Genomic DNA, 57671 nt, shown 5'->3' on the forward strand with positions numbered 1-57671 from the left:
GATTCTGTGAAACAAAGTGATTCGTCCGGGCTCCGTGTGAGCGGCCTGTGCTACCAGATCGAGGGACGGACTCTCCTTGACGGCGTGGAACTGTCCGTGTCCCCCGGCGAGGCGGTCGCAGTGACCGGCCCTAGCGGGTCCGGCAAGTCGACGCTGCTCATGTGCATCCTCGGTCTGATCAAACCGCAGGCAGGCACCATCACCGCCGGGGGCCGGGAGATCACCGGACTCGCATCCGCGCAGCTCGCGCAGGTACGGCGGGAGACTCTGGGCATGGTGTTCCAGTTCGGTGAACTCCTTCCCGAACTCAGCCCGGTGGAGAACGTCGCCCTGCCGGTCCTGCTCGACGGAGGCCGCCACCAGGACGCCTACCGGCGTGCGGAAGAACTCCTCGACGAGCTCGGCGTCCCCGTCGGCTCCACCCCCACCGGCATGCTCTCCGGCGGCGAGCGCCAGCGGACTGCCGTCGCCCGCGCCCTGATCACCGAGCCTGACGTCCTCCTCGCCGACGAGCCCACCGGCGCCCTCGACCCCGACGCCAAGGAAGAAGTCGCCCGTCTGCTCTTCACGACCGCCCGTGACCGGGGCTGCGCACTGCTGTTGGTCACGCACGACCTGACGGTGGCCGGTCGGGCCGACCGCCGCCACGAGCTCCAAGGCGGGATCCTGGCCGAAGCAGGCGCCGTCTGATGAAGGAAAGCATCCGCACCGCGGGCAAACTGATCAGGATCGGCCTCGCCGCGGGCCGCTCCACTCCCGGCGACCGCCTGCGCTGGTGGGGCCTGTTCGGCGCCGCAGCCGCCGTCGCCTTCGTCACGCTGGCGACCGTGGCCACCGTCGCCACCTATCACGGCCGCGAGACCAGAGCGGACGCCAGAGGACCGGTGATCACCGACAGCAAGGATGCCGCACTGCTGTACCGGGAGGGAGCCGACTCCGTCGGCACCAGGCCCGTATCCGTCGTGTTCGTCCACCCGCTCACTCCCGAGGCTCCAGTTCCCGCCGGTGTGACCCGCTGGCCCGAGCCGGGCGAGGTCCTGCTCTCTCCCGAACTGGTCAGGACCGGAGGCGGAGAAGGGATCCAGACACGGTACGGAACGTTCGCCGGAACCATCACCACCGATGGTCTGGTCACTCCCTCCGAACGGATCGCATATGTCCGGGTGGCGCATACACCACCGAAGGACGATCCCAGGTGGATGCATGTGTCCGTCTTCGGAAGCGGCGGCGGTGCGACGGGGGAGATGGCCGATCAGCGGCCTGTGAATTCCCCCGTCCTCGCCCTGTGGGCCCTGACCGGGCTGCCCGCGCTCGCCCTGACCGTGGTCGCCGCGCGGGTCGGCTCCCGCACCCGTGACCGGCGCAGCAGTCTGCTGCAAGCCCTGGGCGGGACATGGCGGCACCGGATGATCGTCAACATCGGTGAAGCCGCGATCCCCGCCACGCTGGGAACCCTCGCCGCGCTCCTCCCGTATGCCGTTGCCTCCGTACGGGACATCCGCCTCTCGCCCACCGGATACATCCTCGACCACCGTGACGTGTGGGCCGCATGGCCCACCGCCGCCGCATCGGCAGCTGTATCCCTGCTGGCCGTGCTGAGCATCGTGGTGGGCACGCACCGCATTCACCGGGACGGCACGTCCACCCGCCCCGCCTCCTTCACGTCCCGTGTTCCCGCATGGCGCCTTTTGGTCTGTGGTGTCGGCGTCGCACTGGTCCTGACGAGCCAGTACGTGCCCCGGAGGGCGCAGCTTGTCGTGTTCACGTGCGGGACCGTCGTGATGTGGGCCTTTCTGTCCTCCGTCGTGGCTCTTCTCACCCGCCACCTGGGCGCCTGGCTCGCCGACAACGGGAAGCGTAGGGGGCATGCGGGCCGCATGATCGGCGGACGGTGGACGCACGCGCATCCCGGCGTCATCGTGCGCCTCGCTCTGGCCATGGTGATCGGCATCGGGATCGTCGCCCAGATGCAGGTGTGGACCAGCCGGCTCGGAGAGCAATCGCACGCAGCCGTCGCCACACACCAGCGGATCAAGGACACTGTGATCGAGTTGGCCACCAGCAGCATGACCGCGTCACAGACAGACCGGCTCCGCTCGTCCCTTCCGGCCGGGTCGGTTCTGCTGACCCGCACCTTCCACGATCCGGGGCCGTCCAGAGATCCGTGGGTGACGATCGCAGGATCCTGCCGCGACCTGCGCACGCTGCGCGTGGCCTGTCGCGGCGACACGAGGACAGCGGCGGGAAGCAGTGCTCAGGTGGAAGAGATGGGCCGCTGGTACGGCAACCTCAGGTTCACACAAGTCCCCCGGATCACTGTGAAGCCGGACGGCACACAATCCCTCCTCGTCGTGACCCCCGCACCGGGGCAGCTTGCCGCGGTAAAGCAAGCCGCGTACACGCTTCCCAATCCTGCGGTGCAGGTCGAGGCACTGGGCGGGAACTGGCTGGGGTCCTCGGGTTCCCGCCTGCCGAACTGGATCCAGCTGTTCGGCGTCACCGGCATCCTCTTCATTCTCGTGGCCGGTGCGGTGAGCGCGGCGGCCGAGTTCGTCCGGATCCGCCACGCTCTCGCCCCGCTCTCCGTCCTGACCGGCCACCGCCGTGTGTTCCGGTCCGTGACCTCATGGCACCTGACCGTCCCCCTGCTCATCTCCACCGTTGTCGCTGGAGCCGTGACCGCCTGGCACTCGGTGTTCTTCATCGCCCTGGTACAGGAGGGCTCCGTGTCCTGGACGATTCTGGCAGCCGGCATCGCGGCGTGCGCCGCAGTCTCCCTGGCCGTCGGGTTCCTCGGCGCCCGCGCAGCAGCACGAGAGGCCGACCAGTGGCGGCCGGCAGCCGACTGAACGAAAGCATCCCCACAGCCGACACTCGCGGAGGAGACCACAAGGGTGCAGATCGAGTGCGTGTCACGCACTCGCTTTCCGGTGGGCCAGACGATGCGGCCCGGACCGTGGCCGCGCTGACCGGGGCCGGGACGGATTTCCGGGTCTGCCCGGCATCCTCACCGCGACGGTCGACGGCGGCATGTTCGAGGACTGCCCCGCCCTGGCCGTTAGGACGCCCGCGCTCACCGGCGATGGTGCGGGCGTCCTGTCGTGCGGGGGCGGGTCAGGCGGTTACGGGGTTCTCTGAGGGCGGCCCATCTCTGACGGAGCGAAGCAGCAAGGGCCTCGAATCAATCAACGGCATCTGCTCAACCGGCGGGGAACCGTGGTCTCTACCCTCACCCCGCGGACGCTCGCACCCGGCAGGCTACCCCGATCGAACCAGTCCTTTACTGCTCGCCGACCGGGGGTTGGCGGGCGAGGAACTCGGCGAACGCCTCCGACTGCTTCGGGTCCATATACCCCTGCCGCCCGTTGCGCGCCCAGTCCTCCAGCCACTCAAGCCACCCGGCACGGCGCAACTCGGCCACCACCACCCGGCCGCGGGTGAACGTCATACGCTCGCCGTCCGCGTGCACGTACCGCGTGTACGGGCCGTGCTGCGCCGGGCCGGGCGGCCGTTCCTCGGCCGTGTCCGGCAGGGGTATCAGGGCGCCGTATGCCCGCTGCGCCCAGTGCTCCAACTCGGCCAGCTCAGCCGCCGGGAGCAGCACGCTCGCCGGCCGGCCGTCCTCGGTCAGGGTCACACGCTCGCCGGTCTCCTCCACGAGAGCGACCATGCGACCGAAGTCCTCGACACCGTCCGTGAGTTCAACACTGTTCATGGACGTCGACGCTACCGACCGCCGGGCCCGGGCGCGTCGCCCAGTCGACACGGGTTCGCGCACAGCACAGGACAACGTCGGCCTTCATGACCACAATTCAGGTCGTGAAGGCCGACGTCACGCCGGGCCCCGAATTGACCAACGGCATCAACAAGTCGGCGGGGCGAAGCAACAGGGCCCGAATCGACCAACAGCGTCCCGTGCTTGCCTGGCCCCCTTCTGCGCGGCCGTTCGTCCGGTCGGCCCGTGCCGGCTCACCTGCGCGGTAGGACCTGCTGACTCGAAGTACTGACGGCCGGGACAGCTGTGGGCTGTGCGGAGCTGCCGGCAGTGGCGGTGGCCGCCGAGACCCGCATGTTCGCCGCACCGGCCACAGTCGCCTGCCGTTTCTCCTCCCGCACCGCTTTCGCGTCTGCGATGAGATTGCCCATGCCCTCGAGGAACTTGCTCCTGTACTTGTCCTTCATCTCGGTCCAGTTGACAGTCTGCGAGGACCCCTGGGCCGTAGTCGTCGGGCCCGCGCCGTTCCCCGTCTCTGGCGTGCTCGTGCTCTGCTCGGGACTGTTCTGCCGACCGTCGGCCGCGGCCAGGTCCGCCGTCTGTGTGAGGGGCCTGTCGGCATCGATGACATGAGCGAAGTCGATGAGCTTGGCCTCCACGACCTCGTTGCCGTTGTGATTCCCGTGAACCGAGAAGACACTTGACGCGATGAATCCGATGTCGGTCTGCTGAGCGGCAGCCCTGATCGCCTCCATCTTGCCGATCAGCTGATCCCACACCTGGGGATCCTCCGAGAAACTCCGCAGGATGTCCTGGGAGTTCATGCCCGCGCGCAGTCGGCTCTCGGGCGCGTCGGTTCCGCCGACGACGCGCCATCCGCGCTGGCTGCTTCCGGTGGCCAGGTCGGCGATCGAGAGTTTGATCTCCTTCAGCGCGGCCCCCGTCCTGCTCATGTCGTGCTGCTCCATCAGTTCCCGGCGACTCGACGTCTTGTCGCCGACCTTCGTGTCGAGCTTCTTCACATCCCCCTGGGCGATGTTCTCGAAGTACACATGGGTCCGGTCGTCCAGGGGCTCGGTGACCTGCGGCTGCCGATACCTCACCTGATCCGCCGTGTATGAGGCGGGTACGACGGGTGTCAGGTGCGGGTAGCGGCCCTGCCGAATCCTTGCGTAGAACTCGTTCTCGATGGATCCCTGCGGGGCGTTCTTCGCGAGAATGCTCCCGTCGCCGATCGGCCGGATGGCACCGTGCCCTCCTTGATTCACCGCTGCTTGCTGGTTGTCGCCCGCTGGTGTGGCCATGGCTGCGCCTCCCGTGTGATGCGTGAACCCCTACGGTTGAGGGGGTTCATCGCCGCTGACCACAACGTGTTCGGTGTCCTGCGGGTTCAACGGCCCGGACGGGGCCCGGACCACGTCCGAGCCCCTTTCCATGTGAGGGCACAGGCCTACCTGGAGTGCGGGCTGCCGGGTCTGGGATTCCGGGGCGGGGTCGTCGCCGCAGCGAGGGGCGGGGAGGACTGGGTGCTCGTTCCGGGGGAGGGGTGGTGTGAGACCCGGAGGGCGCTACTGGCCGTTGTCCGTGCCCCACCACGGAGGCCGGACCGGTTCCGTTCACCGGTCTGTGCGTAACGGCCTCGTGCGCGCGCTGAACCCCGGTCGTCCCGGTCCCGTAGTACCGGTACCGACCAGCAGTACGCCGACCAGAAGTAGCCGACAGGACGGGAGCGGACCCGCATGACCAGCGCCGCCGAGACCATCGAGCCGACGGGAAAATCCGAGCCGGCAGCAGCGCTCCAGCAGCAGGAGCCGCAGTTCATCCTCTATCTGCACGGAACCGAGCACGAGCGGGCGCTGCGCAGCCTGACGCTGTGGGTGCGCCATCTGCTGATCCCGGTCTACGGCAGGGAGGCCACATCGGGGGCACCGTGGTGCCCCCGGTGGTGGGAACACCAGGAGGCCGTGGCCCAGTTGTACGGCCTGTGGATGGCCTGGCAGGAGCTCACCGACCCGGGGGCTGGACCGACCGGTCCCGCCGTCTGGCACCGGGACTATCTCATGCATGTCATGTCCGCCCTGCGGGATCCCACCGGGCCGTTCGCGGGTTGCAAGCCGGGGGTGCACCGCGCCAAGGAAGCACCCCAGACGGACGCGTACGGCAGCTGAACCGTTCCTAGTCAGTGATCAGGAGTGAGTCTTGGACCCACAGCCCGGCACTGCGCGCATCCCGAACGGTTTTGGATGCGCTGGTCGCCCGCGTTCTCTGTTCAGTCCCCGTTCGGGTACATGCATCGCGTGCATGCTCCGTGACGGGGCGGCGGGTTTCCTCACGTCCTGGGGTACCAGGTTCGGCCTGGACGGTCCGATGCCCGCGACGATCGCTCTGGTCGTAGCGGGGCGGTGTCGTCCGTCGCCGGATCGGGTGCCCGAGGGCGCGTCGTCCGATCGCGATGCTCGCGGCATCGTGACGGGACAGCTTTCGGCGCGGGGTGGCCAGCGGCTTGCGCCAGTGCTGGTCTCCCCACACCGAGGTGTAGGCCGAGTCTACGGTCACGATCGACAGGCCCATCTCGGCGGCCATCGACACCAACCGGGCCTTGAGCTTTCCGGTCGGGATACCGGAGATGAGCTGCCGGAACTGCTTGCGCCGTCCGTGCTTCTCGCGGGTCTTCTCCGCAGTGAAGTCCAGATCCTCAATCGCGATGGCGGCGACACCGACGCGCTTCGCCCAGTGCAGCAGGCGGGTGATGGCGTGCCGGATCTGCGCGTCCCGATGCTGGGCGGTGCCGGACAGGTCGTAGAAGAACTGTTCAGGTTCGCCGGCCGGGTTGCCGTGGGTATCGAGACGGTAGGCGGCGAAGTGGCCGGCGTTGGTGTCCACGCCGACCACGCCGTGGGCTCGTGCGGTAGTCAGTGGGATGGTCTTGACCACCGGACGCTGCCAGGACGCGGTGAGGTACCAGCGCCCACGGACAATGTCGTAGTGGATGCGGTAGGCCACGGCCCGGTTCACGCTGATGCGGTCGGACCACTCCTGGCCCCGGTGCGCGAACGCGACGCGGGAGGTAAGGACGTACCGCCCATGCTTCGTGTTCGCCAGGTGCGCCAGCGGCGTGGGCAGCTTGATACTGATCTCGCCGTCCGGGGTGAGGCGGATCGTCTCGTTCCCGTACCGCTTCCCCGACTCGCCGTCAGCGGCGAGGAACCAGCGTTCGGCCTCCCAGCGCTTGCGCCACTGCTCCTCGGTGAGCTGCGCGGCTTGGAGATTGTGCCGGGTGTTGAGCAGGCGTCGGCCGCCGCGAACGACGTGGACGCGCCCGGCCTCACGGTCGGTGCGGGCTACGTCGAGCCGGTGTTCCAGCGTGTGCAGGCGACGGGATTTGTGGAACCACTCTCCCTTGGAGCGGTATCCGCCCGGTGCCCGCTTGGTGCCCTTCTCCCCGATCGGCTGGGACAGCCGGTGCATCAGCGTACGGACGCCGGCCTCAAGGTTGTGAATATGCGCGAGCTGGCAGCGACGCGACAACGCCCACTGGTCATGCGTGGCCTTGGTGATGGTGCCAGCCCACCGTGAGGAGGACTCGGCGGTCAGGCCCTGCTTACGGCCCGCCCACGTGTCCGTGGAATGATCAGTACTGTCTGCACACCGTGCCTTGAGATCGCGAGACGCCAGCGTTCCCAAGTGCCCGCCGACGAGACGCAACACCTTGTCATCCTCGGCGGTCAGGTCCTTGAGCCGGTCGCGTATCGCCACACCGGACGGACCCAACGAGACGAACGGCGGAGCTATCTCGCGGAGCTTCTTCTTCAGCTCAGTCACCAGCAGCCGCCGCTTCCAACGCCTTCTTGGCGCGGTTCTTCGCCGAGCGGCGGCCGTACAGGCGGGCACAGAATGAGGTCAGGACCTCAACCATGTCCCGCACGAGGTCGTCTTCGACTTCGCCGTCGTCAAGGACGACGAGGCGACGACCAGCAGCTTCGAGAGCAGCCTCAACGAGTTCGGTGTTCATCCGGCCGAGGCGGTCCCGGTGCTCAACCACCACGGTTGTCACCTTCGGATCGGCGAGCAGCCGACGCGCCTTCGGGCGGCCCCCGTTCATGCCCGAGGCGATCTCCGACTCGACCCGGACCACAGTGTGTCCGGCCTTGGCGGCCCACTGAGACAGCCGGGCGACCTGACGCTCAAGATCCTGCTTTTGGTCATGCGAGGAGACGCGGGCATATAGACCCACACCACCCGTGATGGACAGTGAGGTGTTCGCGTCGACGTTGACCAGGATCGTGCGCGGCCCTACTCGCTCCGCAGGGACCGGCAACGTGCCCTCACGGAACCAGCGGTACGCCGTGCGGGGTGCAATGCCCTGCGCTCGCGCCCATTCCGTCAGGTTCACAAGACAAGATCATACGCTACTCATGACCTGCAATGGACACTCACGGACACTCAATTGACAGCCCCTCACTCCTGCGGGTCCGCGGGAGGCCGCCCCGGGTGGCGCCGCGCAGCAGGAACTCCACGGGCCCGCATCGGATGTGGCGCAGCAGCAGGGCGCTGAGGGCCAGTTGGGCGGCGTACAGGACGAGACAGCCCGCCAGTACGACTGCGGTGCCGACGCGGTCGTACAGACCGAGGCCGTAGCCCGTGAAGACCAGCGCCAACACGAGGGACTGCGTGAGGTAGTTGGTGAGCGACATCCGCCCGGCGGGCGCGAGCACGTCGCTGATCCGGCGGCCCGCGCGGGTCCGTACGAGCAGCAGCAGACCGCAGGCGTACGCGGCGGTGAGGGCGGGCCCGGTGAGGACCCCGGCCGCCCTGCCGACGTAGAACCAGCGGTTGTCCAGCGGGCCGTTGGAGCACACCGCCATGAACACCCCGCCGGCGAGCCCGATGGGCAGCCCGCGGCGGATGATCCGCTTCATCCGTGCGCGGTCGCGGTCCGGGTCGCCCAGCGCCCGCCACTTGCCCGCGGCCAGGCCGGTGAGGAAGGCCGCCAGCAGGTCGGCGGCGAAGAGCAGATTCCCGGCGAGCGCGTGGGGCAGCAGCCGCACATTCGCCATGACCACCGAGCCGGGACCGCCTCGGTACCCTGCCACGGACTCGGATGCGACGGCCGCGAGATCCTCGGGCCGGACTGTCTCGGTCGCGGAGATGACAAGCAGGCCGTAGGTGAGGAGCAGAACGGCGACCGCGCCGAGAAGGCCGGCCGCGACCCGCAGCAAGGTCCTGGGCAGCGCCGTGCGGAACGCGAACAGCACGAGTCCGAGGGCCGCGTACGTCATCAGGATGTCGCCCGGGTACAGCAGTACGGCGTGGGCGAGGCCGAGCAGGAACAGTACGGCCGAGCGCCGAAGGTGGCGCGGTGCGAAGGCGGCTCTCGCGCGTTCCGCCGAACGCTGCTGGAGGGTGAAGCTGTAGCCGAAGAGGAACGAGAAGAGGAGATAGAACTTGGTGGAGACCAGCACGGTCACCGCCCAGGCGACACCATGGTCGATGGCCGAGGCGTCCGGGCCACCGCCGAGACCGGAGTACGGGCCCGCCATGATCTGCGCGTTGACGAGCAGGATGCCGAGCAGGGCGAAGCCGCGCAGTACGTCGATGTCGCCGATCCGGGCCGGCGTTGCGGCGGCATCGGGACAAGGGGGAGTGGACATACGCGTTGCTCAGGAGGCGAGGGGGGACGCGGACCGGGCGTCGGAGCCACGGACGGGCACCGGTGGGCGGGTGTGCTCCCCCACTTGAGCGGAACCGGTGTTCGCGGACCTGCGAGTGGCGATGGCAGCGAGAGCCCCGTCCACAACGAAGAAGCACAGGGCGGCCACCGCGAACAGGAGACCCGCCAGAGCGGATATGCCTGCGACTACCGCACCCGTCGGGGTCCCCGGCCACAGTGCCTCCGTCCCGCCGCCGACCAGGGCGGTCAGGGAGCCCAGGGAGAACGGCGGCGGGTTCCAGCCGTCGCCGACCAGCGCGACACCCAGGCTGCCGCCCAGCCAGACGGCGGTGAGGGCCAGCGCGGTCAGGGCCGTCAGAGTCATCAGCCACAGGAACAGGCCGGCCTTCCCCAGCCGGTCGATTCGGTCCGCTCGATCGTTCAGGACGCTCACGACGCCTCCATGTCTCGGACTGCCGGGGGCCGTACGGCCTCTGTCGGCACCCACCACGGGATCGGTCGTGAAACAGTTCAACCCCGGCCTCGGCACTCGCCGGCATGCAGCCATCAGGGCGGCGCTGCACACTCTGCGGGGGCCGTCGCGCTGCAACGTTGCCCGCAACCGGCGGCACCGGACCCTGCCCCGGGTGCACCAACGGCCGCGACGTCCCTGCCTTCGTGTGATCCTGTTCAGCGTAGTCACGGCGCTGACTGCTGCTTAGAGGCCCAAGGGGATGCCCCCGCAGCCTTCGTTGCCGCGCATCCACCGGAGGGCCGGATTTCGGGCCTCGTCGTGCGCGTGGACCGGGCGCGTAGACAGCGCGGGAGCTCGCTGAGTAGCCGGCGCAAAGCACACGCGAGCGCCGAACCCCAACATGCTTTCCAACTGTGTTGGTGGGGCGGAGGGCCGCGCACAGGACGGTTCACCTGCGTACATGCGGGTCCCATCCTGGCTCCGATCAGCGTCGCCGAAGGGTCGTGAACAGCTCCGAACGGCAGTGAATGAGACGGAAACTGAGACGGCCGGTGGACTCAGCTTCAGGTGGCATCGTTCTGGTCCGGCGTCAGCGCACTCGCCTCGGTGCACTGCGTAACGAGCGTACGAGGCTTTCCGCAGGCGCCGGTACGCCTCCACGCGCTCTGTCAGGCAAGGCCCGCGGGGTGGAACGATCTCAATGCTGGTACCGGCAGGGGGACGCCACTGGCCGTCGTGGAGGTGTGTGCGGCGGCGAGTGGATGTTGGTCCGAGAACCGCGTTTACCACTACGAGCAGCAAGGGGGCTGGACATGGCTGTGGTGATGTCGATGCATTGGGCAGGGGTCACGCCAGAGCAGTACGACACGGTGCGGGATGCGGTCGGTTGGGAGGAGATCCCGGCGGCCGGTGGCCAGGTGCACGTGGCCTGGTTTGATGCCCAGGGGTTCCACGTGACCGATGTGTGGGAATCCCAGCAGGCATTCGAGACCTTCTTCACCGAACGGCTCGCACCCGCGATCCAGAAGGCCGGCATCACCGGTACACCCGAGACCGGCTTCAGTCCGCTCCACCGGCGCTTCATTGCCGCCGGCGTCAGCGGTGCAGCATAGGGACAGGGCAAACGCCGTTTCTGACGCCGCAGAACACAAGTGGTTCGGCTGGTGTGCCAGACCCCGCCCACTGGTCCAGACAACAAAGCACCCCCGGGGCTCTGACCTGGGGGCCTGGCGCCGTTGCGCGGGCCTGGTCGCACCGCTGTTGACCGTGGTTGGCCGTTCTTACGGGCACGCTATGGGCACGGATTCGAAGAAGAGCGGGCAGCGGACGCGCATGAGGGGCTCTGCGCTTGGCCAGGCTGGTTCGGATGCTCGACTCCGGGGAGCTTCGCGAGAGCACCGGCCGTCCGGCGAAGTGCGCACTGCTACGGGATCGGCTGTCACGCTTCTTTCAGGACACCCGGCGCCCGGCCCTGGCTCATTTGCCAACTTCTGGCCGTGCCACGGCAGCGCCTGGCCGGTGACGGCGGCGATGCACTCGAAGTCCCCGTGCCTGCCGGGCGCTCAACCGGGAATGTCGGGGTTCCACTCGTCCCGCCCCCACTCGGAGGAACCGAGCGGATAGGTGTACGCGGGCCGTCCCACGTTCCCGCTCGTGCGGAAGGGCTTGCCGTTGTCGTCGATGCGTAAGGTGCCCTGCTGGTCACCGCTGGACCAGTCCAGCTCCAGGTGCCAACTCACCTTGTGCGCCCGCACGTCCGCGAAGATGTAGAAGACCTCGGGATCGGACTCACTCACCTTGTACGGGAAGTCGCGTTGACCGGCCTTGGGGGAGATCGTGGGCCGTCCGGCATCGAGGTCCACCCCGAACGCCGTCGTTTCTACGCCGCCACCGCACCCGACGCCCATCTCGAAGTCGTTCCAAGCGAGCGGCGCGCTCTTCTCCACCACGCGCACATGCAGGTCATCCAGGACGACGGTGGCTTTCCCGGTGCCCTGCACGGTCAGCGCGAGCATCTGCTGCCCGCCGGTGACCCCGCCGAGCGCGGTGACCCACCCGCGCGCGTCCGGCTCAGTCGGCGGCGGAGGCACCTGCTCGGGCTTCCGGTCGACCAGGTAGTGCGGGCCGCACGGGTCTTCCCACTTGTACGGATTGACGGCGACGATGGGCGCGGTGGCCCCGTCCTCGGCACCGCCGCCCTGGGCCGCCCCGGCCCCACCGCTCCGGGAGGCGGAGACGGATGCGGGAGCCGTGGGACTGCCGCTGCGCGAGGCGGACGGCGAGGCCGACCTGCCCTTCGCGTCGGCCGACTCGGAGGCGCCGGGGCTTTCGTCGACGGAGTCGACGGACTGGGAGGCAGTCCCCACGGACTGCTTCCCGCCCTGGTCGGCATCGCCCTCGCCGGGCACAAGATTCACCACGAGCGCGGCCGACACGAGGGCGGCGGCCACGGCGGCCCCGGCGAGGACGAAGGTATGCCGCCGCGCCACGGGAGCCTCCGTCAGGGGCCGCCGCTCGACCTCCGGAACGCCCTCGGCGGCCGCTTCGGACCCCGCCGTCCCGGACCCCGTACCGGCCTCCGCTGCCCCGGTCCCGGCCTCCGCCGTTGTCCGCGCCCGCGGTTCTTCCTCCGCAGGGGCCCCGCCCGCCTTCTGCCCCCGCCGGGCATCCGCGAGAACCCACCGCCGATGCAGTTCCACCAGTTCCTCGGGCGTCGCCTTGCACACCCGCGCGAACCGTTCCACGGGCGCGTAGTCCGTCGGTACGGCGTCCCCGTTGACGTACCGGTGAAGCGTGGACGCACTCGTGTGCAGCCGCTTCCCGAGCACCCCGTAACTGAGCCCGGATCGCTCCTTCAACCGGCCCAACAGCTCCGAGAACTCGTCCCCCGCCACCATTCCTCCCTCTGCCCACGTCCCGGACCCCCGTTCCAGGGGGAGGTCATTCCCCCAGGTCAGAGCCGTCGTAGGCGTTCCAGCGTCCCGGATACCCCGGCAGTCGTGGCGGTCGGGACGGATCACCGCACAAGCTTGGGCCATCCAAGCACGCCGCTCCCGGCACCCGGTCGAGCGGCCCATGCCAACACCCGTACCGCATCAGGGGGATTCACATGTCCACACGCACCCACCGCCGCATGCTCGTCGCCGCCGCGCTCACGGCCGCCACGCTGACGTTGACGGCATGCAACAGCGGAGAGGGCGTCCACGACGAGGGGGCATCGGCAGGATCCGCGTCCACGTCCTCCACCACGCCCTCTCCCAAGGCGAGCGGCGGAACCTCCACCGGGGCGGGACGGACCGACCTGGCGGGCCGGACCTCCGAGGGCTCGACAGGCGGCGCGGCCGGTTCGAGCGGCACAACGGGTTCCACGGGCTCGTCGGGTTCCACGGGCTCCAAGGACTCGGCATCCGCCTCGACCCCCTGCTCCAGCGCCTTCACCCGGACGACCGCCACGGAGGTCTCCCGCCCCCTGAACCACCTTCTCCTCACCGTCACCAACACCGGCTCGAAGAACTGCGACCTCACCGGCTATCCGGCGGTCAAATTCGACGAGGCCCAGTCCGTCCCGCCGGCCTTCGAGGGCTCCAAGCCGCAGGCGGTGGTCACGCTGGCCCCTGGCGAGTCGGGCTATGCGAGCGTCCTTGTCTCGACCGCGGACGGCAGCGGCTCCAACGGCTACACGGCCAAGTCCCTCACGGTCCACTTCGACAAGGGCGCGAGCGTCGCCGCCCACCCGTCACTCCCCGCGAAGGGCTTGTACGTCGACGACTCGATCGGAGTCTCGTACTGGCAGTCGACCATGGCCGAGGCCCTGGCCTGGTGATGCACCGGCTCACTGACGCCACGGTTCGAAAGGCCAGGGCCACGGCCGCGACGAAGGCACTTCGGCGGTCTGCCCGCGTTCACCCGCAAGATCGATGCGGTGTTGCCGGTGCCGGGTCACGAGGGTCGCTACTGGGTGTTCTCAGGTAGTCAGTGCGTCCTGGTCGAGGTCGCGGCCGGGACTTCCGGCAGGGGGCGACTCCAAGAACCCGCACCCATCACCGACTGGGTACCTTTGAGCTCGCTGCTCCGTGCCAATGCGGCCGACCAGTAGGAGAGTGCGCTCTCAGCTTGGGAAGCTGAGGTGATTCGGGAACCGTTGCCCTGCTGGCCTGGGGCGGAGCGTAACGGCCACATGGTTGGTCGTCGACTTGTTGTCCGGTGTTCCCCGTGGTTCCCCGCACGATCTGGCACGGTTCTGGCACGGGGTCTCTCCGTGCAGAACTCCGCAAGGACCACCTGGCAGGATCAGCTGCGCGGAACCCGTTCAATCGCCATCGGCGAAGCGGAGTCCAGTTCGATCGTGTCCCCTTCGTCTTCGTCATCAGGCGGGCTCAAGTTTGCGCATAGGTCGGTGGAGTCTTGATGACCCGGTCAAGCTGCCGCGGCAGCCGTCGGTGGGGCTGTGGTGAAGCGGCGACTGTCTCGGAGTAGGGCCCAGAGGACGGTGACGCGTCGGCGGGCGAGGGCGATGACGGCTTGGACGTGTTTGCAGCCCTCGGATCGCTACTTCAAGTAGTAGTCACGGTTGGGGCCTTCGCGGATGATGCTGGTCTGGGCGGCCGGGCGGGCCGACCCGGTGGCGTCGGCTGTGATCACGGTGTGGCGGGCGGTTCGCAGGGCGATGGTGAAGGACGGTCTGTCCGGGTCGATGCCGGCGGCGGTGGCTGCGTGGGTGATGGCCATGCGGGTGACCTGGAAGACGGCCAGCAGCGCGTAAAGCTCCTGCTCGACACCCTCGACGGTGTGTGAACGCAGGACACGGTCGGCTCCGCGCAGGGTCACTTTCAGCCCGTAGTGGGCGGTCTCGATCTCCCAGCGCTGGTGATAGTGGGTGGCGAGCTCGCAGGCCGGGTGCTTGTTCGGGTCGAGCAGGGTGGTGACCAGGCGCACGGTGCTGGTGCGGGAGGTGCCGTCGGAATTGGTGACGGTGACCTCGTAGCTGATCACGCGCATGGTGATCGCGGTCAGCCGGTCAGGCAGCGGGGTGATGCGGCCGCGGTGCAGCCACTTGGCCAGCCGGTCGTCGGAGCGGCGGTCTGCGATCAGGGTCAGGTGGGTGCCGTCCGGCAGCGGGTGGATGACCGGCAGCAGGCGCCCGGCCTGCACCCGCCACAGCAGGTCGGCGCCGGTGGCGGCGGCATCCCGGATCGCTTCGAAGCCGAGTCCGGAGAGCCGTATCGAGCAGGTCAACGACACGCTCAAACCGGCCTAGGGTGATACACAGGCACAACAGCGGCCGAAGGCTTCGTCCCCAGGGGTTCCCGAACTGGGAACGCCCGGGGACCACCCGGATCAGCGACGCCTTCGCCCAAGGCTGCGCACGCCACGGTTCACGCCAACAGCGCGGCGGCTTGCCGGCGTGCCTGGTCCAGCCAGGCCGCGCGTACTTCATCGCTGGAATCGGTGACCGTACGGAAGACGACGCGGCGTACGTCGGTAACTCCTACGTACGGCAGGACGCACGCCGACCAGATCCTTTGCAGTGGATCGCCGAACTCGCTCTCTTCACGGTCGGCGGGAGTGTCGGAGGTGTTCAGGACGAGGGCCCTCCCGGCCTTGAGGAGTCCCGCGGGCTCCCCCTGCGCGGTACCCAGTTTGTAGGCGACGCCGGGTGCGAGTACACGCTGCACCCAGCCCGTAAGGACAGCGGGTGGCATACCCCACCAGTTCGGGTGGACGAACACCATGGCATCAAGGGTGGCCACCTCTGTCCGGTGCAGCGCCACCTGCGCGTCGTGGGCGCATTGCGCCGACTGGACCGTGCCCGTCTCATCGGCGGACAGCAGCGGTGCGAATCCTTCAGCGCAGAGGTCATGGGCGATTGTCTGGCACCCTCGCCCGCGCAACTCCTCCACCACGGCATCGAACACAGCGTGGTTGAAGCTCCCCGGCCTCGGGTGTGCGAGGTACACCCCTATACGCATTTGGTCGTCCCCCAGTCGTCACGAGCCGTCGTCGGCCCCCGATCCGTATGGGCGTGTGCATCCGCTCCGCCACACGGCTGATCGTCATTATCGGTGAACCACTGCTGACGGGAGCCGCTTTCGCGATCACGGCTGAACCAGACGCCGTCTCGCAGCCGACCGCCACTGTCCGTACCGCCGCCGGGATGGCCGGCATGAGCGAGAGTTTGGGGAGCTGTTCTGGCGGGGGTAGTCGGCGGTTTGGGTCTCAGTGGCAGCGTGGCTGCCACCTCGGGCAAGTGCTGCTGATGACGAACCATCCGGCGATCGGGCCGACCCGCGCGGCTTCGACGCCCTGGCCGATTGGGCTGCCGACAGCCGGCAGGAGTCCGAGCACCGCCTGAACCTCCCGGCGGCCGCAGCGGGTGTGGTGCTCAGGTCCAGGGGAGTGCGGCTCGCTCACGCCAGTAGTCGGACGGTTTCTCCGCCATGTCGGCGAGGCGGCCCAGTTGTTCGTGATCGAGGTCGACGACCGCCGCATGCAGGTTCGAGGACAGTTGCACGGCCGTCACGGCGCCCGAGAGGACGATCGATGCCCAGGGTTCGCGCAGGATCACGGCCAGCGCGACCGCGTCACAGCCCAGACCGGTCTGTTCGGCGATCTCGCGCAGCGCGGCCGGGGCGTGCGGCGAGGCAAGGCGTCCGTTGGCCATGGCCTCCTTGACGATGACGGAGACGCCCGCGTCGTGGGCCTCGGCGAGCGCGGGTCCGGCGGAGGGCTCGAGCACGTTGTAGGTGCTCTGCACCGTACGGAACAGCGGTTTGTCGTCGACCGTGACGGCGAGGGCGGCCCGGATCGTTTCGGCCTGGTCGGGACCGCTGGTGGTGAAGCCGACGCTCACTCCGCTTGCGGCGGCGAACTCGGCGAGCCTGGTGTGGAGTTCCTTGTCGGAGAGGGCAGGGCTGTCGGGGGTGACGGAGTGGATCTGGTACAGGTCGAGCCGGTCCCCCAGGACCTCGGCCGTCTCGGCGCGCTGCTCCTCGAAGGTGCCGACGCTGTGGTCCTTGACCTCGTGGACGTCGGCGTCGGTGCGCCAGTCGGCCGTGTACCGGTAGCCCCATTTGCTGCCGACAACCAGGTCGTCGATGTCGCGTCGGCCGGCCAGCCAGTCGGCGAGGAACTCCTCGGAGCGGCCGTAGGAGCGGGCCACGTCCACGTAGCGGACGCCTTGGGCGTAGGCGGCGTCCAGCAGTTCGTGCGTCCGCCGGCGCAGGGCCTCGACACTGCGTTCGGCCGGCAGATCGGCGTCCCTCCCGAGGTTGATGTACCCGGGGCGGCCTACAGCCGCGAGGCCGAGGCCGAGGTGGGCGGTGGGGGTCGTCGCGGCTGCTAGGCGTGCGAAGGGCATCGCTCACTCCTGGGCTTCTGGGGTGCTCGTCGGCTGTGGATCGGGGGTTGAGGTCAGGGGTTGGGCGTCTCGGCTCCTGAGTTGTCGGGGTACCGGGGGGTACCGGTTCAACCACCGTACTCGCGCGTTTCACCGGTATCCCTCCATGCTGCGCGGCACAGCTCGGCTGCCACCTCCTCGGTGTACAGGACGGCGGCCAGCCAGGCCCTGGCGAAAGACCCGGTGTCGGTGGCCAGCAGTCTGCCGAAGGTGTCCCGGCCCCGCTCGGCGGCGGTGCGGAGGAGCTCGTCCAGCAGCTCTGCGGCGGTGGCGAGACCGGCGCGGCGCAGCCGTGCGGCGTCCGGAGCACTCTCGGCGCCCGCCAGCCCCAGGGCGCGACGGCCCGCGGCGGCGGCCTGCCCCGTGCGGCGCGTCAGGACGTGAAGGGGTGCGCTGTCCGGCGTGGGAGCGAGCGGGATCGGAAGCGGACGCGGGGCAGCGGTGTCGGCGACGGGGCCCGCCGCGGGGATGTCCGAGCGCTGGAGGCGGTCCAGCCCCATGTCGTACCGGCCGCCCGGGAGTTCCGCGGCCAGCAGCCGGAGGCGGGGGTGGGCGGCGGGTTCGAGCCGCCCGATGATGCGGATGCGCAGGCCCGCGACGGAGGCGAGCAGCCGCAGATTGTCGCGGTAGGGGAGTTCCGGATGGTCGTGGGCGGCCGTGATCCGCAGGCGCAGCGGGGGCCCGTCTCGCCCGTCGCAGTCGGCGAGGAGGCAGTCGCCGCCGGCCTCGTGGACGGCGCCGCGCAGGGTGACGTCGAGGAAGAGCAGCTCGTGCCCGCCCCCCGGGTTCCGCGCGCCTTGGAGTGCCCGGGCCACCTGCCGGAAGGGCGGGGCGGCCCACAGGGCGGCGAGCGGGTCCTCGTCCCATCCGGCGCCCTTCGCCCGGACGGCCCGTACGCCCTGGCCCGCACCGAGCCGCCCGTCGGCGGAGAGGGTCGCGCCGGAGACGACGAGGCCCGCGCGGGCGAGTTCGCGGTGGGTGAGGGCGGTGTCGCCGATCCTGACCGTGCGCGAGGCGGCCCCCATGGCGCGCGAAGGGCCGCCGGGGGCGACGTCGGGGACGGTGTAGAGACCGCCCTGGGCGTCGGCTACCCAGGTCACCGCTCCGGCGTGGCCGGAGGCGGTGAGTACGGGTTCGGTGCACAGGCCGAACAGGCGCAGTGAGCCGCCGTCTTCGTAGGTCCTGCGGGAAGTGCCGCGCAGCTCGGCGACGCGGGCCGGGGGCGCGGGACGGCGCAGGGCGTGGGCGGTGGCGAGGAGTTCGCGCAGTGCGGCGGTGAGGTCGGTGAGGCGGTACTCGGGCCGGGCGTCGCGTGCCGCGCGGAGCAAGGTCACCGTGCGCACCGCCGCGGAGGCGGGGCGCGGGAGCCCGGCCAGACGTGCGGTGTGCGCCGCCCGCAGCAGTTCGGCCTGGGCGACGGCTCCGGCGCCGTCCGCTCCGGCTTCGAGGGCGGTGGCCCCCGCCGTCCACAGGGCTTCGGCGGCGGCGAGCTGATCGGCCGCCGGTGCCTTGGGGCCGGACGCCGGGTGCTGCTCCGGTTGCTCAGGGGGCCGTGCGGGGGCGGCGGTCTCGGTGTCCGCCTCTGCCACAGGGGCGAGCGAGGCCGCGGCGGCGCGGTGCACGCAGTCGGGTGCCAGCAGGCACCCGCAGCGTATGGCGTCGGCCGAGGCCACTGTGCCGTTCGGGGCGTCGAGTTCGAGGGTGGTCTCGTCGTCGACGGCGATGCGGATCGTGTCGCCGTCGACGGTCACGGGACGGGTGGCGAGTTTGGCCACGGCCGCGTCCAGGCGCTTGCGCAGGCGTGGTGTCAGGGCATCGACCAGTTCCGCCGTGACGGCGGGCGGGACGGGAGACAGGTGGTGCAGTGGGCCGGTCAACGGATCTTCTCCCCTACCCAGCGGGCGAGTTCGAGCGGACTGAGGGCGGCGACGGGCATACCGGCGGCGACGAGCTGTCCCGCGACACCCTTGGAGTAGCGGGGCCGCCCGGCGTCGTCGAGTCCGGCGCAGCCCAGCACATGGCAGCCGGAACCGACCAATTCCCGTACCTCGCCGAGGAGTCCGCCCAAGGGGTAGCCCTCCTCGAAGTCGCTGACCACGACGATCAGGGTGCGCGAGGGCGCCGTCACGAGGGTGCGGGCGTGGCGGAGGGCGGCCGCGATGTGCGTACCTCCGCCCACCCGCACTTCGAGGAGCATGCCGAGCGGGTCGTGCACGTGGTCGGTGAAGTCCAGGACCTCGGTGGAGAAGGCCAGGAAGTGAGTGGAGAGCGCGGGGACTCCGGCGAGTACGGAGGCGGTGAGGGCGGACCAGATGGTGGCGGCCTCCATCGAACCGGACACGTCCGTGACGATGACGAGCCGCCAGTCCGCGGAGCGCCGGGCACGGCTGCGGAACACCGGGCGTTCGGGGACGACTTGGACCGTTCCGTCCGGGGCGCGGCGTGCGGTGGCGAGATTGGCCCGGAGGGTGCGGGCGAGGTCGAGTCCGCCGCCCGGTTGACTGGTGGGGCGCTGCTGGACGGCGCCGGTGAGGGCGGGGCGCATCCGGGTGGCGAGCTGCCGGGTGAGCTCGTCCACGAGACGCCGTACGAGGGGGCGCAGTGCGGCCAGACGTGCCTCGGGGAGGCCTCCCGCGTGCTGGAGCACGGTCCGCAGCAGGTCGACGGACGGCCGTACGGAATCGGGGTCGAGCGCGAACGCGGCGTCCTGTCGCCCGGCAGCGGCCGCCGCGGCGAGCACTTCCTCGCGTATCCCGGGTCCGAAGAGCGCGGCCAGCTCCTCGGACCACTCCCGCACCCCCGGATACGGGGCTTCCCGTCCGCCCCGTTGGCCGCCGGGCCCGGTGAGGTCTCCCCGGGAGCCTTCGCCGCGTCCCTGCCCGTACAGCTCGTCGAGCGCCGTCGCGAGCGCCGCGGCCCGCCCGCCGAGCTGCTCGGATCGTCGCCCGAGCACGAGCCTCCACCGCTCGCCCGCCGTGAGCCGGTCCCGGTCCCTCGTCCCGGGCTGCCCACCGGCCACGACGGCGGGCGCGGGTGCACGCCGGCCGGCCGGTTCGCCGACCTGGTCAGGGATTCCGTCCTCAGCGCCGGCGAGTGAGGGCCGGGACACCTCCGCCGGGGTTGCGGGCATGGGAAGCAGACCTTCCGCGGACAGTGTTTCGCGGGCCGTGAGGTCTGCGTGGGTCCAAGCGGCCAGGGTTGCGGGGGCCAGGTCGGCGAGGTCGGTGACCTGGGTGCCGGTGCGTTCCTCCACGACGGCCAGGAGGCGGTCGCGGGCGGCGGGGCTGAGGGTGTCGAAGCCGCCGCGCAGGGCAGGGAGCCGTTCGAGGAAGTCGCGGTCGGGCAGCGAAGTGATGCGTTCGAGGAGCGGGGTGAGAGTGGTGGGGGCGGTTTCGAGCAGGGGCGCCGAGGCGGTGAGCAGGCCGGTGAGGCGGGCCTTGAGGTCGGCGCGGGAGCCGGGTGCGGTGGCCGCGTCGAGCCAGGACGCGGCGCGTGCGCCGAGGGCGGACGGGTCCTCGTGGCCGAGGAGCACCCGTACGGCTCCTGCCGCGCCCCGCATCAGCGGCGAGCCTTCGGCCGCCAGCCGGGCGAGGGCGTCCGCGAGGCGGATGCCGCCGAAGGAGTCGGCCCTGTGGGCGAGTTCGAGCAGGGCCCGCGCGTCGGCGGGGTCCTCGGAGCCGGTGAGGCCGTCGACCTGCCGTACCGCGGCTGTGGTGAGTGCCTCGGCCGTCGCCGCGAGCCGGTCCGGCCAGTCGGAGGCCGGGTCGCTGCCGGCCAGACCGGGCACATGACCGGCGCCGAGCCGGTCGACGAGGGCCAGTGCGGCCAAAAGCTCCGGCAGGGTGCCGGCGGCGGGGACGACGACGGCGGTCTCGGTGAGACGGTCGGCTGCGAGCGCGGGCAGGCCGCACGCGGCGGCGAGAGCCAGGCCCTCGACGGCCTGGGCGGCGGTGGGACCTCCCTCGGCGAGGGCTGTGCGGCGCCGTTCCCGCAGGGTGCCTTCCGCGGCCTGCGCCGAGGTGACGCCGCGGTGTCCCGCCGCGGTGAGCAGGGCTGCGGTGGCCGGGGTCCACCGCAGCCGCCAGCGTGTGGTGAGGGTGCCGGTGCCCGCGGGCCCGGATGTGGCCTGCTCCTCGGCGTACGGGATGCCGCAGACGGCGAGCCGGCGCAGCAGGATCTCGCGGTTCCGGTCGAGTTCGGAGCGCAGCGGGTCGAGCCGCAGTTCGCGGTCGGCGGCGGGCGAGTCGGGTCCCGGCAGGCCGAGCGCGGCAAGTTCCGTCTCGACGGCGGGTGCGAGTCCGCTGCGCGGCGTTCCGGCGGCGGGCCGGCCGGTACGCCGCCCCACCAGCACCCGCTCCATCGCGCGGGCCACGGCCCGGCCACGGCCCAGCGGCTCCCCTTGGGCCAGCACACTCTGCACGGCCTCGACGAATTCGCCCCGCCCCGGCGCGGGCAGGCCCCGCAGCCGTGCGAGGTCGGTGGCGTGCCGCGCGATCTCCCGCGCGTCCGCGGGACCCGACGGGTGGTCCTGCGCCCGCAGCTCGGCACAGATCCGCACGGCGGTCCGTATGACGGCCTCTTCGAGCCGTACGACGTCACCGCCCGCTTCCAGGACGAGTTGCTGCCACTCGGGGTCCCGGATCCCGGCGGGGTAACCGGAACGCTCGTCGAGCAGCGCGTACGTGTACGGGATGAGGGAGACGGTGCACGTGGGGTGCGCCGGAACGGCGGCGCCGGGGGCGTCCTCGAGTGGGAGAGAGGCCGGTGTGGCGTCGCCGTCCCCGGGTGGGGACAGATGGTGGGGTGGAAGGGCCAGGGCCGGGGCGTGGAAGGCGCCGATCACCGCGGCCGGGCGGTGGCCGGCGTCGAGGGCCGCGCGCAGACGCGTACGCATCCAGTGTTCGCGGGCGAGGTCGAGCGGGTCCACGCCCCGGCCCTGTTCGGCGTCGTGGCGCAGGGCCCAGCCGGTGAGGAGGGCCGCGCGTCGTATCGCCTCGGAGGTGGATCCGGGGGCGGGAGCCTCCACGAGGCGATCCCAGAGGTCCTCGTTGTCGCGTCCGGTGAGGCGGGTGCGCAGCGTGTCGTGCAGGGTGGGGCGGGCAGGGGCGATCCCGTCTTTCGCGTTCTCGCGGGGGCTGCGCCAGGCCGGGTCGGCGAGCGGCAGATCGCAGGCGACGGCAGGCACGCCGCGGCGCGCGGCCCAGCGCAGGGCGGCGAGTTCGGGCGAGAACTCGGCGAACGGGTAGAACGCCGGGCCCTGTCCGGCTCCGCCGTCCGTTCCGGACGCCGCGCCGGCCTCCACGACGGCGGCGAGCGCGACCGGGGCGACGGTGTTCTCGTGGGCGAGCCATGGCAGCCAGTCCTGCAGTTCGGCGGGCAGTTCCACAAGCAGTACGTCCGGCCGGGCGGCGTCCAGGAGGTGCGGGACGGCCGCGGCGAGCGACGGTGCGTGGTGCCGTACGCCGATGAGGAAAGGCCCTCCGGGGTGGGTGAGGGCGTCGAGGGCCCCCTTGGCTCCTTCGGCTTCTGGCGTTCGCTGCACGGCGCTCAGCCCTCCAGGGTGTGGCGCAGCTCCCACAGCATGCGCCAGGTGGCCGAGCCCTGTTCGGCTCGGCGGCGTACCGCACCGTCCCAGTACCCGAGGAGGCGGGCGGCGTCGGCCGGGTCGTCCTTGCGGACGACGCCGGTCAAGTGGCCGGGCAGCAGGCCGAGTACGTCCCGGTCGCCCGGGAAGTACGCCGCGGCCAGGCCCAGCGCGGTGGCGACGGAGACGGCTTCAGCTGTGCTCATGACCGTGGACGGCTTCTCGACCTCCCAGCCTTCGACGGAGCGGCCCTGGCGCAGGTCGCGGAAGGCCGTGATCAGAGCTTCCAGGACGGCGTCGTCCACCTGGTACGCGGCGCCGGCCCTCTCCAGGGCGGCCCTGGACTGGCTGCGCACCAGTTCGGTCTCGGCGTCGAGGTCCCCGATGGGGCCGACAGTCTCGAAGTTGAAGCGCCGTTTGAGCGCGGCGGACATCTCGGAGACGCCCTTGTCGCGGAGGTTGGCGGTGGCGATGAGGGTGAAGCCGGGGGCCGCGTGGAGCTGGGCATCCGCCGTGCCCGCGAGTTCGGGTACGGCGATACGGCGTTCGGAGAGCAGCGAGACGAGCGCGTCCTGCACCTCGGGCAGACAGCGGGTGACCTCTTCGACGCGGGCGACGGCCCCGGCCGTCATCGCGGTCAGCACGGGTGAGGGGACCAGCGCCTGCGGGGTGGGGCCCTGGGCGAGCAGCAGGGCGTAGTTCCAGCCGTACTTGAGCTGGTCCTCCGTGGTGCCTGCGGTGCCCTGCACGGTGAGTGCGCTGGTGCCGCAGACGGCGGCGGCGAGCAGTTCGGAGAGCATCGACTTGGCGGTGCCGGGCTCGCCGACGAGGAGCAGTCCGCGCTCTCCGGCCAGGGTGACGACGCAGCGTTCGACGAGGGCCCGGTCCCCGACGAACTTGCGGCGGACGGCGAGCCGCCGGGGCACGCCCTCGGGGGCCGTGACCCCGTGGGGCAGGGACAGCGGCTGCTCACTGCCCATGACGAAGGTGACGACGGCCCGCGGGGTGAGCCGCCAGCCGGGCGGGCGGAGGCCGCTGTCGTGCGCGGCGAGGAAGGCCAACTCCTCGGCGTACAGCTCCTCGGGCGGGACGACCTGGCGGGCGGCCTGCGGGGCGGTGGTGGTGGTCGTCATCGGCGGCGGCCCTTCCGGGTGGCTCGGGTGATCAGTTCTTCGAAGGCGGGGGCGTTCCCTTCGCGTACGCGCTGCCAGGCGCGGGCGAAGAGTTCCGGCACGGGCAGCGTCGGCACCGTGCGGACGTGGTCGTGGACGGCGTACAGGCCGCGTTTCCAGGTCTCGAGCGGCAGGGCGGGCGACTTGAGGGCCTCCCAGCCGCCGGGCAGGAAGACGGAGCGTCCGGCGCGGGTCCGCTTGGCCTCCACCACGAGGTCGGTCGCGGCGAGCTCGATACGGGCCTTCTTCATGCGGGCGGGCTTCCAGCCGGTCCACCGGACGCAGTTGCGGTCGGTGGGGTCGGGAAGGGCCAGCAACTGGAGGTAGAGCGCGGCGGCGTCCTCGCTCAGCCCGTGGGCAGCGGCGACCTCGGTGACCAGGTGCGGGACGGAGCGCCCGGGGTCCTGGGCGCAGCCGGGCGCGGCCCCGTCCTCCAGGCCCGCGCGGACGGCGCGTTCGAGGTCGTCGCCGAGTATCGCCCTCAGCGGTGCCACGGACCGGACCCCGACGAGACCCTCGACGAGGCCCAGCGCCGGGTCATCGGGTCCGGTGAGTCCGGCGGGGCGGAGCACGGTCGACTCGTTGTCGCCGTACCACGGGTGCAGCACGAAGGCGTCTCCGGCGCGGGTGATTCCGTCCTGGTCTGCTCCGCCGGCGGCCGGCATGCCGTACGCCTTGCGGATTTCCGTGGCGATCGGCATCCCTTTGGGGCCCCATTGGTCGTGCAGGCCGAGCAGCAGGCCGGGGTCGGCGAGGCGTTGCCGCAGGGCGGCGAGGGCGCCCGGCAGGGCGACACGCAGCGGATCTCCGTACGGCAGCGCGTAGGCGAGCCCGGCGAGCGCGGCAACGGAGTCGCGCAGACGTTCGCCGCCGGGGACGGCCGCGGGGTCTTCGCCGGTGAGCTGTCCGTTCGCTTCGAGGCGCTGCACGGTGGTGCGGCTGAGCCAGGGGGTGTGCCGGTGATTCAGCAGTTCCCCGGCGGTGCCAGTGGGCACGCCCGGGATGTCCAGGTTTTCGGGGAGGCGTACGAGTGTGCCGAAGCGGGCGGTCCAGACGCGGACGGCCGCGCCTGTGTCCGGGCCGCTCTCCCAAAGGGCGGCCGGCTTCTCGGGCAGCAGCGCGGCGAGGACGGCGAGGCGGTCGTCGAGGTCGAGCCCGCCGAGCCGGTCGCGGCCGGTGGCCGCCTGACGTGCGGTCAGTCCGATGGTTTCCAGGACGGCCGGCGCGGGCGTGTGGGCGTGGGGGTTGGCGGCGCTCTCCCCGGCGAGGAGGAGTGCCGCCTGGGCGGGGCCGCAGCCGGGCGCCTCGGCCAGCGCGGCGGGGGCCTCGGGCCGCCAGTGCGCGGCGCCGTGTTCCCGGACGAGGCGGGTGAGGCCGGTGAGACGGTCCGCCGGGAGCGTGTCCGCGAAGGGCCGGTCGTCGACGAGGGTGAAGTGGGCGACAGCTCCGAAGGCTCCGGCCGGGTCGTGGTCGAGGGCCAGCCAGTCCGCGGTGTCCTCGCCCTGGTCGGCGCGGACGCAGGCGAGGATGACGACGGTCCGCCCACCGTGTCGCAGCACCTGTCCGCCGCGCCGCTTCTTGTGCCCCCGCTCGCGCAGAACGACGCGGCGCAGCGCGCCCTTCCGTGCGACGAGCGGTCCTTCGGCGAGGGCGTCGAGGAGGAGGAGCAGTGATGCACGTTCGTCCGCGCCGGTGGCCGGGGCGGCGGCGCGCCAGGCGAGAGCGCCGATGTGCTCGAGCAGCGGGGTCCAGTCCATGCTGCCCGCCGGGGCGGTGCGGGGGTCGGTGGTCCAGCCGCCGTCGAGCCTGTTCAGGTCGTGGGTGCCCGGGAGGGGCCGCCCCTCGGCGGCCTTGCCGGAGAGGACGTGGTTGGCGGCCTTGATCTGGTGCAGGACCATCCACGCGGTGCCGCCCCAGTACCCCTCGACGCGGTGACCGAGGACGGCGCGGACCGCGCCGACGATTGAGGCGCTGTCGCCGTGCGGCGGCCGGTAGTCCTCGAACATGGCGCTCTGGCGGCGTTCAGTGTCCCTCTGCGGATCCTCAGGGCTGGTGAACTTCGCGACGTCGGAGCGAAGTTGGAGCAGGGTGCGCACGATGGTGGTGACGCCGGTGCGCAGCGCGGGGTGGGTGATCTCGGGCAGCAGGCGGGTCGTCGCCTCGTTCTCGGCGCGCACGCGGGCGGGCCCGTCCCGCTTGTCGGTTCGGTGGCGTTCCAGCTCGTCGGCGAGTCCTTGGGCGATGTCGGCGGCCCGGGCGTCGGTGAGTGCCCGCAGCGCCTTGGATCCTTCCTCGTCCCGGGCCTTCATGGCGTGCCAGAACGGAGTCGGGGGCACCAGCGGGGTGCCCGCCGCGTACTCCTCGCCCTTGGTGTTGAACTGGGTGCGACCGAGGGAACCCGCCTCGCCGCTCGCCCCGTCGGCGTACAGGGCGATCCGGTTGCCGACGGCCGCGAGGACCGGCGTGGCGCCACCGGGCAGCCGGAGCGCCCCGAGCGGCACGGGACGGCAGCCGCAGCTCGCCTCGGCGGGCACCGAGACCATGGTGCCGTCGGGTGTTCCGGCGGTGAGGCGGTCCCCGTCGGCGCGCACCCAGCGGCCGAGCACCGCGCCGTCGGTGCCGAGCGGGGAGTCCTCGAGGCCGGGCTGTACGGGCATCAGCTCGCAGTGCTCCAGGCGCAGCGGGCTGCCTTCGAGCACGCCTGCCGCAAGGACGGAGGGCAGCGAGGTCCGGGCCACCGTGCCGGTGGCGGGGTCGTACTCCTGCCAGACGCTGCCCGCGCTGGTCTGCCGCAGCCGCCAGTGGCCGACGCCGTCACCGAGGATCGCCCACTGCTTGGGCAGGGCAGTGTCGCCCGCGTGCAGGGTACGACCGCCGGTGGCCCTGCCGCCGCCGGGCAGCGGGAGGGAGATCCAGCCGCTGTGCCAGGTCTGTTCGGCCTTGAGGGTGAAGATGTCGGAGGGACGGCCGGACCAGTAGGCGCGGTTCTTGCCGTCGTGCCACCAGTGGACGAGGAGCTGGCCGTCGACATAGCGGAAGCCGGGCTGCTGCCAGGAGTTGACCCGGTCCGGGATGCGCAGGTCGTGGTCGAGCAGGATGCCCTCGGGGCCGACGACGACCGCCTTGTGGTTCCTGGCGATGATCAGAGCGGGCCATGCCTCCTCGACGACGAACCAGTTGTGGCCCTTCTTGGCCGGCTCGCCGAGGAGTCGCATGCCCTCTTCGAGGGCGGGCCAGCCGAGTTCGTCGAAGATTCCGGCGCGCAGGGTGCGTGCCAGCGCGCCTACCAGGTCGTGCCCGGAGATCCGGGCGACCGCGGCGGGGTTGACCTCGGCGGCGACCTGGCGGAACGGCCGGATCCGGTCCAGGACGGAGCGTGCGCCGGGCAGTCCCGCGGCGGCGGTGAACTCGTCGGCACGCTCTGCCAGCCAGTCGCTCAGCGCGCCGCGCAGCACGGGCTGTCCCACGATGGCGTGCAGATGGCCGTTGCCGACGCCGCGCATGTGGGCCCGGCCGCCGACGGCCTCGCGCAGCAACGGCGTGAACCGTTTGTCCGCGCCGACGGCGGCGAGGTCCCGCCGTCCGGCGTCCTGGCCGCCGAACCAGCTGTCGATGTCGAATTCGGGTGCGCGTCCCCGCACCGGCGGGTCGGCGACGGGGATGCCGTTGGCGAGGCACACGTCGAGGAGGTCGAGGTCCACGGTGCAGCGCCATCGGCCGCCCCGGAAGACGTCGACAGGTCGGCCGTCGGCGCGCAGCCGCCGCGCCATCCGTGCGACCAGTGCGTAGGTGGCGGGGGATCGACGCGGTCCGCCCCAGCCGGACTTGAGGTACGCGGACCACTTCGAGAGCCATTCCGCGGCGTCGATGTCGGCACCCGTGTCGGCGTCGGTGAGCAGGGTCTCGGCGCCGCTGTCGGTGAGCAGCTCCAGCCAGGGCTCTTCGTCGCGGTACGCGTCGCCGCCGGCGGGCGTGATCTCCAGCAGCCGGACGCGTACGGCCCGGTCCTGTGCTGCGAGCGCGAGCAGCGTGGGCCGGAAGGCTTTCCAGAAGGAGCCCGGGGACCGTACGACGGCGGGCGAGGGCAGCAGCTCGGCGAGAAGCCCGGTCTCTTCGGTGACGCGGGGCAGCCCGGCCGCCTTGATCAGCCTGCGGGCGTCCTGCGGCAGCGCGGCGTACGGCGGCATGCCGGCCGCGCAGCGCTCGACGATCAGCTGCCGGTACTGCGCCCAGGCGTCGGCGGGGTCGAGGCGCTGCACCAGGTCCCGCACGTGGTCCTTGAGCGCCTTGACGCTCAGCGCCCCCGCGAAGGCGAACTCCAGGAAGACGGCGCGTTGCCGTGTCTCGTCGACGGCGAGGCCGTGCACCCGCTCGGCCTCGCGCGCCTTGCCGAAGAAGACGGAGGCGTAGCTGACGTTCTCGTGTCGGAGGAAGATACGGGCGGCCTGCTCGTAGAAGGTGGGCAGGAAGTGCGGGACGGAGCGGCCCAGCCGGACGCCCAGTGCCTCGAAGCCGTCCTTGGCGGCGCCTGCCCGCGACTTGGCCATGCGGCCGAGGCGCTCGACGTCCTTGACGAGGGCGAGCGCGTGGTGTCCATTGGCTGGATCGTTGACGAGAGCCCAGGCGGGAAAGCCGAGCGTCTCGCGCCGCACTTGGCCCAGGTCTTCCGTGACGCTCTGCCGTTCGAGGCCCAGGAAGTCCAGGGCCAGGTCCTCGGCCTCACCGAGGGTGCCGGAGACCAGGCGTACGACCTTGCGGCCGGGCAGCACCGGATGGGCGTATGTGCGGCAGGTCAGGGTGTCGGCGTCCTGGCCGGCGTGGCTTCCGGCCGGCAGGATCGCGCCCGCTTCCAGGAGGGCAGCCGTATCGATGGTGTTGATGCCGCTCATGCCGCCTGCTCCTCCTCGATGTCGCGGCCCGCATAGAGCGAGGCCGCCATGCGCATACCCTCCGACCAGGCGACGGGCCCGACCTGACCGAGCTTCAGGGACTGGCCGTGGGCCGTGGTCCAGCCCAGCGGCCCGGTCTCGGTCTGCTCGTAGCCGTCGTAGTCGCCGAGCCAGATACGGGCCTCGACCGTCCTGCCGTCCTCCAGGACGGGGCACACGGCGTGTCCTCCGCGGACCCGGTAGCCGAGCGAGGTGGCGCGCCCGATGAGGAATCGCAGTTGCTTGAAGGAGCCGCCCTCGTAGTCGTCGACGACGGTGGTCCCGGGATCCCGGGAGGTCTCGCGCCGCCAGACCTCGCGGAAGAGCTGCTGTACCTGCTGCCGTGCTCCGAGCTCGACGGCGAACTCGCGCAGTTCGTCGAGGTCGTCCAGGAGGACGGGGTGCGGGATGCGGACCTGTTCCGGCCGGATGCGGACGGTGTCGCCGTCGAGGTCGACCAGTCCGATGCCGCGCTCGGCGTCGGCGTCCCGCAGATATCCGGCGACGGTGCCGCCGCTGGCGCCCTCCACCGTGACCACCAGGTCGCGCAGCGCGGACTGCCAGGCAGGGTCGGGCCACACCTCGGCGAGGACCGCGGCGGGCACCGGGAGCGAGCGGATCATCCAGCGCTCCACGGTGGACAGGCACTCCCGTTCGTGGCGTTCCAGCCATTCGGTGAGCTGCCGCAGTCCGATCACCGCCGGCTCGTCGGCGATCTTCGCCGGTACGGACTTCAGCTGCCGTCCCGCGCCGTTGCGGCAGATGAGCTTTCCGCCGTCGTCCAGGGCGACTTCGTAGTCGCCCGCCCGCATCCACCCCATGCCGAACTCCCCACAGCGCAAGCCCATGACAATGTTCTGACCAGCGGCTGAGTGCTCGCTGATCAACTGCTCGAAACTGTAGGGGCCGCCACTGACAATGCGGTACGCCCGCCCCCTCGGGGCCCCTCGACGTCGCCGCAACCACCCTTGGCCGACGGGGATCGTCCAGCGCGGCTGTCGCGTATTCCTCGAAGTCCGGACTTCCCGGCGTCAGATTCGCATGCACGCCGTGGACTTCGGTCGGACCCGTGCGGAACTCGCGGCGGCGACTGCGGGTGTGCTGATCCCTGTGGTGCGTCACGGGAGAGCGAAGGGACTGCGCGACCGGGGTGGGACCTGGGGGAGACGGCGCGGCCGGCCGTGGCATCCTGTGGGCAGCCGCTGTCGAGGAACTGTGAGGAACCGTGCCACCGAACACCGGACTGGACGTCCGCCCCCTGACGTCTGGGGACCGGGCGGCCTGGGAGCTGTTGTGGCAGGCGTATTTGGACTTCTACGACCATGCCCTCCCGTCCGGTGTCACCGATTTCACGTGGGCTCGCTTCGGTGACCCGGCGGAGCCGATGGTCGCGCTGGGGGCGTGGGCCGACGGCGTGCTGGTCGGCATCTGCCACCATGTCCTGCACCGGTCGACATGGGCTGAGGGTTCCTACTGCTACCTGGAGGACCTGTTCACCGCGCCAGCGGCCCGCGGCACGGGAGTGGGCAGGGCGCTGATCGAAGCGACGGCCGCAGTGGCCCGGGAGGCCGGGGCGGAGAAGCTCTACTGGCAGACGCACGCACGCAATGACACGGCGCGTGCCCTCTACGACCGGGTGGCCCGCCACGAAGGCTTCCTCGTCTACGAGTACCCGCTCAGCTGACTGACGGGGCCCGGCGGCGTCGTGGTCCACCTGTCGGCCGGACAGGGCACTCAGGTGTTGTGGAAATGCAAGAACCGCCGCCCGGTCCGAGTCGGATCACACCCAGGACCTGAACTGCGACGCAGATTGCCCCCGGCCATGAAGGCGGGAGAACAGCCGCCGGCCCGAGCACGCTGCGTTCGCATGCAGCACAGGGGAGGCGTCCGGGTCGGAACGACGCCGGCGGCCCTCGCTCGAGCGCCGTGGCGGCGCGGCGGCGCGGCGCGGAAGGCTTGCCCGGCGGATCCGGGGGACCGTGCGAGTCGTGGCCGCGTCGGCATATCGCCCAGCCGCATGGGAATCACCGCACCGGGCTGTCGGCCGCTGCCGCTGTCGCCGACGGCCGGGAAAACTGCGGAAGGCTTCCTGACCAAGTAGCCCCCGGCAGCCAGGCGCCTCCATCGGCACCCGGCATGGCTCGACCTCGGTGGACCGCCGGTAGGCGGGGCGCAGAGATGCAGGCGGTGTCTCCAGCGCGGCTCCACCAGTGCTCCGACCCGGCAGTCGCCGGGGATACGGCCGCTCCGGGCGGGTGAGATTCCCCAGGCGCTGCAGTCCAGGGGAGCTCATCCGGCGTGACAAAGATTACATCTTTACGCCATTTAGCCTACTTTTGGTGCATTATTTCGTGCGAATCCACGTACACCGGGCTGTTTCCGCGGCCTGAAAATGCCATTCCGGCCGATCGCCACGGGAGAGACATTGGGACGCGCACCCAGCAGAACGGGCAACTGGCGGATCACTTTGCCCATCGCGGGCGGGGCTGTCGTGTTCGGGCTGGGGTGCCTCTACGTCACCGGGCTGGTGGCCGGCGACGACATCGCCGGAGGCACACGGGTGCACTCTGTCGACATCGGCGGGATGAGCAGAGCGGAGGCACAGCGGGTCCTGGACCGAAAGCTCGGCCCGACCTTCGCGGCACCGGTTGCGATGAAGATCGGTGACCGCATCGAGAAGGCCGATCCCCGAGTGCTCGGGCTGTCCCTCGACACCTCCGCGACCGCCGACCGCGCCGCAAGCGCAGGATCCGATCCGATCACCGTGATCGGCAGGCTCTTCACCTCGCACGGCCGTGACGTCGAGCCGGTGATACGCATGGACGAGCAGAGGAGCCGGGCCGCGATCGACCGCATCGGTGAGGCCACCGAGCAGCAGGTCCGCGACGGGGGGATCTCGTTCGAGAACGGCGAAGCGAGGGCCATCGCTCCCGTGGCCGGCGTTGCCGTGATCCCCGACCGGGCCCTGGACGCCATCCGCGACACCTACTCCCGTACGACGGATACCGGCCCCGTTGTGATGCCGGTGAAGCGGACGCAGCCGCGGATCGGCCCGCACGAGACCGAGCGGGCCATGAAAGGGTTCGCCCAGCCCGCGATGTCCGGCCCGGTCACGCTCACCCTTGCCGGGAATCGCATATCCATCGGCCCCGCCGCGCTCGGCAGGCATCTGACGATGAAGCCGGACGGCCACCACCGCCTCGCGCCGGTCCTCGACTCCAAGGGCCTGCTCGCCGACCCCGCTGTCTCTCGCCCGGTTCAGGAAGCCGCCCAGGGCCCTCGGGACGCCGTGCTCCGGCTCGGCGGCGACGACCGCGTGGTGGTGGCGCAGGAGGGTCGCGTGGGGCGGCCGGTCACCGACAAGGCACTCGGCGAGGCCGTCGTACCCCTGCTGACCCGCTCGGGCGCGGCCCGCACCGGCGAGATCGCCGCCGCTGCGGTCCAGCCGCAGCTCACGAGCGCATCGGCACAGCGGCTCGGCATCAAGGAGAAGGTCTCCTCCTTCACCGTCGCGTTCCCGGCCGCGCCCTACCGCAGCACCAACATCGGCCGCGCCGTGGAGCTCATCAACGGCTCGGTGGTCCTCCCGGGACAGGAGTGGAGCTTCAACCGAAGGGTCGGCGAGCGCACGAAGGAGAACGGCTTCGTCGACGGCATCATGATCAACAACGGTCAGTACGTGAAGTCTCCCGGCGGCGGCGTCTCTGCCGTTGCCACCACCATGTTCAACGCCATGTTCTTTGCCGGCGTCAAGCCCGTGGAGTACGGCGCCCACTCCTTCTACATCGAGCGCTACCCCGAAGGCCGCGAGGCCACGGTCGCATGGGGCACCCTCGACCTGCGCTGGACCAACGACTCAGGCCACGCCCTCTACATCCAGGCCGAATCCACCGGCACCTCGGTGACCATCACCTTCCTCGGCACGAAGAAGTACGACGAGATACGTGCGACCCAGGGGCCGCGCACCAACATCAAGCCGCCGGGCACGCGCACGGGCAGCGGCCCGAAGTGCGAGGCCCAGAGCCCGCTCGAAGGGTTCGACGTCGCCGTCGACCGCGTTTTCGTGCAGGACAACCGGGAAGTCAGGCGGGAAGACTTCAAGACCCACTACACGCCTCGTGACAAGGTCACGTGCACCCCGCAGGAACCGGCCCTCGCAGCGGCAGCGGACCGACCGGACACACTGCGCGCGACGGAAGCCAAGGACAGCGCCCGCCTCGGTTGATTCGTACCCGCTGCGTGGCCACCGAGCCGTCCCCCACGGGACGCCCGGCGGTGGCCCGGGGCAGCCGGTCCGTTCCGCTGCCGGCAGCGGAACGGCGGGTGGCCGTGGGAGAGCAACCGGATGCCGATCGGGATCGGTTGCCGCCCCACTGCCGCCCCGACCGACGGGACACCGGATCAGGCAGTACGCCGGGGTCAGACCAACGGAACCGGGTAGGTCGGGTACTCCACCCCGGATACGTGCTGGACGACGCGGATGACCTGGCAGGAGTAGCCGAACTCGTTGTCGTACCAGAGGTAGAGGATCGCGTTGTCGCCGTCGACCTTGGTGGCGCCGGCGTCGACGATCGAGGCGTGGCGCGAGCCGATGAAGTCGCTCGAGACCGCGTCGGGAGCGGTGATGAAGTCGATCTGGCGCTTGAGCGGAGAGTTCAGCGACACGTTGCGGAGGTAGTCGAGGACCTCCTCGCGGGTGGCCTCGCGCCCGAGGCGCAGGCTGAGGATCGCGATCGACACGTCCGGCACCGGGACGCGGATCGAGCTGCCGGTGATCGGCGCCTTGAGGTCGGGCAGCGCCTTGGCGACGGCGGAGGCCGCACCGGTCTCGGTGATGACCATGTTGAGCGGCGCCGAGCGGCCGCGGCGGTCGGAGCTGTGGTAGTTGTCCAGCAGGTTCTGGTCGTTGGTGAACGAGTGGACGGTCTCCACGTGACCGCGCAGGACGCCGTACTCGTCGGCCATCGCCTTCAGCGGCGGGACGATCGCGTTGGTGGTGCAGGACGCGCAGGACAGGATCTGCTCGTCCGGCTTGATCATGTCGTGATTGACGCCGTGGACGATGTTGGGGACGTCGCCCTTGCCCGGCGCGGTCAGGACGACCTTGTCGATGCCGGGGCGGAGATGCTTCGACAGGCCCTCGCGGTCGCGCCACTTACCGGTGTTGTCGATGAGGATGGCGTCCTTGATGCCGTACGCCGTGTAGTCGACCTCCGACGGGTCGCCGGCGTAGATCACCTTGATCTCGTTGCCGTTCGCGAGGATCGTGCTGTTCGCCTCGTCGACGGTGATCGTGCCCTGGAACTGGCCGTGGATGGAGTCGCGGCGCAGCAACGAGGCGCGCTTGACGATGTCCTGGTCGCCGCCCTGGCGGACGACGATGGCGCGCAGCCGCAGGCCGTTGCCGGAGCCGGCCTTCTCGATGAGCAGGCGGGCGACAAGGCGGCCGATGCGGCCGAACCCGTAGAGAACGACGTCGCGCGGCTCACGGCGCTCGGTCTTGTTGGCGCCCGTGGCGCCGGAGACGGCCTCGGCGGTGAACTCCTCCACGGAGAGACCGCGGTCGTCGGCCTTGTACGTCGCGGCGAGCATGCCGATGTCGATCTGGGAGGGGCCGAGATCGAGCCTGGTGAGAGCCTGCAGGAACGGCAGCGTCTCGGTGACCGAGAGTTCCTCACCGGCGATCTGCCGGGCGAATCGGTGGGTCTTGAGGATGCTGACCACCGACTTGTTCACCAAGGAGCGGCTGTGAAGCAGGACCGTGACGTCCCGCTCCCGGTGCATCTTCCCGATGATGGGGATCATCGACTCCGCGATCTCTTCGCGGTTCTTCCAGTTGGTGAACGAGTCGTCGTTGACAGTCACAGTTTATCTTTCGAGCTAGGCGGTGCTCATATGCTAACCCCCCGCCACTTTGATCATTCAAGCGGTACCACTTGAGCGGCAAGTGCCCGGGCTCGGCGGCCCACAGCCGGGCGGCGGCCGAGCGCAGGCCGCGGTCCAGCCGAGCGGCGTTGCCGCTGCCGCTGCCGCTGCCGCTGCCGAGCAGTGCATCGGCCATCGCCGGCGCCGAAGTCGCCGGATGACCCAGTTCTCGCCGGGGCGGGCAGCGGCGCGGATCCCCCTGAGCAGATCGGCGACGTCCGCGCCGACCGGGACACCGTGGGTCCACGGGTGGGGCGTTGAGCACTGACGACCGATCCCTGCCCGATCACCGAGGTGACGATCTGGTGAGCTCAGGGGGCAACTAACCGCGATATCGGGGCAGGAGGAAGTCAGAATCCCAGAGGAGGAGCCTTCATGCCGATCACGTTCCGCAAGTCCTTCCGCATCTTTCCTGGTGTGCGTCTCAACCTGAACCGTAAGTCGATCTCGGTCACCGTCAGTTCGAAGGCCGGAAGCCGCACCTGGTCGACGAACGGCCGGACCACCACCTCCCACAACCTGCCCGGCCCGTTCGGCTACCGCAAGACGGAAACCCGCAAGTGACGGGAGCGGACCCGGAGCACCAGGAAGTACCACCGGTAGGCCGTCCCGGCGACGTCGAGACGACGAGTTCGGCTCGGCGGGCGTGAGGTGGGGTGATGTGCGCCGTGTGCCCCGCCGGGCCGGAAGCCGGCCGGCGACGACCATGAGGTGGTACGGCGCGGCGTGCACGACCTGCTCAACGATGAACCCGACCTCCATGTGATCGGTGAGGCCGGAACCGTCGAGCAAGCGCTTGCCCGCGTGCCGGCGCTATGCCCGGACGTCGCGGTGCTGGACGTACGGCTTCCGGACGGGGACGGCGTCAGCGTCTGCCGCGAGGTCCGATCCCGTATGCCGGAGCCGGCCTGCCGCGCCATCCGCGCGACGTGACCCGGCCACGCAGAGAGATGCTCCTGCGAGCACGCATGCAAGGTGCCGCCCGTCGGTCCGGGTCTTGGAGGTACACCGCCGAGGAGTCCGGCACTGCGGCCGGCACATGGAACCCTTCGACGATGGCTCGATGGCTCGATGGCTCGATGGCTCGATGGCTCGATGGCACTGGCCGCACGAAATATCACTTTCTGTCACTGCTTTGTGGACGCCGGCAGCACAGCAAGGCTGACGGGCTGTGCGTGTGATCGCGTCCGGGTGCCCGTGCTTTACGTACCGTTGACCTTGATGAGTGGGGTGATGCCGTGGCGGCGGAGAAAGAACCGGCAAAACCGGGAAGCGAACGGCTTACGCACCTGCGGCTTACCCTGGACGACCAGCTTCCGGAGGCCACCGCAGCACATCTGCGTGCCCTGGCCAGGTCGAAGGACCGGCTGCAGGGGCTGCTGGACGCGGTGGTGGTCATCGGAAGCGAGCTGGACCTGCCCACGGTCCTGCACCGCATCATCACCACCGCCATGGACCTGGTGGGTGCCCGTTACGGCGCACTGGGCGTGCTGCACGAGTCCGGTGATCATCTGGAGCAATTCATCACCGCCGGATTGTCGGACGAGGAACGCGCCGCACTTGCCGGAAGTGACTTCCCGCTCGGACGCGGCGTACTGGGACAGCTGATCCACCATCCCGAGCCGCTGCGCGTGAACGACATTCCCTCCCACCCTGCCTCGGTCGGCTTCCCGGCCGGCCACCCGCCGATGCGGACCCTGCTGGGGCTGGCGATCAGCGTCCGCGGCGAGATCTACGGCGACTTGTACTTGTCCGAGCGGCACGATGGGAAGCCGTTCGACCAGGCCGACGAGGAAATCGTGCGTGCCCTCGCCGTCGCGGCCGGGATCGCGATCGACAACGCCCGCCTGTTCGGGCACGTGCGCGACAGTGCCGAGCAGTTCCAGCGGCTGCTGCTGCCGGCCCTGCCGGACCTGACCCCGTTCACCGGTGCCGCGGTCTACCGGCCCGCTGCCCAGCCGGCGAGTGTCGGCGGCGACTGGTACGACGCCGTCGTTCTGCCCGACGGTGCCTGCGCCGCCGTGATCGGCGACGTGGTGGGGCACGACCTTCATGCAGCTGCCGCCATGGCCCAGGTCCGCAACATGCTCCGCGCCCTGCTCTACGACCGCAGGACACCGCCGAGCGAAGTGCTGGCCCAGCTCGACAACACCGTGCACGCCATCACCGACCTGCCGGTGACCACCGTCTGCCTCGCTCGCATCGAACCCGCAGCCGAAGGCTGGACACTCCGCTGGAGCACCGCCGGCCACCTGCCGCCCCTCCTGCTCTCACCCGGCCGCCATCCCGAGTTCCTGTACGCCGAACCCGGTATCCCGCTCGGTGTCGACCCAGCCGCCCCCCGCCCCGACCACACTCATCCGCTGCCCGTCGGCGCCACTGTGCTGTTCTTCACCGACGGCCTCATCGAGCACCCGGACCATCCCATCGACGACCGGCTGGCCGCCCTCGCCGACCTGACCGGAGCACACGCCGCCCTGCCCCTTGACGACCTCGTCCGCACCCTGGCCGACCAGCACCCGAGCGACGGTCACGACGACATGGCCCTCCTCGCCCTGCGTACCCCCACCAAGGACGTCAGAACGGACACAGCGGCGCCGCCGAAGCCCCGGAGCTGAAGACCCGGCGCCCCTCGCACGGCTCCGACGAGGGGCCCGTAGTCGTTGCAGTGCTCGCTTCGCCTTCGGGGCAGCCGGCGTCTTGTCCGCCCCGGCTTTCCCGGCAGGTGCACCGTCCTGGGGCCACGCCGCGGCAGATGCCGCTCAGGTGCTTGCGCGCTCCTGAGGGCGTGAGCTGTCCGACCACGGCTCGGAGTAGCTCTTCCTTGCGCTCACCGCGGCAACCCGAAGGGGGGCGCGCCGGTACGGGTGGCGGCGGGCTCACCAGAGCTGGACGTCGGCCGATCCCCGTGTCCCTGGGGCGGTCCGTACCGAGGCGGTCCGGGTCCGCCGGTCCGGGAGCAGCGGTACCGCAGCCTGCCGCGAGATGCTGCTCGGCCTCCTCGAAAACACCGCCCCGGCCTGTGGCTCACCCGAGCGAACGTAACCACGGCCCCCGCATGCCGGGATGGCCGTCGCAGCGGGCACTGAGCAGGCTGGGCCCTTCCCGCTGCCCCGTGAGTGTCCGAGCTGCTGGGGCGGTGAGCCGACGTGGACGGCCCACCGCCTTCCTATCCATACGGGACGACCCGTATGGTTATGATTGTGACGCTTCCCCATGCCCCTCGTGGGCGTCCCCGAGACAGTCGTGCTCATCAGGCGATCCTGACCGCCACGGCCGAGTTGCTGGCCGAAGTCGGCTACGCGGCCACTTCCATCGGTGCCGTGGCCGCTCTGGCCGGCGTCGGCAAGGACACCATCTACCGCCGGTGGTCCGGCAAGGCCGAGTTGGTGTACGAGGCGGTGTTCACCCGGGCCGAGGCGGCGCCAGTGCCGGACACCGGCAGCCTGACCGGAGACCTGACGTCGCTACTGGACGCCCTGATCCAGGAGTTCACCGCCTCGGCCGCCGCTGCCGCCCTGCCAGGTCTGCTGGCCGACTTCGCCGCCGACCCGGACCTGCAGAGCCGTATTCGGTCGCGCTTTCTGGCCCCGGCCAAGGCCGGGTTGGTCGAGCTGTTCGCGCGAGCCGTCCAGCGAGGAGAAGCCGACCCCGGCGTCCCCGTCGACCTCGTCCTGGACACGCTGGCCGGGGCGGTGTTCTTCCATGTCGGGCTCGTCGGCGAACCTGCGGGGCCGCAGCTCGCCACTCAACTGGCTGCCATCGTCGGCCAAGGAATCGAGGCACGATGAACGGCTGGTTCCTGACCGCCGGCATTACCGCTGCCGTGGTCGCCGCGATCCATCTCATCGCGGGCGGACGCGACGTCGTCCGGCCCCTGCTGGCCGGCAATGTCCCCGACGAGCCACGCCGCGTCCTGCACGCTGTCTGGCACATGGTGACAGCCGACCTGTTCCTGGCCGCCGCTGTGCTGATCTGGCTGTCCCTGTCCGACCATCCAGGCAGCGACGCCATCGCCTGGCTGCTCGCCGTCCACTTTGCCGTCTACTCGGCCGTGTTCCTGATGGTGTCACTGGCGGCCGACTGGTCCAAGCCGCTGCTGCGGTTGCCGCAGTGGATACTGCTCCTGCCGGTGGCGGGGCTCGCGGCGGTCGGCACGGTGTGAACACCGAGCAACTGGATGACTTGGTGAGAGGGCTCCACCCCCGTCATGCCGGAAGCGGGCGGGCACTTGCCCGCGGCCAACTGCGGACGGCGGGCACCCGGTGCGCGGAGCGCCCGCTCCAGGATGGGTGCAACGACGGATTCGGCTTCGGTGCGAGCGGCGCCCGCATCGGCGGGAGGCTGTCTCGGTGTCGGCCGGGTCCGGCATCCGGTCGGTCCGGAAAGGATCCTGTCGAGGTGATGGACGACCCACCGCGACTTCTCCGCCCGCCGGGGGCCCGGGGCGGGCGGTCGCGGTGGGTGGCCGGTTACCGCCACTCTCGCAATCAGGCGAGTGGACTGATGGTTGCGAGGGGCGGTTCTTCGACGCAGGCGTTCGGCGCGATTCAGGATGGTCTCACAGCCGTCGGCCTCACTAGCATGACGCTTTGTGGCTACGCCGTTACCCGGGCCCAGTGCGGTCCGCACCGCTGTGGAGTTCGTCGCTTTGCTGCGCGCGGTGAAGACCCGGTCAGGCCTCTCCTACCGGGACTTGGAGCGCAAGGCCAGGAAGGTGGGCGAGAGCCTGCCGGTGAGCACCGCCGCGAGCGCGCTCAACCGGGCCTCGTTGCCGAGTGAGGAACTGGTCGTGGCGCTGGTCCGGGCATGCGGTGGTGACGCCGCCACGGTGAAGGAATGGGCTGAGGCGCGCTGCGTCTTGGCACTGCGAGACGATTCCGCGTCCTTGCCGGGACTGTCCGGGCAGGTTCCGGATCGGGCGGATCACCTCATCGAGTTGGGTCACGAGGATCAGGGCGGGACGATCGGACGGCAGCTCGCCCCTCGTCTGCTTCCGGGGAATCCTTCGTTGTTCGTCGGCCGGGAACATGAGCTGAGCCAGGCCTGTCGGCTGCTCGATCAGGAAGTGTCCGGGCCGGTGACCCTGTTGGTCACCGGCCCTGCCGGTGTGGGTAAGACGGCCTTCGCCGTGCGTACCGGACATCTTGTGGCTTCCCGCTTCCCGGACGGCCAGCTCTATGTGGACCTGCGGGGATTCGGCGACGAGCCGGCCGAGCCGTTCACGGTTCTGGGGACATTCCTTCGCGCGCTCGGCGTACGCGGTGGGGCCGTCCCCCCGGAGCTGATCGGCCGGATCCATCTCTACCGCACCCTCCTTGCCCAGCGGCAGGTGCTCGTCGTCCTGGACAATGCGGCCGATGCCCAGCAGGTGAGGGACCTCCTGCCCAACGGCGCGCGCTGCGCAGCCGTCGTTACCAGCAGAACCATGCTGGCGGAGCTGAGCGGTCACCGACTTCCCCTGGGTGTTCTGGACTCCGCGACAGGGATCGCCCTGCTGCGCGAGATGCTGGGGTCGGAGCGGACCGCCGCAGAGTCCGACTGGGCCCGCTCCATCGTGGACACCTGCGACGGACTTCCCCTCGCGGTGTGGGTTGCCGGGGCACGCCTGGCCGCACGACCGCACTGGCCACTGGCCAAAGTCGCCCGCGCGCTCGCCGACGAGCAGCGCAAGCTGGACGAGTTGGCCGTCGGCCACATCGCCGTACGGGCCAGCCTCGAACTCACCTACCACGGGATGGCCGCCACCGCGCGGCACGCGCTGCGGATGCTCGCGCTGCTCCCTGGACCCGACTTCGGCGCCTGGGCCCTGGCCGCGCTGCTGGACGTAGGCCTGTCCGAGGCGGAGAACCTGCTCGATGACCTGATCGAGGTACATCTCGTGGGGGTCGGTTCGGTCGGCGGCACCGAGTTTCGCTACCAGTTGCACGACCTCGTGCGGTTGCTCGGCCGGGAGCGAGCCGGGAAGGAGGTCGATCGACAGGACCGGACTGCCGCGCTCACCCGGCTGCTCGGCGCGAGCCTGCACCTCGCCGACCTCGCTGCGGACACGCTCAGCGTCGACTTCCAAGGCATCTCGCAGGCCGACCTCGCGGCCTGGCGGCTCTCCACAACGGACACCGAACAGTTGTTGGTCGACCCGCTGGCCTGGTTCAACGAGGAACGTCAGTTCCTCATCGACGTGGCGAACCAGGCACTTGACAGAACAGAGGTCGCACCGGCGGCCGGGCTGGCCACAGCGCTGACGACACTGTTCCAGGTCGGCAGCCACTTCGACGACTGGGAGCGGCTTCAGGACCGGGCGCTCAAAGCGGCGCTGCACGTGGGAGACATGCGTAGCGCCTCCCAGCTTCATCGGTGTCTCGGCGAGCTCACCACCATCCTCGACCGGTACCCGGAGGCGCTGGGCCACTTCGAGCAGGCGCTGCTTTTCGCAGAGGGGCAGGGACCGACCTACCGGGCCAGTGCCACGGCAGGGCTGGCGTACGTGCACCGGTTGCTCGGCCAGTACTCCTTGGCCGTGCGCCACTTCGAACAGGCCGCCGAGCTGGCCCGAGCTGCAGGAAACGTCAACTGCCTCGTCTACGCGACCAACGGCGTCGGTGTCATCGGCCTTGAGCAGGGCCGTGTCGAGGCGGCCATGGAGCGCTTCACGGAATGTCTGCGGTTGAGCCGGGGCGAGGGCTACCGGCCCGGCGAGGCCCAGGCCCTGCGATGCCTGGGACAGAGCCACCGCGCACTCGGTGCCCATCAGCCCGCCGCCGAAGCCTTCCGGCTGGCCGCCTCCATCAGTGAGGACCTCGGCGACCGGCTCAGCGCCACCCACGCGACCTGCTGGCTCGGTGACGTCCTGGTGCGACAGGGCGCGCATCTGGAGGGGCGCCGATTGCTGGCCCGAAGCCTTTGGTCCTACCGCGAATTCGGCAACCAGTGGGGGGAGGCGGCGACGCTGTACGCGCTGGCGGAGGCGCAACTGGCAGTCGGACGTCCGGCCCCGGCTCTTCGCCGTGCTGAAGCCGCGGTGACGCTGTGGCGGCAGATCGGCGCCCGCACCTGGCTGGCGGTCGGCCTGGACACCCTGGCAAAGGCACATGAACTGGCCGGCGATCAGGCGGCCGCCACCCGGGCCCAGAACGAGGCCATCAAGGCGCGCACAGCCTGGGACGGCGGCTCTTGAACGTTCGTCCTCTTCGGGACGGTACCTCTCGTGGCGGTGTCCCAGGGGCCCGTACCGGGAGCGGCCCCGTCCCCGCTCCGGCGTTCGTGGGCCGGGGCAGGGACGGGTGAACGGCTTCACCGTGCGCTGATGGCCGCTGTCCGTGCGCCGGCTCCCTGGCGGACCCGGCACAGGACCACCGCGGTGAGAAGGTCGAACGGGACTGGTCCGGTATGGCGCGAATCGTAACTGGCCTCGGGGTTGTCCCCCAGAACGAACACATGCCGGGCGGGTACCACACCCGGGGCGGAGGAAGGGCCCGGCACCCGGTCGCCTGGAAGAGCGGCAACACGTTTGATCAGACAGGTGGGGACGAGGATGCCAGGGGGGAAGCCATCGGCGGTGTCCAGGTCGGGAGCCGCTCGCATCCGGATCGCGACGGCTGACCCCCGGCGCACCAGGCGTGCCGGCACTTTGACGGCCAGCAGCCGGTCACCTTCGCGGTAGGTGGGCAGCATGCTGGAGCCGGTGACGTCGAGCAGTGTGCAGTGACGGCGGAGAAAGTGCGGCGTCGCCACGGCGAGGGCCGCGACGGTGGTGGCGGACATGGTCACCGCGTGGATGAGACGTTTGTCCGCCGGCTGTTTCATGAGCCGTGGCGGGGAAGGGAAAGGGCGTGGACCGCGTCTTCACCGCCGTCCCCGGTGCCGTCGTGCGGCTCGCGGTAGCCACGGGACTGCAGGGTGAACAGCCGGTGGTACGTGCCGCCATGCCCCAGGAGCTGCTGGTGGTCACCGAGTTCGGTGATACGTCCGCCTTCCAGTACGGCGATGGTGTCGGCGTCCTTGACCGCACCCAGACGGTGTGAGATCAGCACGCTGGTACGTCCGGCTCGGCGGGCCCGCAGCCGCGTGTGGATCTCGTACTCGGCATCCGCGTCCAGACCCGAACTGGGTTCATCGAGGATCAGCAGGTCGGCGTCCGAGCGGAGGAACGACCGTGCGAGGCCCATCCGTTGCCACTGCCCACCGGACAACTCTGCCCCGGCACCGTTCTCGTCCTCATCCCGGAACGTACGGCTGAGCAGGGTTGCGTAGCCGTGCGACAGACGCGAGATCTCCTCGTGCAGACCGGCCAGCCGAGCCGCTTCTTCGCACCGGTGGGTCGTGTCGAGGGCGCTCGGGTCCCCGACGCCGATGTTCTCTCGGGCGGTGAGTTCGTAGCGCATCGGATCCTGGAATGTGGCCGCGATGCGCCGGCGGAGTTCCGCGGGCGGGATGTCGCGAAGGTCGGTGCCGTCCCACAGGACGCGGCCGCGGGTGGGATCGTAGAACCGACACAGCAGCTTCACCAAGGTCGACTTACCGGAACCGTTGATCCCTACGAGAGCCAGTGCCTTCCCGGCTTCTATCCGCAGGTCGACGCCTCGCAGGACCCAGGGCATTCCTTCCTCGTAGCGGAACCAGACGTCCTGGAACTCGACGGCGTCGCGCAGGGGCGGGGCCGGGCTCGCGTGAGGGGGAGTGGGGAGATCGGGACCGAGTCCGACCACGCCCATGTAGTGGCGGAACATCATGAGTGAGTGATGCGCCTGCCCCGTCTCGCTGGCGAGCCCGCCGATGCCGCTCTGGACAGCGGGGACAGCGGTCAGGAGCAGAGAGACGTCGCCGACCGTCATAGTGCCTCGTGCGGCGGAGCGGACCGCCCACAGCAGTGCGGCTCCGGCGAGGACAGCAGCGGCGATCTGCAAGGAGGACTGCACGCGCAGTTCCCTGCGGTCCATCAACTCCCGTAGGGCATCGGCCTTGCGACGCTCGGACAGGAGCCGCTCCCGCAGGAGGCTCCCGATGCCGTAGAGCCGGATCTCCTTCGCGGCCTCCACGCTCGACAACAGTGTCGCGTAGAAGATTTCCCGACGCTCGGTCGGGCTGATCTCCCAGAAGGTGGCAGCTCGTTGGCGGCTGAGCATGACCTCCGCCCAGAGCACGGGGATGCCGGAGAGCGAGACGATGACGGCCAGCCCCGGATGGAGCACCGCGAGGGAACCTATGAAGCCGACGAGGAGCACGGCGCTGCGGACGATGCCCGCCGCCCCCTGCACCACCTGGAACGGAGCCAGCCCCCCGGCATGCTGCGCCAGCCTCAGCTGGTCCAGGAACTCGGGGTCCTCGAAACGGCGCAGTCCCACGAAGGTGTCGACCGAGGAATGCAGCCGCTCCTGGACGAGCAGACTGGTCGCACGTGTCATCCTGCCCTGGAGGTAGCCGGTGAGCTGAGGAGCGAAAGCCATCACCGCACCGGTGACGGCCAGGGAGAAGGCAGGGGCGGAGACCTGTCGCACGCCGGCGCCTTCGGCGAGCCCGTCCAGGATGTCCTTGACCCGCCAGGTGACCACAACGGGCGCTGCGGCGGAAACCAGGGTCACCGCCAGATGACCGATCAGTGCCCAGGGATTGGCGCGGACGGCGACACCGAGGGCCAGCCTCACCGCGCGGGCGAACGGCTGAGGACCGGGCGGGGAGGTGGCCCCCCGGGCGGGGCTCATGCCGACCGGACCGGCAGGGCGGCGAGGACCGCGTCCCCCACAGCGGCGACGGTGGGAGGCTCCCCGTGCGGAGCCGATACGGCGAACTGGGAGGGGAAGGCCCGGACTCCGAACGCGGTCGTACAAGGGTCCTGGGGACTTTCCCGTACCACCCGCGCGACGACCGCGAGCTGTTCGGCCATCTCCAGTGCCTCCGTCTCATCGTGTGCTCCGCCACTCGGCGACACCACAACGGCGATCACCTGGCGGCGGCCTTGGAGAGGGGCGGCGTTCTCGACGAAGTCGGGCAGTTTGTCCCGGCACGGTTGGCAGCCTGTCGTGAAGAACGCGACCACCGCACCGTCGGCAAGATCCCTCTCCGTGAGCCGTGCGCCCTCGGCACACTGGGTGCTGAAGGGTGCCACGGCCGCCCCGACGGAGATACCGCCTTCCTCGGTGAGGGCGGGGGACGAGGCAGGACGGTCACGGAGCCGGCGAAGAACGGCGAGTGTCAGCATCAGGTCCACTGCGCACAGGGCGGCGACGGCCACGAGGGCTATGGCCAGATAGACCATGGGAGCCTCTTCCGGGTTGGAGGGTCAGAGATTCACGTGGGCCGGGGAGACGGGATGGGGCCGTCGTCGCAGCAGGGCTGCCAACTCGTCCCCGACCACCAGGACGAGAGCGACCGTGAAGCCGCACAGCCAGGCAGCGAAATGGGCTTGCCAAGACAGGTGTCCGGTGTGTGCCGTGCCCGGGAGCGCCGCGGTCGCGGCCGCGATCAGCAAGGCGTTGCGCAGGAGTTGGACCCGCCCCAGTGGGCCGGCCGAAGTGCCGAAGCACCGGCAGGACACCGTTTCCCCACCGCGCCGGGCACGGACGATCGCGAAGGTGAACGAGCACAGCAGACCGATCGCGGCCGGCAGACCGATCGACCTCGGCAGACTGACGCCGGGCGGCCACGGAACGGCCAGGAGAACCACGATCACCGCCTCCGCGGAGACGATCCCGGCCGCCAGGGCACCCGCCCGAGCGGCGGGTACACGGCCCAGTGTCACGACGGCTTCCCTGAACGCGGCGAACGACGTCGCGCTGCGGGCCTTTCCGAAGACAGCGGTTCCGAAGACGAGAACGAGCAAGGCTTGGCATGTTGCCGAGACGAATTCCACAGGATCTCCCGGGGAAGGACCGTGGTCCGGCCTCGGCGAGGCCGGACCACGGCGCCGTGTGTGCTGGGTGCCCGAGCGGAGCGGGCCTCTCGCAGCCGCAGCGGATGTTGCGTCCGGTGCGTACGGAGCACTGGAATCGCATGTGCCTCGAGGCTGCGTAGGGACGGCGGCTGCCTTCAGCTCCGCCCGGGCTCATGTGGCCGGGCGGTCCGGCACGTTCACGAGCAGCCGCAGTACAGGAACTCGCGCCTGTTCAGGTTGCAGGACCAGACACGCTGCGTGTAGTTGCTGTAGTTCGCACACCTGCCGTTGATGCACCGGGGGATCCAGTAACCGGTGCACGCACTCGCTGTCTCCTGCGGCACCAGGCGTTCCAGCATGCGGTCAGCGAACCCGCGCATGATCTTCATCTCGTGGTGTCCCTTCCGTCGGATCCTTCATTGGCGATTGCGCCGGGGCGCCGGACCGCACCTGCCGCTGGCCCGCCCATGACGAATCTGAGGTGCGCCCCACCCGTTCCGCCGGCCAAAAGTCTGGTGCGGCCGGGCAATAGCGAGTCTTCGACGAGAGGCGGCCGGGGACAACAGCCGGAGGTGTTCGGGACTGTGCGGGACACTCGCCGCTGAGTGACCGTCAGCACCATTCATCCGTTCCGGCGCTGGTCACAGGCGTACGTCGCGGGCGGGGCGGTGGATCCGCCTGCGCTGCCCCTCGACGGCGCAGGCTCGGCAAAGGGGCTCTTCGTGGATGAGCCCCGGTGAGCCGCTCTTCGGGCAGCCGAACCGTCGCTGATAGCTCACCTCCACCGGGCAGGTCCAATGAGACACCACGCCTCCAGCGCGCCTGTCGTTCGCCGCTGAGCCTTCCCGCCGGCAAGGCGTCGTGCAGCTGGTCTCGACCCGCCTGCTCACTTTGAGGCGACCGCTCCGGCCACGGGGCCGCTCCATATGCTGCGGGAAAATCCGAGCGCGACCCGTCAGCGACACCGGCGGGCGTTGAGCCGGGCGGCCTGGCGCGTCAGGTGGTCGCGCTCGGCGAGGTTGGGTGCCTTGTGGGCCGCCTCGGCGTACAGCCGTGCCGCCGTCGCCAGGTCGCCGTCGCGCTCGTGGAGGTACGCCGCCACCGCGGCGTGGCGGGGCAGTGAGTTGTCCAGCGCCGCAAGCGCCGCCAGGCCGGCGCGCGGTCCGTCGGCCTCGCCGACGGCCACCGCGCGGTTGAGCCGGACGATCGGGCTGTCGGTCAGGCGTGCGAGCTCGTCGTACCACTCGACGATCTGCACCCAGTCGGTCTCCTCGGTGGTGGGCGCGTCGGCGTGGAGTGCCGCGATGGCGGCCTGAGCCTGGAACTCGCCCAGCCGGTCGCGGGCGAGGGCCGCCTGCAGGATCTCGACGCCCTCGGCGATCGACTCAGTGTCCCACCGGCCGCGGTCCTGCTCGGCGAGCGGCACCAGGCTGCCGTCGGGCGCGGTCCGGGCGGCGCGCCGGGCGTGGTGGAGCAGCATGAGGGCGAGCAGCCCCGCCACCTCGGGGTGGTCGATCGCGGACGCGAGCTGCCGGGTGAGCCGGATGGCCTCGGCGGCGAGGTCGACGTCGCCGGAGTAGCCCTCGTTGAAGACCAAGTAGAGGACGCGCAGCACGGTGGCGACGTCGCCGGGCTGGTCGAACCGCACGCTGGAGACGGTGCGCTTGGCCCGGCTGATGCGCTGCGCCATGGTCGCCTCTGGCACCAGGTAGGCCTGGGCGATCTGGCGGGTGGTCAGCCCGCCGACGGCGCGCAGCGTGAGCGTGAGCGTGAGCGCGACCGCGGACGGCGGCGTCAGCGACGGGTGGGCGCACAGGAAGTAGAGCTGGAGCGTGTCGTCCACCGCCGGCGTGGGCCCTGGCGCCGGCTCCTCGTCGACGAGGTCCTCACGCCGGCGGCGGGCGGCGTCCGCCCGGGTCGCGTCGAGGAACCGGCGCCAGGCCACGGTGACCAGCCACCCCTTCGGGTCCCGCGGCCGGTCGGCCGGCCAGACGCGGACCGCCTCGACCAGCGCGTCCTGCACGGCGTCCTCGGCCGCCGCGAAGTCGGCTCCGCGGCGGACGAGGATCGCGAGCACGCTCGGCGTGAGGCTCCGGAGCAGGACCTCGTTCACCTCGGAGGTCACTCCGTGATGGTGGGCGGCGCGGCCAGGAACGGGCGCACCTCGAGCCACTCGTGGATCGGCTCCCCGCCCGCCCCAGGGGCGGCCGACAGCTCCCCGGCCAGCTCGATGGCGCGCTCGTAGCTGTCGACGTCGATCACCATCCAGCCGGCGATGAGGTCCTTGGTCTCGGCGAATGGGCCGTCGGTGACCGGCGGACGACCCTCGCCGTCGTACCGGAGGAACATCCCCTCGGGGGCGAGCGCCTGACTGTCGACGAACTCGCCGGTCCCCTCGAGCCGGGCCGCGAAGTCGTGCATGTACTGCACGTGGGCCGAGATCTCCTCCGGTGTCCACTGGTCCATGGGCACGTCGTTGACCGAAGCCGGGGCGCCGCGGTAGTGCTTGAGCAGCAAGTACTTGGCCATCGTGTTTCTCCTCGGTGCTGGTGCGACCCATTGTTGTCGCGTTCATTGCGGGGACGGAGCCGGCCACGGGTTCTCGACATCGCCGTCAGATTTTTTGGCTCTCGTAGATGAGCCTGGGTGCGCCGTCTCGCGGTGTCCGGGTCCACGGCGTGGCGCGAGGGCGAGACGGAGCGAGGCCTTCCAAGATCAGCAGCGACCAAGCAACTGAATCAAGAGAAGGCCTCGCGTGCGTCACTACGTGTGGTCCGGGCGCATCGTGGTGCGCTCGGACCGATGAGGTGTCCGGCGTGGAGGGCATGCACGTCCTCGACGTCACCCACGATCCCGACGTCGGCGGTGGACAGGGCCTGGTGATGCTGGACGTCGAGTCCGCCGCCGATCCGACCGGCTGTCCGGACTGCGGGGGTGGTCGCGGTCGGCCACGGGCCGGCACGTCCAGGCCCTGCACGACGCCCCGTCCTTCGGCACGCCGGTGCGGGTGCGGTGGCGCAAGCGGATCTGGCGCCGCCCCGAACCCTCGTGTCGTCGAGGGACCTGGACCGAGGAGCACGACTTCGCGCCGCCGCGGGCCAAGCTCGCCGCAGACGGCACCCGCCCCTACCGGCGGCCGTCGACCACGTCTCGATCAGCCGAACGAGCCGACCCAGGCTGATCTACGAAGAGCCGGCAAAGGTCAACGCCGTCGCAGGCCCGGCTGCATCACATCAGCCGGCCAAGCGGCGTTGGTCGCGCAGCTGCCTGGAAAGTGGCTGACCTTGCCGTACGAGATGAACGCGAACGCCTGAGCGACAGCAGGTCCACGGGCGGAGTCGTGCGCCACCGGATCGGGTACCGCCCCGTGGGTGACCACGTTCGCCAACGCGTCGGACGGCTGGCGCACCCGACCTGGCGTCCATCGCGTCGGCCCGCCGGTTTCGAACCGGCGGGCCGACGCTACGGCGGTCCCGTCAGCCGATATCGATGAGCAGGTCGCCCGCCTCGACCTGCTGGATCTTGCCGATCGCGAGTCGGCGTACCGTGCCGGAGGACTGTGCGGTGATGGACGCCTCCATCTTCATCGCCTCGATTGTGGCCACCGTCTGGCCGGCCGACACCAACGTGCCCTCCTCCACCTGCAGCGTGACCACTCCGGCGAACGGCGCCGCGACATGGCGGTCGTTGCCCCGCTCGGCCTTCTCCGCCGCCTTCACCTCCGTGGCGACGGACGTGTCACGCACCGACACGGGCCGCAGCTGCCCGTTGAGCGTGGCCATCACCGTACGCAAGCCGCGTTCGTCGGCCTCGGAGATGGCCTCCAGCTCAATCAGCAGGGTGACGCCGGGCTCGAGGGTGACCGTGTGCTCGGTCTCCGGTTCCAGGCCGTAGAAGAAGTCCCGCGTGGGCAGCACGGACGTGTCGCCGTAGACTTCGCGGTGAGCTTCGAACTCCTTGGTGGGGCCCGGGAACAGCAGCCGGTTCAGCGTCGCCCTGCGCGTCTCCTGCAGACCGCGCCGGTCCTCGGTGGACAGCGTGGGCACCTGCGCCCGCGGCGGGCGCCCGTTCAGCGCGCGCGTGCGGAACGGCTCGGGCCAGCCACCGGGCGGGTCGCCCAACTCTCCGCGCAGAAAGCCGATCACCGAGTCCGGCACGTCGAACTTGCCGGGGTCGGACTCGAAGTCCGCGGCCTCGACCCCGGCTCCGACCAGATGCAGCGCGAGGTCGCCCACCACCTTCGACGACGGAGTCACCTTCACCAGCCGGCCCAGCATCCGGTCCGCCGCCGCGTAGCAGTCCTCGATCAGCTCGAAGCGGTCGCCCAGGCCCAGCGCGATGGCCTGCTGGCGCAGGTTCGACAGCTGCCCGCCGGGAATCTCATGGTGATACACCCGGCCGGTGGGCGAGGCGAGACCCGACTCGAACGGCGCGTAGACCTTCCGCGTCGCCTCCCAGTACGGCTCCAGATCCCCGACGGCCTGCAGCGACAGCCCGGTCGCCCGCTCCGTGTGATCCGTGGCCGCGACCAGGGCCGACAACGACGGCTGGCTGGTGGTCCCCGCCATCGAGGCGACCGCGGCGTCGACCGCGTCGACCCCGGCGTCGATCGCGGCGATCAGCGTCGCGAGCTGCCCGCCGGCCGTGTCGTGGGTGTGCAGGTGCACCGGAAGGTCGAACCGCTCACGCAGCGCCTTCACCAGTGTGCGGGCGGCCGGCGGGCGCAGCAGTCCGGCCATGTCCTTGATCGCCAGCACATGCGCGCCCGCTTCGACGATCTGCTCGGCCAGACGCAGGTAGTAGTCCAGTGTGTAGAGCGATTCGGCGGGGTCGGACAGGTCCGCGGTGTAGCAGAGGGCGACTTCGGCAAGGGCCGTGCCCGTGGCTCGTACCGCGTCGATCGCCGGGCGCATCTGCGAGACGTCGTTGAGCGCGTCGAAGATCCGGAAGATGTCCATCCCTGTCGCTGCGGCCTCGGCGACGAATGCTTCGGTCACTTCCGTCGGATAGGGCGTGTAGCCGACGGTGTTGCGCCCGCGCAGCAGCATCTGCGTGCAGATGTTGGGTACCGCCTCGCGGATGGCCGCAAGTCGCTCCCAGGGGTCCTCGGCCAGGAATCGCAGCGCCACGTCATAGGTCGCGCCGCCCCAGCACTCCAGGCTCAGCAGCTGCGGCGCCGTGCGCGCGACGTGCGGGGCCACGGCCAGCAGATCGCGCGTCCGTACTCGGGTCGCGAGCAGGGACTGATGTGCGTCACGGAAGGTGGTGTCCGTGACGGCGACGGCCGGCTGACGGCGGAGTTCGGCCGCGAAGGCGTCCGGTCCGAGGGCAGCGAGGCGCTGCCGGGAGCCGTCGGGCACCGGTGCGGCGAGGGAGGTGGGAGGCAGTTTGTCGATGGGGTCGATGACGTCCGGGCGGGGCCCGTGGGGCCGGTTGACGGTCGTCTCGGCGAGGTAGCTGAGCATGCGGCTGCCGCGGTCGGCCGAGGGGCGGGTCCGGATCAGCTCAGGATGCTGGTCGATGAAGCTGGTCGTGATGCGGCCCGCACGGAATTCGGGGTGGTCGAGCACCGCACCGAGGAAGGGCAGGTTGGTGGCCACTCCCCGGATACGGAACTCGGCGATCGCGCGGCGCGCGCGACGGGCGGCGTTGGCGAAGTCGTGCCCGTTGCAGGTGAGCTTGACCAGCATGGAGTCGAAGTGCGCGGACACCTCGGCGCCGGTGTGCACCGTGCCTCCGTCGAGCCGGACGCCGGGCCCGCCCGGTGAGCGGTAGGCGGAGATGGTGCCGGTATCGGGCCGGAAGCCGTTGGCGGGATCCTCGGTGGTGATGCGGCACTGCATGGCCGTGCCGGTCAGGACGATGTCGTCCTGGGTCAGGCGCAGTTCGGGAAGAGACATGCCGGCGGCGATGCGCAGTTGCCCGATCACCAGGTCCCGGCCGGTGACCTGCTCGGTCACCGTGTGCTCCACCTGGATACGCGGATTCATCTCGATGAAGACGTGATTGCCGCGTTCGTCGACGAGGAACTCCACGGTGCCCGCGTTCACGTACCCGATGTGGCGGGCGAAGGCGACGGCGTCGGCGCAGATACGCTCGCGCAGCCGGGGGTCCAGATTCGGTGCGGGCGCGATCTCGACGACCTTCTGGTGGCGCCGCTGCACCGAGCAGTCCCGCTCGTACAGGTGCACGACATTGCCGTGGGCGTCGGCCAGGATCTGCACTTCGATGTGGCGCGGGTTCACCACGGCCTGCTCGAGGAACACCGTCGCGTCGCCGAACGCGGACTGCGCCTCGCGCATCGCCGCGTCGATCGACTCCCTCAGCTCGCCGGGTTCGGCCACTCTGCGCATGCCCCGCCCGCCACCGCCGGCGACGGCCTTGACGAACAGGGGGAAACCGATGTCGTCGGCGGCCGCGATCAGCGCGTCCACGTCCGTCGACGGCTGCGACGACTTGAGCACGGGAACGCCGGCCTCCCGCGCCGCTGCGACGGCGCGGGACTTGTTCCCCGTCAGGTGCAAGACCGACGCGGGTGGTCCCACAAAGGTGATCCCCGCCTCCGCGCAGGCTGCTGCCAAGTCGGGGTTCTCCGAGAGGAACCCGTAACCGGGGTAGATCGCGTCGGCGCCCGCCTTGCGCGCCGCTGTGATGACCTCGTCGACCGACAGATAGGCCCGTACGGGATGGCCGCGTTCACCGATTTGGTACGCCTCGTCCGCCTTGGCGCGGTGCAGTGAGTTGCGGTCCTCGTAAGGGAACACCGCCACCGTGGAGATACCGAGCTCGAACGCTGCGCGGAAGGCGCGGATCGCGATCTCACCACGGTTGGCGACCAATACCTTGCCGAACATCAAACTCCCCTGTCGTCTTGGGGCGGGCGGCTTCAGAACGTGCGATGTGGCATCCGGTGGAGCGCTGGCCACCGTATCCGTATCGGCCGACTCCGGACGAGATCGTGAGCGGTGTCACGCTCACCGGCTCGGCCACGGACAGGCAGGTCAGATGTCGCTGTCGGCCGTATGGCCCCGCTCCCGCTGCTGCCTCTCGGCCGTGATGCTCCCACGGTCGAAGGGACCCACCTCACCCACCGGTGACGCCCGAGTGGCTCGATGCCCTTGCACGTGATGTACGGCGTGATGTCCCGGCAACGGAGCCAACGTCGTAGGTGGCCGTAGGCGTAGCCCCTGTCGGCGTGCAGCACCCGAGTATGTGGCCGCGCGTGGCGGACCACCCGGCCACGACCAGGTGATCCGGACTCTGCCGGCCCATCCGTTTTCGTCTCATCGGAACACTTCTCGTCCCCGGCGGGGTGCGCCCTGCCGGCACCGAGTGCGACCTCAGGGTAATTCTTCGGCATCCGACCGGTAAGCCGTGAGCAACAGATGCCGATAGGTGAATTCGCTCACCTTCCTCTTCCTGCGCGAGAGGAATGATTTCTGGTCGACACCGATGCCGAAATTGAAAAGAACGGGTCCGTCGGCCTGCGGTTCGAGAGAGGTGCCCTGATTTCTGAAGAAGTGCACGCCGAGTGTCCGAGGCGGCAGGAGTTTATCCGCGTAGTAGTCGACCCGGGCTCCGTTGAAAACAGGGTCCGTTCCCTCGGCGAGGTTGACAAGGCAGAGCGGGTCCTCCAGCACCGCAAGGAGCTTGCACAACTCCCTCCTCGCCTCAGCATGACCGTTCCTCTTCACGTCGTACGGCGGAAGCACCACTGTCAGACGCTCAAGGCGCTGCAGTTCCACGATCTTGCGTACCTCCCACCAGGAGGACGAGCGAATCTCCTGGTGGGGCGGCAGGATCAGGACGATCGAGTGAGCCCCGGTGATGAGTTCTTCGACCGGTTTCTTCCATGCGCTGTGCTCGGCCCTCATGTACACGAGGCCGCCGGGGGCCAGGACGAGGTTCGGGTCGACCACCGCGTACGCCTCGCACCCGTACTCGTCGGACCAGGCTCTCGCAACCACCTGTTCCATGGTGGAGGTAACTTTCATTCCGGACAGGGCCAGGGTCCGCCGCCCCCTGCCGCTGCGCACGACGATATGCCCGGCAGACCCGAACGGCCGCAGGATCAGGCAGTATCGCGCACCTGATGCGACCAGACCCTGGGCGATATTGTCGATCTCCTTGATTCGGGGGCTCGGCGTGAACCGCAACAGCCACACCATCCTGAACACGCCTACCGTGAAGAGCAGGAAGACGCAGATCGGGAGGATCGTCGGGCCGTTCCGCTCGGAGAAAAGCGCAATGATGAACATCAGGATCATGATGTTGAAAAGCCCGAAACAGCCGATGCTCCGCCACAGTCGCAGGACGACGGCCCGCGTCCCGGTCTCCCGTTGAAATGTGTGCCGTTCCGTGTCGGGCATTCGGCATTCCTTCCCCGCGGCGGAACGCAATGGCTGCGCCGACGTCCGTCCCCACCTGGAACCCCAGATCAGGATATCCATCGACTTGTCGCCCGCGCTGGGGAATGCGGATTCCGTAACCGTCCCGCGCAGCCCGTGTCGTGGGAGCGGGAACACCGCAACTTCCGGGTGGCTCTGTCGTACGGCACGTCGGCCCGGGGAACGTCGCCCGCGAGGCCGACACGGTGGGCGTGCGAACTCGGGCCGTACAGCATCCGCGTGGTCACTCCGATGAGCTGACCGTGCGTCACGGCGATCGGACCTCGGTGGATCTCCCCGGGCGGCCGGCGGTTCCGTTCGCCCTCCGGCGGTAGCGGCTTCCTGGCAGAGTTCTCCTCAATCGCCGGTTACCTCCAGGCATTGGGGGAGTGGGGTGCTCTGTGACGTCCTTCCGGCGCGGGCTCGTGGCCCGAAGACTGCTGTCCTTGGTCGCCCTTCTGTGTGCGATGGCAGCCGTGACGTGGGGGCGCGACGTCCGCCAGGCGCCGGTGGACGCTCTTCTCCCGCCCTACAAGGAGCCCCAGGTCCGATCGCGGCTGCTGGCGACCGCTGATCTGCCACTGACCGAATTACCGGTTCACAGCGCCTGGATACCCGTCCAGGACGGTCCTCCGACCACCGGGCTGTTCGTCGGATCGGGCCGGTTCCGCGCCGAACTCCGTCACGCGACACTGGTCGGAGGCTGGCAACGTACCTGGGAAAGCACGGACGGTGCGGCAGCGCTCCACATCCGGCTGGTGGAAGCCCGCAATCATCGCTACGCACGGCAGGAAACACGCAGTGCCTGCGCACCGCGCACGTCGCTGGGCATCCCCGGGGCGGACGACGCCGGATTCGAGAGCCGAGGCGCGGCCTATGCGACGGCTTGCGCCGTCGACGTCAGGGGCCGTACCGCGGTGGTGACCGACGCACGCGTCGCAGGCAAGGACGCGCCCGAGAAGACCGAAGCTCTGCTGCGCGGCGTCTTCACGCGGCAACTGACCCGTGTGCCGGTCGCTCCCGATCTGCCGCAGATCAAGGACGCGTTCCCCTCGACACGCAACGCGCTCAACACGGCGGCGATGAGCGCGGCCGTGGCCACACCGGCGACCCTCGGGCTCATCGCACTGGCCCGGGACCGCTCCACCTGGAGGCGCCTGTGGCCGTGGGCGCGGCGACAGCGACGGCACGACGCCCTTTCCGTGGACGGACTCCTGAAGCTGCGCATGGCCGCCGGCAACACGGCGGTCATGATCCGGTTCGCCGTCTATGCATGGGCGATCCGGCTCTCGGAAGAACTGCGACTGGGCATCTGGGCCACGATCGCCATGGCCGTGGGCACCGTCACCTGTGTGCTCCTGATCGAGTGGCTGGTGCGCCGCCGCCGGCCCGCTCGATGGCGGCCACCCGCCTTCGACGGCCCCCGCAGGCTGTGGGCCGTGCTCGGTGTCGCCGTGTCGGCCGCCCTCGTCCTCCTCGCGGCGCTCTTCTTCGTCGCCGGCTCCGTCTTCGAGGCGCTCGGTGTCAACCCCGGTGGATCCGACTACGTCGCCACCCAGTGGGGAATCCTGCTCCGGGCCCTGGGCCTGGTGATCCTGCTGCTGTCCTTCGTCCCGTTCGTCCTCGTGCGCCGGATCGCCATGCGGCACCTGCGCCGGCGCCCCAGAGAGGATCCGCGCCGGCCCGTGCTGCTGCTGCGCTCGTTCGCCGACGACCGGCGGATGCTGAGAGCCAGACGCCTGGACCGGGCATCGGTGCTCGAGCGGCTGTGCCTGCGCCGCTTCGAGCGATTCGAAGAGGTCACGACCTCCGCACTTGCCCAGCACGGCCCCGTGGAAGCACTCAGCCGCGTCGGCGAGCGGCTCCCGCCCGCCCTCGGTGCCGTCCGACGCAGTTTCGGCATGGACGAGTGGAGGGACGGCGTCCGCAGGCTCATCACCCAGTCACAGCTGCTGTGCGTCACCGTCGGGCGGTCGCAATCGCTGCTCTGGGAGATCCGCCAGATCAGAGCTGCGGGCGCGTTGGGGCGGACCATCTTCGTGCTGCCGCCCGTGAGCCGGGCGGAACAGCGCAGGCGCCTGGCCGTCCTCGGGTACGCCCTGGGCATCGAGTGGACGGTGCTCGATCACACCCGCCCCGGCACCGATGTCCTGGCCGTCACGGTGCCGTACGAGTCGCCGGTCGTCATCACTGGGCGGATCCCCAACGACGTCGCCTACGAGGCGGCCGTGGAGGTCGCTGCTCTTGCCGCCACCGGGACGGCACAGGTCGCCGATCCGGAACTCCAGAAGACACTGGACCGCTACCTGCATCTCGCGCACGGCGGAGTTGGATCCGCGGCTGCCGTACACCCCACACGCCCGCCCGAGGTGCAGATCCACGCGCCGGGCAAAGCTCCCGAGTACCGCCCGTGGTATCGCCACATCTGGATCGTCGCCTGGGTTGCTGCCGGAGTCGTCGCGGCTCCGATCCCGTTCCTCCTCGGACACTACGGCGAGGACGTGACGACCGTGTCGCTGCCTGCCGCCGTCACCTCCCTGGCCCAGGACCAACGCTCGCCGGATGTCTATGCCGTCGTCGCCGGCCGTCATGTGATGCGGCTGGACAGCAGCTTGAGAGGCCAGCAGGTCGCCACGACCGACGACTGGATGGACAGCGTCGTCGTCGACGGACGGCAGGCGTATTACGTGTCGGGCGCGACCGGCCATGTGGGTCGAGTGGACCTCGGCACCGGGCACACCGTATGGCGACGATCGGTCGGCCCCGGTGTCCGTGCTCTCGCACTCGCCGGACGGGACGTCGCGGTCACCTCGCCGGCGGACGGCAGTGTCATCGCCCTGGCCCGCGAGAACGGCAGGCCCGCCGGTCGGGCCGGACTGGAAGGCCACCCCTACGGCATCACCGCCGCACGGGGCCGTCTCTACGTCAGCCTCACCACCGGCAACGAGGTGGTCGAACTCGAGGCGGAGAGCCTGGCGGTCCGGTCGCGTACCGGGGTACCTGGAAGCCCTCGCCAACTGGTCAACCAGGGCAGCCGGGTGTGGGTGCACGCTCCCTCGACCCACAGGGTGCATATGGTCGACACACCGAGGACCAGAGCCGGTCCCCAGAAGGGAGCGTCCGTGCTGCTGTCACTCCAGTCGCCTCTGATCTCGGGCAACGGCGCCTACCTCGCCGTCGAAGGGCAGGAGAGGATCACTGTGCTGCATCCCGAGGACGCCCTGCGACGGCTGGCCGTGCCCGCCACCGATGCCACCTCATTGCTGGTCACGCGGGACGGCATGGTGCTTGTGGGGTTCGAATCGGGGCAGTTGAGCCGATACGAATAGGGCGACCGGAAGGGGAGCCCGCCTCGGGAACGTGGGCCACGTGTGCCTGCCTGTGCGCAGTCAGGACGGACTTCACCATTCGGCACGCCGGCGGAGGCTCGGCTTCTAGTCTCGGCCCATGACGATGACACCACAGGAGTTGAGCGCCCAGGAGCCGACACTGGAGCTGATCAACAGTGAGCTGGAGTCGCGGCTGGCCCGGCAGTCCGACGTGGGATCGAAGATCGACACCAAGGCCGT

Annotated in this window: 38 protein-coding genes and 2 pseudogenes (1 of these 40 only partly in view); 15 read left to right on the top strand and 25 right to left on the bottom strand. The window is 70.3% G+C overall.

The genetic code is table 11. The features are described 5' to 3' along the window. Positions 1 to 6: 6 nt before the first annotated feature. Entirely contained in the window at positions 7 to 690 is a 684-nt protein-coding gene (locus ACFYWI_RS29900) for an ABC transporter ATP-binding protein (RefSeq protein WP_389238465.1), read from the top strand. Further along, positions 690 to 2849 (top strand): permease, encoded by a 2160-nt coding sequence (locus ACFYWI_RS29905; RefSeq protein WP_389238467.1) that lies wholly within the window; start codon positions 690 to 692, stop codon positions 2847 to 2849. The genes ACFYWI_RS29900 and ACFYWI_RS29905 overlap by 1 nt, the downstream gene beginning before the upstream one ends. A gap of 431 nt (positions 2850 to 3280) precedes the next feature. Here ACFYWI_RS29905 and ACFYWI_RS29910 read toward each other — a convergent pair whose 3' ends face one another. Beyond that, the gene (locus tag ACFYWI_RS29910; RefSeq protein ID WP_389238469.1) at positions 3281 to 3715 is read right to left on the bottom strand and encodes a type II toxin-antitoxin system prevent-host-death family antitoxin; all 435 of its coding nucleotides are present in this window, start codon (positions 3713 to 3715) and stop codon (positions 3281 to 3283) included. 254 nt (positions 3716 to 3969) lie between these two features. Beyond that, positions 3970 to 5019, bottom strand: coding sequence for an inositol polyphosphate kinase family protein (locus tag ACFYWI_RS29915; RefSeq protein ID WP_389238471.1), 1050 nt, complete (start codon positions 5017 to 5019; stop codon positions 3970 to 3972). 435 nt (positions 5020 to 5454) lie between these two features. On the opposite strand from ACFYWI_RS29915, the gene ACFYWI_RS29920 reads away from it, so the two are divergent. Then, the gene (locus ACFYWI_RS29920) at positions 5455 to 5883 is read left to right on the top strand and encodes a DUF4913 domain-containing protein (protein WP_389238473.1); all 429 of its coding nucleotides are present in this window, start codon (positions 5455 to 5457) and stop codon (positions 5881 to 5883) included. Positions 5884 to 5890: 7 nt separating this feature from the next. Here the strand turns inward: ACFYWI_RS29920 and ACFYWI_RS29925 are convergent, their stop codons facing one another. From ACFYWI_RS29925 to ACFYWI_RS29940, 4 genes are read right to left on the bottom strand one after another with little or no spacing between them, the layout of a single operon-like run. Continuing rightward, complete coding sequence (locus tag ACFYWI_RS29925) at positions 5891 to 7537, bottom strand: IS200/IS605 family accessory protein TnpB-related protein (RefSeq protein ID WP_389238475.1); 1647 nt, start codon at positions 7535 to 7537, stop codon at positions 5891 to 5893. Then, entirely contained in the window at positions 7530 to 8108 is a 579-nt protein-coding gene (locus ACFYWI_RS29930; protein WP_389238477.1) for an IS607 family transposase, read from the bottom strand. Before ACFYWI_RS29930 ends, ACFYWI_RS29925 begins: the two co-directional genes overlap by 8 nt. A gap of 40 nt (positions 8109 to 8148) precedes the next feature. Continuing rightward, entirely contained in the window at positions 8149 to 9366 is a 1218-nt protein-coding gene (locus ACFYWI_RS29935) for a DUF418 domain-containing protein (RefSeq protein ID WP_389238479.1), read from the bottom strand. Between the two features lie 9 nt (positions 9367 to 9375). Next, the gene (locus ACFYWI_RS29940) at positions 9376 to 9819 is read right to left on the bottom strand and encodes a hypothetical protein (RefSeq protein ID WP_389238481.1); all 444 of its coding nucleotides are present in this window, start codon (positions 9817 to 9819) and stop codon (positions 9376 to 9378) included. An 833-nt stretch (positions 9820 to 10652) separates the two neighbouring features. Between ACFYWI_RS29940 and ACFYWI_RS29945 the strand changes: the two genes are divergently transcribed. Beyond that, positions 10653 to 10952, top strand: a complete 300-nt coding sequence (locus ACFYWI_RS29945) for a hypothetical protein (protein ID WP_389238483.1) — start codon at positions 10653 to 10655, stop codon at positions 10950 to 10952. A gap of 450 nt (positions 10953 to 11402) precedes the next feature. Here the strand turns inward: ACFYWI_RS29945 and ACFYWI_RS29950 are convergent, their stop codons facing one another. Next, positions 11403 to 12737 carry a helix-turn-helix domain-containing protein gene (locus tag ACFYWI_RS29950; protein WP_389238485.1) on the bottom strand — a complete coding sequence of 445 codons (1335 nt, stop codon included), beginning with the start codon at positions 12735 to 12737 and terminating at the stop codon, positions 11403 to 11405. Between the two features lie 212 nt (positions 12738 to 12949). On the opposite strand from ACFYWI_RS29950, the gene ACFYWI_RS29955 reads away from it, so the two are divergent. Beyond that, complete coding sequence (locus tag ACFYWI_RS29955; protein WP_389238487.1) at positions 12950 to 13663, top strand: DUF4232 domain-containing protein; 714 nt, start codon at positions 12950 to 12952, stop codon at positions 13661 to 13663. A 593-nt stretch (positions 13664 to 14256) separates the two neighbouring features. Here the strand turns inward: ACFYWI_RS29955 and ACFYWI_RS29960 are convergent. From ACFYWI_RS29960 to ACFYWI_RS29995, 8 genes and pseudogenes are all read right to left on the bottom strand, one after another. Then, positions 14257 to 15045: pseudogene (locus tag ACFYWI_RS29960) on the bottom strand (transposase); the annotation flags it as partial. Between the two features lie 170 nt (positions 15046 to 15215). After that, the gene (locus ACFYWI_RS29965) at positions 15216 to 15809 is read right to left on the bottom strand and encodes an NAD(P)H-dependent oxidoreductase (RefSeq protein WP_389238489.1); all 594 of its coding nucleotides are present in this window, start codon (positions 15807 to 15809) and stop codon (positions 15216 to 15218) included. 413 nt (positions 15810 to 16222) lie between these two features. Then, positions 16223 to 17197 (bottom strand): aldo/keto reductase, encoded by a 975-nt coding sequence (locus ACFYWI_RS29970; RefSeq protein ID WP_389238491.1) that lies wholly within the window; start codon positions 17195 to 17197, stop codon positions 16223 to 16225. Between the two features lie 107 nt (positions 17198 to 17304). Beyond that, the gene (locus tag ACFYWI_RS29975) at positions 17305 to 19113 is read right to left on the bottom strand and encodes a hypothetical protein (RefSeq protein ID WP_389238493.1); all 1809 of its coding nucleotides are present in this window, start codon (positions 19111 to 19113) and stop codon (positions 17305 to 17307) included. Then, positions 19110 to 22787, bottom strand: a complete 3678-nt coding sequence (locus tag ACFYWI_RS29980) for a DUF5682 family protein (RefSeq protein WP_389238564.1) — start codon at positions 22785 to 22787, stop codon at positions 19110 to 19112. Before ACFYWI_RS29980 ends, ACFYWI_RS29975 begins: the two co-directional genes overlap by 4 nt. After that, a complete protein-coding gene (locus tag ACFYWI_RS29985) occupies positions 22784 to 23953 on the bottom strand; it encodes an AAA family ATPase (RefSeq protein WP_389238495.1) in 1170 nt (389 codons plus the stop codon). The genes ACFYWI_RS29980 and ACFYWI_RS29985 overlap by 4 nt, the downstream gene beginning before the upstream one ends. Next, on the bottom strand, positions 23950 to 28881 hold the full coding sequence (locus tag ACFYWI_RS29990) for a hypothetical protein (protein ID WP_389238497.1): 4932 nt from the start codon (positions 28879 to 28881) through the stop codon (positions 23950 to 23952). Before ACFYWI_RS29990 ends, ACFYWI_RS29985 begins: the two co-directional genes overlap by 4 nt. After that, entirely contained in the window at positions 28878 to 29741 is an 864-nt protein-coding gene (locus ACFYWI_RS29995) for a DUF4132 domain-containing protein (protein ID WP_389238499.1), read from the bottom strand. The genes ACFYWI_RS29990 and ACFYWI_RS29995 overlap by 4 nt, the downstream gene beginning before the upstream one ends. A gap of 404 nt (positions 29742 to 30145) precedes the next feature. On the opposite strand from ACFYWI_RS29995, the gene ACFYWI_RS30000 reads away from it, so the two are divergent. Both ACFYWI_RS30000 and ACFYWI_RS30005 read left to right on the top strand, forming a co-directional pair. Beyond that, the gene (locus ACFYWI_RS30000; RefSeq protein WP_389238501.1) at positions 30146 to 30604 is read left to right on the top strand and encodes a GNAT family N-acetyltransferase; all 459 of its coding nucleotides are present in this window, start codon (positions 30146 to 30148) and stop codon (positions 30602 to 30604) included. Positions 30605 to 31312: 708 nt separating this feature from the next. Next, positions 31313 to 33145, top strand: a complete 1833-nt coding sequence (locus tag ACFYWI_RS30005; protein WP_389238503.1) for a VanW family protein — start codon at positions 31313 to 31315, stop codon at positions 33143 to 33145. A gap of 194 nt (positions 33146 to 33339) precedes the next feature. Here ACFYWI_RS30005 and ACFYWI_RS30010 read toward each other — a convergent pair whose 3' ends face one another. Next, the gene (locus ACFYWI_RS30010; RefSeq protein WP_389238505.1) at positions 33340 to 34785 is read right to left on the bottom strand and encodes a glyceraldehyde-3-phosphate dehydrogenase; all 1446 of its coding nucleotides are present in this window, start codon (positions 34783 to 34785) and stop codon (positions 33340 to 33342) included. A gap of 435 nt (positions 34786 to 35220) precedes the next feature. Here ACFYWI_RS30010 and ACFYWI_RS30015 point away from each other — a divergent pair, with 435 nt between their 5' ends. The 6 genes and pseudogenes from ACFYWI_RS30015 (at position 35221) to ACFYWI_RS30040 (ending at position 42022) form a co-directional block, all read left to right on the top strand. Continuing rightward, on the top strand, positions 35221 to 35409 hold the full coding sequence (locus tag ACFYWI_RS30015; protein WP_389238507.1) for a DUF4236 domain-containing protein: 189 nt from the start codon (positions 35221 to 35223) through the stop codon (positions 35407 to 35409). A 147-nt stretch (positions 35410 to 35556) separates the two neighbouring features. Then, positions 35557 to 35757 (top strand): annotated as a pseudogene (locus ACFYWI_RS30020) (response regulator transcription factor); the annotation flags it as partial. A 326-nt stretch (positions 35758 to 36083) separates the two neighbouring features. Next, positions 36084 to 37463: a PP2C family protein-serine/threonine phosphatase gene (locus ACFYWI_RS30025; protein WP_389238509.1), complete on the top strand. Its 1380-nt coding sequence runs from the start codon at positions 36084 to 36086 to the stop codon at positions 37461 to 37463. A 579-nt stretch (positions 37464 to 38042) separates the two neighbouring features. Then, positions 38043 to 38636: a TetR/AcrR family transcriptional regulator gene (locus ACFYWI_RS30030; RefSeq protein WP_389238566.1), complete on the top strand. Its 594-nt coding sequence runs from the start codon at positions 38043 to 38045 to the stop codon at positions 38634 to 38636. Next, on the top strand, positions 38633 to 39010 hold the full coding sequence (locus ACFYWI_RS30035; protein ID WP_389238511.1) for a hypothetical protein: 378 nt from the start codon (positions 38633 to 38635) through the stop codon (positions 39008 to 39010). The genes ACFYWI_RS30030 and ACFYWI_RS30035 overlap by 4 nt, the downstream gene beginning before the upstream one ends. A gap of 429 nt (positions 39011 to 39439) precedes the next feature. Further along, on the top strand, positions 39440 to 42022 hold the full coding sequence (locus ACFYWI_RS30040) for an ATP-binding protein (protein ID WP_389238513.1): 2583 nt from the start codon (positions 39440 to 39442) through the stop codon (positions 42020 to 42022). A 116-nt stretch (positions 42023 to 42138) separates the two neighbouring features. Here the strand turns inward: ACFYWI_RS30040 and ACFYWI_RS30045 are convergent, their stop codons facing one another. The 9 genes from ACFYWI_RS30045 to ACFYWI_RS30085 form a co-directional block, all read right to left on the bottom strand. Beyond that, positions 42139 to 42609 (bottom strand): S26 family signal peptidase, encoded by a 471-nt coding sequence (locus ACFYWI_RS30045; RefSeq protein ID WP_389238568.1) that lies wholly within the window; start codon positions 42607 to 42609, stop codon positions 42139 to 42141. A gap of 38 nt (positions 42610 to 42647) precedes the next feature. Next, positions 42648 to 44546: an ABC transporter ATP-binding protein gene (locus ACFYWI_RS30050; RefSeq protein WP_389238515.1), complete on the bottom strand. Its 1899-nt coding sequence runs from the start codon at positions 44544 to 44546 to the stop codon at positions 42648 to 42650. Beyond that, positions 44543 to 45100, bottom strand: a complete 558-nt coding sequence (locus tag ACFYWI_RS30055; RefSeq protein WP_389238517.1) for a hypothetical protein — start codon at positions 45098 to 45100, stop codon at positions 44543 to 44545. The genes ACFYWI_RS30050 and ACFYWI_RS30055 overlap by 4 nt, the downstream gene beginning before the upstream one ends. A gap of 24 nt (positions 45101 to 45124) precedes the next feature. Further along, complete coding sequence (locus tag ACFYWI_RS30060) at positions 45125 to 45694, bottom strand: MauE/DoxX family redox-associated membrane protein (protein WP_389238519.1); 570 nt, start codon at positions 45692 to 45694, stop codon at positions 45125 to 45127. A 218-nt stretch (positions 45695 to 45912) separates the two neighbouring features. Beyond that, complete coding sequence (locus ACFYWI_RS30065) at positions 45913 to 46095, bottom strand: hypothetical protein (protein WP_389238521.1); 183 nt, start codon at positions 46093 to 46095, stop codon at positions 45913 to 45915. Positions 46096 to 46670: 575 nt separating this feature from the next. Continuing rightward, positions 46671 to 47828: an RNA polymerase sigma factor gene (locus tag ACFYWI_RS30070; protein WP_389238570.1), complete on the bottom strand. Its 1158-nt coding sequence runs from the start codon at positions 47826 to 47828 to the stop codon at positions 46671 to 46673. 8 nt (positions 47829 to 47836) lie between these two features. Further along, positions 47837 to 48244 (bottom strand): YciI family protein, encoded by a 408-nt coding sequence (locus ACFYWI_RS30075; protein ID WP_389238523.1) that lies wholly within the window; start codon positions 48242 to 48244, stop codon positions 47837 to 47839. A 947-nt stretch (positions 48245 to 49191) separates the two neighbouring features. Further along, the gene (locus tag ACFYWI_RS30080; protein ID WP_389238525.1) at positions 49192 to 52569 is read right to left on the bottom strand and encodes a pyruvate carboxylase; all 3378 of its coding nucleotides are present in this window, start codon (positions 52567 to 52569) and stop codon (positions 49192 to 49194) included. Positions 52570 to 53055: 486 nt separating this feature from the next. Then, on the bottom strand, positions 53056 to 54084 hold the full coding sequence (locus ACFYWI_RS30085; RefSeq protein WP_389238527.1) for a hypothetical protein: 1029 nt from the start codon (positions 54082 to 54084) through the stop codon (positions 53056 to 53058). Positions 54085 to 54569: 485 nt separating this feature from the next. Between ACFYWI_RS30085 and ACFYWI_RS30090 the strand changes: the two genes are divergently transcribed. After that, positions 54570 to 57431 (top strand): hypothetical protein, encoded by a 2862-nt coding sequence (locus ACFYWI_RS30090; protein ID WP_389238529.1) that lies wholly within the window; start codon positions 54570 to 54572, stop codon positions 57429 to 57431. 118 nt (positions 57432 to 57549) lie between these two features. Beyond that, positions 57550 to 57671, top strand: partial view of a hypothetical protein gene (locus ACFYWI_RS30095; protein ID WP_389238531.1) — the beginning only. Its footprint extends 442 nt past the window's final position; the window shows 122 of its 564 coding nt (coding positions 1-122); it begins with the start codon at positions 57550 to 57552; its stop codon lies beyond the right edge, outside the window.

This window comes from Streptomyces sp. NPDC002889, assembly GCF_042888425.1.
GTDB lineage: Bacteria > Actinomycetota > Actinomycetes > Streptomycetales > Streptomycetaceae > Streptomyces.

What these genes read in the sequence shown, in the direction of transcription:
- ACFYWI_RS29905 (WP_389238467.1), top strand. Translation starts at nt 690, where the DNA reads ATGAAGGAAAGCATCCGCACCGCGGGCAAACTGATCAGGATCGGCCTC.
- ACFYWI_RS29910 (WP_389238469.1), bottom strand. Translation starts at nt 3,715, where the DNA reads ATGAACAGTGTTGAACTCACGGACGGTGTCGAGGACTTCGGTCGCATG.
- ACFYWI_RS29915 (WP_389238471.1), bottom strand. Translation starts at nt 5,019, where the DNA reads ATGGCCACACCAGCGGGCGACAACCAGCAAGCAGCGGTGAATCAAGGA.
- ACFYWI_RS29920 (WP_389238473.1), top strand. Translation starts at nt 5,455, where the DNA reads ATGACCAGCGCCGCCGAGACCATCGAGCCGACGGGAAAATCCGAGCCG.
- ACFYWI_RS29935 (WP_389238479.1), bottom strand. Translation starts at nt 9,366, where the DNA reads ATGTCCACTCCCCCTTGTCCCGATGCCGCCGCAACGCCGGCCCGGATC.
- ACFYWI_RS29945 (WP_389238483.1), top strand. Translation starts at nt 10,653, where the DNA reads ATGGCTGTGGTGATGTCGATGCATTGGGCAGGGGTCACGCCAGAGCAG.
- ACFYWI_RS29950 (WP_389238485.1), bottom strand. Translation starts at nt 12,737, where the DNA reads ATGGTGGCGGGGGACGAGTTCTCGGAGCTGTTGGGCCGGTTGAAGGAG.
- ACFYWI_RS29955 (WP_389238487.1), top strand. Translation starts at nt 12,950, where the DNA reads ATGTCCACACGCACCCACCGCCGCATGCTCGTCGCCGCCGCGCTCACG.
- ACFYWI_RS29965 (WP_389238489.1), bottom strand. Translation starts at nt 15,809, where the DNA reads ATGCGTATAGGGGTGTACCTCGCACACCCGAGGCCGGGGAGCTTCAAC.
- ACFYWI_RS29970 (WP_389238491.1), bottom strand. Translation starts at nt 17,197, where the DNA reads ATGCCCTTCGCACGCCTAGCAGCCGCGACGACCCCCACCGCCCACCTC.
- ACFYWI_RS29985 (WP_389238495.1), bottom strand. Translation starts at nt 23,953, where the DNA reads ATGACGACCACCACCACCGCCCCGCAGGCCGCCCGCCAGGTCGTCCCG.
- ACFYWI_RS29990 (WP_389238497.1), bottom strand. Translation starts at nt 28,881, where the DNA reads ATGAGCGGCATCAACACCATCGATACGGCTGCCCTCCTGGAAGCGGGC.
- ACFYWI_RS29995 (WP_389238499.1), bottom strand. Translation starts at nt 29,741, where the DNA reads ATGGGGTGGATGCGGGCGGGCGACTACGAAGTCGCCCTGGACGACGGC.
- ACFYWI_RS30005 (WP_389238503.1), top strand. Translation starts at nt 31,313, where the DNA reads ATGCCATTCCGGCCGATCGCCACGGGAGAGACATTGGGACGCGCACCC.
- ACFYWI_RS30015 (WP_389238507.1), top strand. Translation starts at nt 35,221, where the DNA reads ATGCCGATCACGTTCCGCAAGTCCTTCCGCATCTTTCCTGGTGTGCGT.
- ACFYWI_RS30030 (WP_389238566.1), top strand. Translation starts at nt 38,043, where the DNA reads ATGATTGTGACGCTTCCCCATGCCCCTCGTGGGCGTCCCCGAGACAGT.
- ACFYWI_RS30035 (WP_389238511.1), top strand. Translation starts at nt 38,633, where the DNA reads ATGAACGGCTGGTTCCTGACCGCCGGCATTACCGCTGCCGTGGTCGCC.
- ACFYWI_RS30045 (WP_389238568.1), bottom strand. Translation starts at nt 42,609, where the DNA reads ATGTCCGCCACCACCGTCGCGGCCCTCGCCGTGGCGACGCCGCACTTT.
- ACFYWI_RS30050 (WP_389238515.1), bottom strand. Translation starts at nt 44,546, where the DNA reads ATGAGCCCCGCCCGGGGGGCCACCTCCCCGCCCGGTCCTCAGCCGTTC.
- ACFYWI_RS30055 (WP_389238517.1), bottom strand. Translation starts at nt 45,100, where the DNA reads ATGGTCTATCTGGCCATAGCCCTCGTGGCCGTCGCCGCCCTGTGCGCA.
- ACFYWI_RS30065 (WP_389238521.1), bottom strand. Translation starts at nt 46,095, where the DNA reads ATGCGCGGGTTCGCTGACCGCATGCTGGAACGCCTGGTGCCGCAGGAG.
- ACFYWI_RS30075 (WP_389238523.1), bottom strand. Translation starts at nt 48,244, where the DNA reads ATGGCCAAGTACTTGCTGCTCAAGCACTACCGCGGCGCCCCGGCTTCG.
- ACFYWI_RS30080 (WP_389238525.1), bottom strand. Translation starts at nt 52,569, where the DNA reads ATGTTCGGCAAGGTATTGGTCGCCAACCGTGGTGAGATCGCGATCCGC.
- ACFYWI_RS30085 (WP_389238527.1), bottom strand. Translation starts at nt 54,084, where the DNA reads ATGCCCGACACGGAACGGCACACATTTCAACGGGAGACCGGGACGCGG.
- ACFYWI_RS30090 (WP_389238529.1), top strand. Translation starts at nt 54,570, where the DNA reads ATGGCAGCCGTGACGTGGGGGCGCGACGTCCGCCAGGCGCCGGTGGAC.